This window comes from Qipengyuania aquimaris (genome assembly GCF_009827445.1).
GTDB lineage: Bacteria > Pseudomonadota > Alphaproteobacteria > Sphingomonadales > Sphingomonadaceae > Qipengyuania > Qipengyuania aquimaris.
The window spans coordinates 958381-1015703 of sequence record NZ_WTYI01000001.1; the positions used below are offsets into that span (position 1 = coordinate 958381).

General features: G+C 61.4%; 54 protein-coding genes (1 of these 54 running past the window's edge). 24 read left to right on the plus strand and 30 right to left on the minus strand.

What is annotated here, in order from left to right; translation table 11 throughout:
• From GRI34_RS04705 to GRI34_RS04715, 3 genes are all read left to right on the plus strand, one after another.
• On the plus strand, positions 1–1380 hold a 1380-nt coding region (locus GRI34_RS04705), incomplete at its 5' end, for a hypothetical protein (protein ID WP_199800112.1).
• A gap of 85 nt (positions 1381–1465) precedes the next feature.
• Positions 1466–3187 (plus strand): type I secretion system permease/ATPase, encoded by a 1722-nt coding sequence (locus GRI34_RS04710; RefSeq protein ID WP_160596392.1) that lies wholly within the window; start codon positions 1466–1468, stop codon positions 3185–3187.
• Entirely contained in the window at positions 3184–4500 is a 1317-nt protein-coding gene (locus GRI34_RS04715) for an HlyD family type I secretion periplasmic adaptor subunit (protein WP_160594954.1), read from the plus strand. The genes GRI34_RS04710 and GRI34_RS04715 overlap by 4 nt, the downstream gene beginning before the upstream one ends.
• 10 nt (positions 4501–4510) lie before the next feature.
• On the opposite strand, the gene GRI34_RS04720 is transcribed toward GRI34_RS04715, so the two are convergent.
• From GRI34_RS04720 to GRI34_RS04750, 7 genes are all read right to left on the minus strand, one after another.
• Complete coding sequence (locus GRI34_RS04720; protein WP_160594955.1) at positions 4511–4696, minus strand: hypothetical protein; 186 nt, start codon at positions 4694–4696, stop codon at positions 4511–4513.
• A gap of 64 nt (positions 4697–4760) precedes the next feature.
• Positions 4761–6617 (minus strand): cation:proton antiporter domain-containing protein, encoded by a 1857-nt coding sequence (locus GRI34_RS04725; RefSeq protein ID WP_160594956.1) that lies wholly within the window; start codon positions 6615–6617, stop codon positions 4761–4763.
• Between the two features lie 23 nt (positions 6618–6640).
• Complete coding sequence (lpdA, locus tag GRI34_RS04730; RefSeq protein WP_160594957.1) at positions 6641–8053, minus strand: dihydrolipoyl dehydrogenase; 1413 nt, start codon at positions 8051–8053, stop codon at positions 6641–6643.
• Between the two features lie 166 nt (positions 8054–8219).
• Positions 8220–8561, minus strand: a complete 342-nt coding sequence (locus tag GRI34_RS04735) for an acyl-CoA thioesterase (RefSeq protein WP_160596393.1) — start codon at positions 8559–8561, stop codon at positions 8220–8222.
• 38 nt (positions 8562–8599) lie between these two features.
• Positions 8600–9043, minus strand: coding sequence for an SH3 domain-containing protein (locus GRI34_RS04740; RefSeq protein WP_160594958.1), 444 nt, complete (start codon positions 9041–9043; stop codon positions 8600–8602).
• 192 nt (positions 9044–9235) lie between these two features.
• Positions 9236–9625 carry a hypothetical protein gene (locus GRI34_RS04745; protein ID WP_234028148.1) on the minus strand — a complete coding sequence of 130 codons (390 nt, stop codon included), beginning with the start codon at positions 9623–9625 and terminating at the stop codon, positions 9236–9238.
• A 30-nt stretch (positions 9626–9655) separates the two neighbouring features.
• Positions 9656–10948, minus strand: a complete 1293-nt coding sequence (locus tag GRI34_RS04750; protein ID WP_160594960.1) for a pyruvate dehydrogenase complex dihydrolipoamide acetyltransferase — start codon at positions 10946–10948, stop codon at positions 9656–9658.
• Between the two features lie 130 nt (positions 10949–11078).
• Between GRI34_RS04750 and GRI34_RS04755 the strand changes: the two genes are divergently transcribed.
• Positions 11079–11531: a universal stress protein gene (locus tag GRI34_RS04755; RefSeq protein ID WP_160594961.1), complete on the plus strand. Its 453-nt coding sequence runs from the start codon at positions 11079–11081 to the stop codon at positions 11529–11531.
• Positions 11532–11534: 3 nt separating this feature from the next.
• Here the strand turns inward: GRI34_RS04755 and GRI34_RS04760 are convergent, their stop codons facing one another.
• The 9 genes from GRI34_RS04760 to radA all read right to left on the minus strand — a co-directional run bounded on the left by GRI34_RS04760 (position 11535) and on the right by radA (position 21694).
• Positions 11535–12050 (minus strand): peroxiredoxin-like family protein, encoded by a 516-nt coding sequence (locus tag GRI34_RS04760; protein WP_160594962.1) that lies wholly within the window; start codon positions 12048–12050, stop codon positions 11535–11537.
• A 50-nt stretch (positions 12051–12100) separates the two neighbouring features.
• Positions 12101–14398, minus strand: a complete 2298-nt coding sequence (gene rnr, locus GRI34_RS04765; RefSeq protein WP_160594963.1) for a ribonuclease R — start codon at positions 14396–14398, stop codon at positions 12101–12103.
• A 42-nt stretch (positions 14399–14440) separates the two neighbouring features.
• Positions 14441–15982: a proline--tRNA ligase gene (gene proS / locus GRI34_RS04770; protein WP_160594964.1), complete on the minus strand. Its 1542-nt coding sequence runs from the start codon at positions 15980–15982 to the stop codon at positions 14441–14443.
• 44 nt (positions 15983–16026) lie between these two features.
• Positions 16027–16584, minus strand: coding sequence for a polyhydroxyalkanoate synthesis repressor PhaR (gene phaR, locus GRI34_RS04775; RefSeq protein ID WP_160594965.1), 558 nt, complete (start codon positions 16582–16584; stop codon positions 16027–16029).
• Between the two features lie 67 nt (positions 16585–16651).
• Positions 16652–17695 carry an alanine racemase gene (gene alr / locus GRI34_RS04780; protein ID WP_160594966.1) on the minus strand — a complete coding sequence of 348 codons (1044 nt, stop codon included), beginning with the start codon at positions 17693–17695 and terminating at the stop codon, positions 16652–16654.
• Positions 17688–19289, minus strand: a complete 1602-nt coding sequence (locus GRI34_RS04785; protein ID WP_160596394.1) for an MFS transporter — start codon at positions 19287–19289, stop codon at positions 17688–17690. Before GRI34_RS04785 ends, alr begins: the two co-directional genes overlap by 8 nt.
• Positions 19290–19347: 58 nt before the next feature.
• Positions 19348–19776 (minus strand): iron-sulfur cluster assembly scaffold protein, encoded by a 429-nt coding sequence (locus tag GRI34_RS04790; RefSeq protein ID WP_160594967.1) that lies wholly within the window; start codon positions 19774–19776, stop codon positions 19348–19350.
• Positions 19773–20312, minus strand: coding sequence for a CvpA family protein (locus GRI34_RS04795; protein WP_160594968.1), 540 nt, complete (start codon positions 20310–20312; stop codon positions 19773–19775). The genes GRI34_RS04790 and GRI34_RS04795 overlap by 4 nt, the downstream gene beginning before the upstream one ends.
• Positions 20313–20329: 17 nt before the next feature.
• The gene (radA, locus tag GRI34_RS04800; protein ID WP_160594969.1) at positions 20330–21694 is read right to left on the minus strand and encodes a DNA repair protein RadA; all 1365 of its coding nucleotides are present in this window, start codon (positions 21692–21694) and stop codon (positions 20330–20332) included.
• 72 nt (positions 21695–21766) lie between these two features.
• Here radA and GRI34_RS04805 point away from each other — a divergent pair, with 72 nt between their 5' ends.
• Complete coding sequence (locus tag GRI34_RS04805) at positions 21767–24082, plus strand: patatin-like protein (RefSeq protein ID WP_160594970.1); 2316 nt, start codon at positions 21767–21769, stop codon at positions 24080–24082.
• Here GRI34_RS04805 and dnaJ read toward each other — a convergent pair.
• Both dnaJ and dnaK read right to left on the minus strand, forming a co-directional pair.
• Entirely contained in the window at positions 24079–25206 is a 1128-nt protein-coding gene (dnaJ, locus tag GRI34_RS04810; protein ID WP_160594971.1) for a molecular chaperone DnaJ, read from the minus strand. The genes GRI34_RS04805 and dnaJ overlap by 4 nt on opposite strands.
• Positions 25207–25284: 78 nt before the next feature.
• A complete protein-coding gene (gene dnaK / locus GRI34_RS04815) occupies positions 25285–27210 on the minus strand; it encodes a molecular chaperone DnaK (RefSeq protein WP_160594972.1) in 1926 nt (641 codons plus the stop codon).
• A 179-nt stretch (positions 27211–27389) separates the two neighbouring features.
• Here dnaK and GRI34_RS04820 point away from each other — a divergent pair, with 179 nt between their 5' ends.
• The 5 genes from GRI34_RS04820 to GRI34_RS04840 all read left to right on the plus strand — a co-directional run bounded on the left by GRI34_RS04820 (position 27390) and on the right by GRI34_RS04840 (position 31072).
• Positions 27390–27872, plus strand: a complete 483-nt coding sequence (locus GRI34_RS04820) for a copper chaperone PCu(A)C (RefSeq protein ID WP_160594973.1) — start codon at positions 27390–27392, stop codon at positions 27870–27872.
• 62 nt (positions 27873–27934) lie between these two features.
• Entirely contained in the window at positions 27935–28408 is a 474-nt protein-coding gene (locus GRI34_RS04825; protein WP_160596395.1) for a vgr related protein, read from the plus strand.
• A complete protein-coding gene (locus GRI34_RS04830; protein WP_160594974.1) occupies positions 28405–28890 on the plus strand; it encodes a GNAT family N-acetyltransferase in 486 nt (161 codons plus the stop codon). Before GRI34_RS04825 ends, GRI34_RS04830 begins: the two co-directional genes overlap by 4 nt.
• A 107-nt stretch (positions 28891–28997) precedes the next feature.
• Positions 28998–30164 (plus strand): PrnB family protein, encoded by a 1167-nt coding sequence (locus tag GRI34_RS04835; protein ID WP_160594975.1) that lies wholly within the window; start codon positions 28998–29000, stop codon positions 30162–30164.
• A gap of 104 nt (positions 30165–30268) precedes the next feature.
• Positions 30269–31072 carry a hypothetical protein gene (locus GRI34_RS04840; RefSeq protein WP_160594976.1) on the plus strand — a complete coding sequence of 268 codons (804 nt, stop codon included), beginning with the start codon at positions 30269–30271 and terminating at the stop codon, positions 31070–31072.
• A gap of 6 nt (positions 31073–31078) precedes the next feature.
• Here the strand turns inward: GRI34_RS04840 and GRI34_RS04845 are convergent, their stop codons facing one another.
• The 3 genes from GRI34_RS04845 to hrcA are packed head-to-tail and all read right to left on the minus strand — an operon-like array spanning position 31079 to position 34500.
• Positions 31079–32824 (minus strand): DUF885 domain-containing protein, encoded by a 1746-nt coding sequence (locus GRI34_RS04845; RefSeq protein WP_160594977.1) that lies wholly within the window; start codon positions 32822–32824, stop codon positions 31079–31081.
• A 20-nt stretch (positions 32825–32844) separates the two neighbouring features.
• Complete coding sequence (gene grpE / locus GRI34_RS04850; RefSeq protein ID WP_090483051.1) at positions 32845–33444, minus strand: nucleotide exchange factor GrpE; 600 nt, start codon at positions 33442–33444, stop codon at positions 32845–32847.
• 12 nt (positions 33445–33456) lie between these two features.
• Positions 33457–34500, minus strand: a complete 1044-nt coding sequence (gene hrcA / locus GRI34_RS04855; RefSeq protein ID WP_160594978.1) for a heat-inducible transcriptional repressor HrcA — start codon at positions 34498–34500, stop codon at positions 33457–33459.
• Positions 34501–34584: 84 nt separating this feature from the next.
• On the opposite strand from hrcA, the gene rph reads away from it, so the two are divergent.
• Both rph and rdgB read left to right on the plus strand, forming a co-directional pair.
• Entirely contained in the window at positions 34585–35301 is a 717-nt protein-coding gene (gene rph, locus GRI34_RS04860) for a ribonuclease PH (protein ID WP_090483049.1), read from the plus strand.
• Complete coding sequence (gene rdgB, locus GRI34_RS04865; protein ID WP_160594979.1) at positions 35298–35924, plus strand: RdgB/HAM1 family non-canonical purine NTP pyrophosphatase; 627 nt, start codon at positions 35298–35300, stop codon at positions 35922–35924. The genes rph and rdgB overlap by 4 nt, the downstream gene beginning before the upstream one ends.
• Here rdgB and GRI34_RS04870 read toward each other — a convergent pair.
• A complete protein-coding gene (locus GRI34_RS04870; protein WP_160594980.1) occupies positions 35921–36502 on the minus strand; it encodes a CAP domain-containing protein in 582 nt (193 codons plus the stop codon). The two genes, rdgB and GRI34_RS04870, sit on opposite strands and share 4 nt — an antisense overlap.
• A 47-nt stretch (positions 36503–36549) precedes the next feature.
• On the opposite strand from GRI34_RS04870, the gene hemW reads away from it, so the two are divergent.
• Together hemW and GRI34_RS04880 are read left to right on the plus strand one after the other, a co-directional pair.
• Positions 36550–37704, plus strand: coding sequence for a radical SAM family heme chaperone HemW (gene hemW / locus GRI34_RS04875; RefSeq protein WP_160594981.1), 1155 nt, complete (start codon positions 36550–36552; stop codon positions 37702–37704).
• Complete coding sequence (locus tag GRI34_RS04880) at positions 37701–38597, plus strand: tyrosine recombinase XerC (protein ID WP_160594982.1); 897 nt, start codon at positions 37701–37703, stop codon at positions 38595–38597. Before hemW ends, GRI34_RS04880 begins: the two co-directional genes overlap by 4 nt.
• On the opposite strand, the gene gshB is transcribed toward GRI34_RS04880, so the two are convergent.
• Genes gshB through rsmI form a run of 3 tightly spaced genes read right to left on the minus strand, consistent with a single transcriptional unit; the run spans position 38598 to position 40780 of the window.
• On the minus strand, positions 38598–39566 hold the full coding sequence (gene gshB, locus GRI34_RS04885) for a glutathione synthase (RefSeq protein ID WP_160594983.1): 969 nt from the start codon (positions 39564–39566) through the stop codon (positions 38598–38600).
• A 9-nt stretch (positions 39567–39575) separates the two neighbouring features.
• Positions 39576–39926, minus strand: coding sequence for a YraN family protein (locus tag GRI34_RS04890; RefSeq protein ID WP_160594984.1), 351 nt, complete (start codon positions 39924–39926; stop codon positions 39576–39578).
• On the minus strand, positions 39923–40780 hold the full coding sequence (gene rsmI, locus GRI34_RS04895) for a 16S rRNA (cytidine(1402)-2'-O)-methyltransferase (RefSeq protein ID WP_325065185.1): 858 nt from the start codon (positions 40778–40780) through the stop codon (positions 39923–39925). Before rsmI ends, GRI34_RS04890 begins: the two co-directional genes overlap by 4 nt.
• A gap of 37 nt (positions 40781–40817) precedes the next feature.
• Between rsmI and GRI34_RS04900 the strand changes: the two genes are divergently transcribed.
• The 3 genes from GRI34_RS04900 (at position 40818) to GRI34_RS04910 (ending at position 44369) form a co-directional block, all read left to right on the plus strand.
• Entirely contained in the window at positions 40818–41960 is a 1143-nt protein-coding gene (locus tag GRI34_RS04900) for a penicillin-binding protein activator (protein ID WP_234028149.1), read from the plus strand.
• A 62-nt stretch (positions 41961–42022) separates the two neighbouring features.
• Positions 42023–43999, plus strand: coding sequence for a DNA topoisomerase IV subunit B (parE, locus tag GRI34_RS04905; RefSeq protein ID WP_160594987.1), 1977 nt, complete (start codon positions 42023–42025; stop codon positions 43997–43999).
• Positions 43992–44369 carry a hypothetical protein gene (locus tag GRI34_RS04910; protein ID WP_160594988.1) on the plus strand — a complete coding sequence of 126 codons (378 nt, stop codon included), beginning with the start codon at positions 43992–43994 and terminating at the stop codon, positions 44367–44369. The genes parE and GRI34_RS04910 overlap by 8 nt, the downstream gene beginning before the upstream one ends.
• On the opposite strand, the gene GRI34_RS04915 is transcribed toward GRI34_RS04910, so the two are convergent.
• Positions 44366–45595, minus strand: a complete 1230-nt coding sequence (locus GRI34_RS04915; protein WP_160594989.1) for a bifunctional alpha/beta hydrolase/OsmC family protein — start codon at positions 45593–45595, stop codon at positions 44366–44368. The two genes, GRI34_RS04910 and GRI34_RS04915, sit on opposite strands and share 4 nt — an antisense overlap.
• A gap of 99 nt (positions 45596–45694) precedes the next feature.
• Here GRI34_RS04915 and GRI34_RS04920 point away from each other — a divergent pair, with 99 nt between their 5' ends.
• Positions 45695–46561: an AAA family ATPase gene (locus tag GRI34_RS04920; protein ID WP_160594990.1), complete on the plus strand. Its 867-nt coding sequence runs from the start codon at positions 45695–45697 to the stop codon at positions 46559–46561.
• Between the two features lie 77 nt (positions 46562–46638).
• Here GRI34_RS04920 and GRI34_RS04925 read toward each other — a convergent pair whose 3' ends face one another.
• A complete protein-coding gene (locus GRI34_RS04925; protein ID WP_160594991.1) occupies positions 46639–48039 on the minus strand; it encodes a methyl-accepting chemotaxis protein in 1401 nt (466 codons plus the stop codon).
• A gap of 122 nt (positions 48040–48161) precedes the next feature.
• Between GRI34_RS04925 and GRI34_RS04930 the strand changes: the two genes are divergently transcribed.
• Complete coding sequence (locus GRI34_RS04930) at positions 48162–49343, plus strand: vWA domain-containing protein (protein WP_160594992.1); 1182 nt, start codon at positions 48162–48164, stop codon at positions 49341–49343.
• A gap of 9 nt (positions 49344–49352) precedes the next feature.
• Here GRI34_RS04930 and GRI34_RS04935 read toward each other — a convergent pair whose 3' ends face one another.
• Both GRI34_RS04935 and GRI34_RS04940 read right to left on the minus strand, forming a co-directional pair.
• Positions 49353–50555 (minus strand): exo-beta-N-acetylmuramidase NamZ family protein, encoded by a 1203-nt coding sequence (locus tag GRI34_RS04935; RefSeq protein ID WP_160594993.1) that lies wholly within the window; start codon positions 50553–50555, stop codon positions 49353–49355.
• Positions 50552–51094, minus strand: coding sequence for a DOMON-like domain-containing protein (locus GRI34_RS04940; protein WP_160594994.1), 543 nt, complete (start codon positions 51092–51094; stop codon positions 50552–50554). Before GRI34_RS04940 ends, GRI34_RS04935 begins: the two co-directional genes overlap by 4 nt.
• Positions 51095–51125: 31 nt before the next feature.
• On the opposite strand from GRI34_RS04940, the gene tyrS reads away from it, so the two are divergent.
• The 5 genes from tyrS to GRI34_RS04965 all read left to right on the plus strand — a co-directional run bounded on the left by tyrS (position 51126) and on the right by GRI34_RS04965 (position 55655).
• On the plus strand, positions 51126–52355 hold the full coding sequence (gene tyrS, locus GRI34_RS04945; RefSeq protein WP_160594995.1) for a tyrosine--tRNA ligase: 1230 nt from the start codon (positions 51126–51128) through the stop codon (positions 52353–52355).
• Between the two features lie 95 nt (positions 52356–52450).
• A complete protein-coding gene (locus tag GRI34_RS04950; RefSeq protein ID WP_090483034.1) occupies positions 52451–52789 on the plus strand; it encodes a PilZ domain-containing protein in 339 nt (112 codons plus the stop codon).
• A gap of 158 nt (positions 52790–52947) precedes the next feature.
• Entirely contained in the window at positions 52948–54174 is a 1227-nt protein-coding gene (locus GRI34_RS04955) for an MFS transporter (protein WP_407692140.1), read from the plus strand.
• Complete coding sequence (gene cysK / locus GRI34_RS04960) at positions 54171–55088, plus strand: cysteine synthase A (RefSeq protein WP_160594996.1); 918 nt, start codon at positions 54171–54173, stop codon at positions 55086–55088. The genes GRI34_RS04955 and cysK overlap by 4 nt, the downstream gene beginning before the upstream one ends.
• A 129-nt stretch (positions 55089–55217) precedes the next feature.
• A complete protein-coding gene (locus GRI34_RS04965) occupies positions 55218–55655 on the plus strand; it encodes a PAS domain-containing protein (RefSeq protein WP_160594997.1) in 438 nt (145 codons plus the stop codon).
• Positions 55656–55718: 63 nt separating this feature from the next.
• On the opposite strand, the gene GRI34_RS04970 is transcribed toward GRI34_RS04965, so the two are convergent.
• Positions 55719–57323, minus strand: partial view of an acyl-CoA dehydrogenase C-terminal domain-containing protein gene (locus tag GRI34_RS04970; protein WP_160594998.1) — the 3' portion only. The gene runs 201 nt beyond the window's last position; 1605 of the gene's 1806 nt are visible here — the last part of the coding sequence; its start codon lies beyond the right edge, outside the window; it ends in the stop codon at positions 55719–55721.

Here is a 57323-nt window from a genome sequence, read left to right on the forward strand (position 1 = left end):
AGCGTCACCGCCATGTTCGGCGCAGAACAGGTCTCTGCAGGACCCTCCACCGTCCACACAGGCATCGTGTGCGATCCTTCGATCAACGTCGAGAAGTATGTGTCGATCGACGACAACGTGTTCGATCCTTTGCTTGACGATCACGACAATCCGATGGGACCGCAGGCTACTTCCGCTAACAACCCGATCTATTTCCTTGTGACGGTTGCGAACGATGGAAACGTCACCCTCACGGGCTTCGACTTCAGCGATATCCTGAGTTCGCCGGCCGGTTCGGTCTTCGCAGGAGAGCTGGATTATACCGATCCCGCAATTGATGCATGGGTCGATCTCGACGGCGACGGCCTCCGTGATGCCGGAGAGGATTGGGCGACGGTCGACGGCGCCGATGGATCCGTCGACGGAGTCCTCGATTCAGAAGCATTGGCACCAGGCGAGAGCCTCAGCGTCTACTACACCATGCCGTTCGAAGCTGGACAGCACATCAACACTGTCACCGTATCGACCGACCAGGGTGTATCGGACAGCGATGCAGCCCACTACTTCGGGCTAAACGATCCAGCTCCAGGTGTTCGTACGCCAGGCTTCTGGCAGAACCCGAACAATGGCGGCACCTTCTGGGACGGCATTGCGGATAACCAGGCACATGACGGGCCGGAATTCCCGGATGGGGATCCGAGCACTGATGGCAACCAGGACCTTCTGTATACTGTCGACAGCAACAATGACGGCGTGATCGATAGCGATGACGAAGTTGGTCTGCTGATCGGCGATTATGATGGAGATGGCCTCACAGGAGCAGGTGAAGACACTCTCTTCATCTCGCTTGAGGATGCCCAGGAACTCGTCGACGCATCGAGCAAGAAAGGCAACGACGTTGTTTCCAAACTCGGCCGCGATACCGTTGCAACCTGGCTCAATTTCCTATCCGGAAACGACATCGGCGATGGTTCGGAGAACACCGCCAAGCACTATCTCGACGATGCGATCGACTGGCTGCAAAGCTACGCCGGCGCGGATAAAGGCGGTCTCGACGAAACCTTCGACTCTTTCGCTGGGACTGGCCGTATCAAGACCAGCAGCAGCGAGTGGAAGAACCCCGAAGGTCTCGATCATTCGGGCGGCGAGATCCACAATGCACTGTCCGAATACAACGAGGGTGGAACGGTCAACGGTGTGTTCGTGGCCGGCGATGGAGACAGCCTGGCATTCCAGAATGCCCTGGCCGATGCCATCTCGGAAGGAATGTTCGAAGACACGAGCAGCACGACCTTCCGCAGCGACAGTGACAACACCGTTTACGAAACTTCGCTCAATGCGGGCATCGTAGGTGAGAGCGCTCTGGAGATCGCGGAGGCCCAATATATCGCGGTTGCGTAGCGCTAACTGACCAGCTCGGCACCGCTGTCAATTCCGACGGCGGTGCCAAGCCTATTCCGGGGGGAGGTAAAGGCAATTGGCTGATTTGGAACATGAAGAATACGGTCCCAAGCCGCGGATAGCACCATGGCTTTCTGAGCCGTTGAAAAAGAGCAGACCTCTTTACATGAGGGTCTTGGTCGCCGCGTTTCTGATCAATTGCTTTGCACTCGTCACAGCGCTTTTCACGATGACGGTTTACGACCGCATCGTACCCAACAATGCCACGGAATCGCTGATCGGCCTCGCTGTTGGCCTTGGCATCGTGCTCATCTTCGATTTCGTACTCAAACTCTTGCGGGCCTATTTCGTCGATATCGCAGGGGCCCGTGTCGATCGCGATATCGGCAAGGCGATATTCGAACGCATCCTCGCCCTGAGGCTGGACCTGAGCCGGCACACCACTGGTGGTTTGGCTGGCCTTGTCCGTGAGATCGAAACCCTGCGGGACTTCTTTGCATCCGCCACGATCACCGCGCTTGTAGACGTGCCCTTTACTATCATTACCCTCGCCGTGATTGCGATGGTCGGGGGTTGGCTGGTCCTGGTCCCGATCGTGATGATCCCGCTGGTGATCCTTTCCGCCATCGCCACACAGCCGGCAATGCGCCGACTGTCTTCGCAATCGCTGGACGAGGCGCTTGGCAAGCAGGCGGTCCTCGTCGAGACGATCGGAAGCCTCGAGACGGTCAAATCTTCAAACGCCGGCGATATGCTCAGCCATCGCTGGGAAGAAGCGATGAAGGGACATGCAAATGTCTCGCTTCGACAGCGCTTGACCGCCAACCTCGCAACCACCATCGCAGGCAGCGCTCAGACCATGGCCTACACCGGCATGGTCATTTTCGGCGTCTTTGCAATTGCCGAGCAGAACCTCACCATGGGCGGATTAATCGCCTGTTCGATCTTGGCCGGCCGTGCCGTTGCACCGCTTGGAGCTATAGCCACCCTTCTCACCCGCATTCACGCCGCGCGCACCGCCTACCGGCGGATCAATACCATGATGGAAATGCCTGCCGAAGGCCCCGAAGGCCTCGGACTAGCGCCGAACATAGTGGAAGGTGCAATCGAGTTCCGCGATGTGGATTTCCGCTATCCCGGTGCCGCAGAGCTCGCTTTGAGCGGAGTCAATTTCCGGATCGAACCTGGCGAAAACGTGGCGCTTATCGGACCGATCGGTTCCGGGAAGTCCACTATCGCACGCCTCATGATCGGGCTGTACCCGCCGACCAGCGGTCTCGTCATGATCGACGGAACTGACATCCGACAGCTGACACCCAGATCGCTTCGCGCAAAGGCCGGGGCGTTGCTGCAGGATAACGCCCTTCTGACCGGCAGTATTCGCGAGAACATCATGCTTGGTCGTCCCGATGCGGACGATGAAGAGATGATCCGCGCTGCAAAAATCAGCATGGCCCACGACTTCATTTCGCGCATGCCGAACGGGTACGATCTGAAGCTCGCCGACCGAGGATCCGGCCTGTCGGGCGGGCAACGGCAATCTATCGCTATGGCGCGTGCCCTGGTTGGCCAGCCTCCTATCCTTGTTTTCGATGAGCCGACATCGGCGGTCGATACGGAAACGGAAGCTAAGCTCATCAACAATCTGCGCAAGGAATTTGCAGGAAGGACCCTTGTCCTGATCACCCACCGCCCTTCCCTTCTCGCGCTCGTGGACAGGGTCATCCTGATGTCCCGCGGACGGGTGGCGATGGATGGCACCCCTGAAGACATAACGCGCAAGGTAACGAGGATAGCAGCACGATGAACGCTTTCTCAAAAATCACGAGCCAACTCCTTGGCGAAGATGGCGAATTCGAAGCCCAGGAGATCAAGGCCAGAAAATCCTCGAACATCATCCTGTGGTCGATTGCCGCGTTTACCGTGCTTGCGGTCATCTGGGCGGCATTCACGACTGTGGAGCGAACAGTCCGCGCTGCTGGGCGGGTTGTTCCGAGTTCGAAATTGCAGGTTGTCTCCAACCTGGAAGGTGGTGTCGTCCAAGAAATCATGGTGACGGCAGGCAAGGAAGTCCGGCGCGGCGAAATCCTGGTGCGGCTCAACCCAGCGATCACGGGCTCGGCCCTCGACAGTTCGGAAGCAGGTGTCAGCGCACTCGAAGCCCGCATCGCCCGCCTTCGCGCCGAAGTCAGTGGCGGCGCGCCTGACTATGGGTCCCTACCCTCTGACCAAATTGCCATCGAAAGGTCGCTTCACAGCGCTCGATCAGCCGAATTGAGCAGCCTGCGGTCAGCTGGTGAGGCACGCATTGTCCAGGCCCGCAGGTCCGTCGCAGAAGCCCAATCGATCCTGACCGCACGACGCTCGAATCTCGTCACTGCGGAACGCGAGCTCACGATGCTGAGGCCGTTGGCAGAGCAAAAGATCGTCCCGCAAATCGAGCTGATCCAGGCCGAAAACGCAGCGCAGGTGGCCGCGAGTGAAGTCTCCGCAGCTGAAGCGTCCCTCGCTCGCGCTCAGTCGAGCATTGCCGAAGCGCAGGCTGCCCTCGCCCAGCAAGTGAGCGATTGGCGCAGTCGGGCAGGGATGGAGCTCTCCCAGGCGCAGGCTGACCTTTCCGTCCAGCAGATGACGCTGCCCGGTCTCGAGGACCGGGTCGACCGCACGGTCATCCGCGCACCGATGAGCGGCTTGGTCAATCGCGTGTTCGTCACCACGGTCGGCGGCACGGTTGCGTCGGGCGAACCGATCGTGGAGATCGTCCCGACCGACGATGCGCTTTATGTCGAAGCGATGGTGCGGCCGCAGGATATTGCGAACGTGGGTTTGTCGCAGAACGCCTTCGTGGAGATTACAGCCTACAACCCTGCAATCTTCGGCAAGATGGCGGGAACCGTCACCTCGATTTCGCCAGACGCGGTCGTGAACGAAGACACCGGAGAGAGCTTCTATACGGTCGAGGTCCAGACAACCGACGTCCTGAAAGACCAGGATGGAAACCCGTTGGAAATCGGCCCAGGAATGGTAGCGAATGTTAGCCTGCTAGGCGAAGAACGCTCGATCCTGTCTTACCTCTTCACTCCGATCACATGGCTCAAGGAACGGGCGTTCCGCGAATAGCTATTCTCGGTCAGTCGCGCTTCTTTGGCTTCACCAGAGACTGGGCCTGACGCTCATCCTGCGGATAATCCTCGGGAGAAACGCTCGACTGGTTTTTCAGGGCGATATGGTCTTCGACTATACCACCGTCGCGCGAGGCGCCTTCGTCGTTATCGGTCGAGGCATCCTGCGGATCATCGTCGATTTCGTATTCCATTTCGGAAGCTCCTTTCCTCAAAGAACGAAGCTTGCCAACGCACGGTTCCTTCCGAGCAATAAGCTTATTTTTCCCGATTGAGGATTTCGTCCATTTGCTCTCGCAGGATCGGATCCCACTCCTCGCGCAACTCGCGGACGCGGGTCATGAGTTCCTCGTTCTCGTGGAAAGGAACACCGACGCGGTAGAGGCTGGCAACTTCGGGCATGGCGGCGCGATCGTTCTTTTCAAACGCATCCGTAGCGGCCTGGGCCTGTTCCCGGTTCATCCCAAGCGCCTCGTAGGCCGAGCGGCCGATCCTTAGGCTTGAATCATAAGTCTCGCGAATGATGTCCCGGCAACCGAACGCCCACAGATCGTATACGTGATTGCGGTCGATCGCCCGGGCGGTGATGTGGACGTGCGGGTAATTTTTGAGGACGTGCTTCACGAGCTTGTCAATCTGCTCCCTCTCATCCAGCGCGACGACGAGAAGCTTGGCGTTTTCGATACCCGCCGACACAAGCAGATCCGGGCGGGTGGCATCCCCGAAGTATGTGCGAAAGCCAAATTTGCGTACGATCTCCAATTGGGCGCTGTCATAATCTATCACCGTGGTCGAATAGCCTGCAAGCTGCAGCATGCGATCGACGATGCCTCCTACGCGGCCGCGCCCTGCAATGATGACGGGATTCTCCTCGTCGATCGCGTCGGGCTCACGTTCCTGACCCTTGCAATAGAACCTCGCAATACCCTTGTCGTAGAAGATGAACAGGAGCGGCGTGGCTAGCATTGTGAGCGCCACGACCAGCAGCAGCAGGTCTGCCTGGGCCTGGCCGAATACCGCATTGGCGACGGCGAAAGAGATCAGGACGAAGGCAAACTCGCCAGCCTGCGGCAGGCTGAGGGCGAACAGCCACAGGGCTTGCCTTCTCAACCCGTAGAACCAGCCTACTGCGAACAACACAGCGAACTTCGCTGCGATCGTCACGGCTGCCCAGAACAGCACCGATTGCCACATCTGGCTGGCCAGGACGAAGTCGATCCCGGCACCCACGGTAATGAAGAACAGCCCCAGAAGTAGTCCCTTGAAGGGGTTTAAGTCGCTCTCGAGTTCGTGCCGGTACTCACTTGTTGCGAGGACGACACCCGCGACGAATGCGCCAAGGGCGGGAGACAGGCCCACAAGCGACATAAGCAGGGCGATGCCGATCACCACACCCAATGCGGCAGCAGTGAAGAGCTCGCGCAAATTGGCTGCCGCGATGTAGCGGAACAGCGGACGGACCGCGAAAATCCCGATACCGATGACTACGGCCACTGCCGCAAGTCTGCAAAGCGCCGCAAGCCATACTGGCATCGACGCCGTAAGATCGATGCCTCCGTGACCGCCCTCCCCGCCGTGGGCTGCTCCTGCACCATAGAGTTCGGGCATCGCGAGGAGCGGAAGCAAGGCGAGGATCGGGATGACCGCGACGTCCTGCACGAGGAGGACCGAGAAACTCGCCTCCCCGCCCTCGCTCTTCATGAGGTTCTTCTCGGTCAGCGTCTGAACGATGATGGCGGTGGACGAAAGCGCCAGGACCATACCGATCGCGAGCGCCGTCTGCCATGGATTGCCGTCAAGCAGGGCGATCCCCATGAGTGCAAGCGTCGTCAGGAGAACTTGCCCGCCGCCTAGGCCGAGGAGCTTTCCCCGCATTGCCCAAAGTCGTTGCGGCTCCATCTCCAGGCCGATGATGAAGAGCATCATCACGACCCCGAATTCGGCAAAGACCTGCAGCGCTTCGACGTCGACATTGCCTGCTGCAAGCAGTGGGCTGATTGCCATTCCGGCAAGGAGGTAGCCAAGCACCGAACCCAGTCCGAACCGGGTCGCGAGCGGAACCGCTACTACCCCTGCGGCGAGGATCAGGAAGGCGAGAACCAGAAACGAAGTCATGCCGTCCTTCCTGCCCTACGGGATCAGATGTGCAAAGCCCGTCCGTAGCTCGCTAAGACGCTTTCATGCATGCTTTCGCTGATGGTCGGGTGCGGGAAGACGGTGTTCATCAGTTCCGCCTCGGTCGTCTCCAACGTCTTGCCGACGACGAAGCCCTGAATCATCTCGGTCACTTCGGCACCGACCATGTGCGCGCCGAGCAGTTCGCCGGTCTTCGCATCGAACACGGTCTTCACGAAGCCTTCCGCCTCGCCCAGCGCGATGGCTTTGCCGTTGCCGATGAACGGAAAAGTGCCCGCCTTCACCGAATAGCCGGCTTCCTTGGCCTTCGCCTCGGTCAGGCCGACGCTGGCGATCTGCGGATGGCAATAGGTGCAGCCCGGGATGTTGCTCCGGTCGAGCGGGTGCGGGTGGACGTCCTTGTTGCCCAGTTCCTTGGCGATAGCCTCGGCACAGGTGACGCCTTCGTGGCTCGCCTTGTGCGCCAGCCAGGGGCCGGGTGTGCAGTCGCCGATGGCCCAGAGGCCCTTCGACTTGGTGCGGCCATAATCGTCGATCTGGATGAAGCCGCGGTCCATCTCGGTCAGCTTTTCCAACCCGATGTTCTCCGTGTTCGGCACGATGCCGATGGCGGTGATGCAGTGGGTGAACTCGGTTTCCGAGACCTTGCCCTTGCTGTCCTTGATCTTGGCCTTCACGCCCTTGTCGGAGACTTTGATGTCCTCGACACCAGCGCCGGTCATGATGGTCATGCCCTGCTTGGTCAGGCTCTTTTCGAGGAAGGCGGAGACATCCTTGTCTTCCACCGGCACGATGCGGTCGAGCATTTCGACCACGGTCACATCGCAGCCCATATCATTATAGAAGCTGGCGAATTCGATGCCGATCGCGCCCGAGCCGATCACGAGCAGCTTCTTGGGCATTTCCGGCGGTGTCATCGCATGGCGATAGGTCCACACGCGCTTGCCGTCGGCAGGGGCGAAAGGCAGGTCGCGGGCGCGCGCGCCGGTGGCGACGATCACGTGCTTGGCGGTGAGCTTCTCTTCGCCCTTCTCGCCTTTCACGGTCAGGCTGGTCGGGCCGGTCAGCGTGCCCTCGCCCATGTGCACCGTAATCTTGTTCTTCTTCATCAGGTGCGTGACGCCCTGGTTGAGCTGCTTCGCAACGCCGCGGCTGCGCTTCACCACAGCTTCCAAATCCGCTTCGATCTTGCCTGCGATCTTCAGGCCATAGTCGCTGGCGTGCTGGGCGTAATGCAGGATCTCGGCCGAACGCAGCAGCGCCTTGGTCGGAATGCAACCCCAGTTGAGACAGATGCCTCCCAACAGCTCGCGTTCTACGATGGCGGTCTTCAGGCCCAGCTGTGCGCAGCGGATTGCAGCGACATAGCCTCCGGGTCCGGAGCCGAGAACGATGACGTCGTATTGGGTAGACATTTGGATTTAGCCTTCGGTCTGTCCGACAGAGTGGAACACATGGAACACGGTCCTGCAGGTAAAAACCGTGAAGGACGCGTCAGTGGAAGTAAAATAGGTATTCGTGGGAGTCATCGGCGCGCTCATGCAGGCATCTTAACGCCGAACGGAAGCGGTAGGACAGGTGTCATGCCCACCGCTCCGCCACGGCACGCGGGCGGTCATCTTCGTCGAGCAGGACGAATTTAAACGTGCCCTGCGCCACCCTGGTTTCTGCAACCCCATTGCGTTCGCGGGCGATGGCCTCGGCTGTGATCGTGAGCGAGGTGTTACCGGTGTTCGCAATCTCGCAATAGACCGACAATTCGTCACCCACCTGCATCGCGCCGGGAAAGGCGAAGTCGGTGGCCGAAACGACCACCGCTTTGCCCTGCCCTTCGCGGCTCGCCAGCGAACCGGCACCAAGCGCCATCTGGCTCATCAGCCACCCGCCAAACACGCCCCCGTAAGGGTTCGTGTCGGCAGGCATGGCCGTGACGCGAATGAGGGGTTCACGTGCCAAGCGAATCAACCCGCCTGATTGGTGAGGTAGGAGCCATTAATCCAGCCCGACTGGCACTGGCCGTCATAGGCGCGGCGATCCGCAACCGGCGTACCGGTGCCGCAGTCGGCCGCATTCTTGGAGTAAACCACACCGACCCAATCGCCTTCGTTCTCGCAGATCGAAACCATCTGTCCCGGCTGGAGCAGGTCGGTTTGATCAGCAGTCGCATCGGGAGCCGAATGCACGGTGAGTACTTGGCCTTCCAGCGTGTCGAGCGCGCCCACGGTTCCGGCAGAGCCGCACGCATCCATGTTCGCTTCACCGCCATACATGACGGGGCGAGCAGCCATGGTCGCATCGGCAGGTGCGGTTGCCACTACGTCGTTGGCGGGCGCTTCTTCGGCTTCCTGCGAACAGGCTGCGAGCGCCAGCGCGAGCGCCGGAATGGCGATTGCAGTGCGGATCATGATGTTTCTCCTCTATTCAGGCGGACGGTGTGCCTGCCCTCTTTTTAACGAACCGTGCGGACGGGGATTTGTGTCCGCTATGGTCTGGGTCGAGCGCCTAATACTCTTGGGTTAATCAGCCACCCGCCGAACACCCCATCAAAGGTGTCGAAGTCGGTCGGCATGGCGGTGACACGGACGAGGGGTGAACGATCAGACATCGGTTGATCCCACTGTATTCTGCTCAACGCGACTTCCCGCCGAGAGATAGATTAAAACGAACAGCCCTGCAGTGAAGATGAAGGTGAGTGCCGCCAGCCGAGCGAGGAAGTCCGTTTCAGCGAGGCCGAATGGAAGGCAGACCATTGCCATCAAGCCGATGCCGGAGCCGACCATCGCATCTCCACCGATCTTGTCGAGTACGATCGTGACCGGCAAGCCGAACGCAAAAAAGCCTATTAGCGTAACCAGGTAGCTCGGCACCAAAATGAAGAGAAGAGCACTATTATCTGCACCGTCAGCGATAATGGGCTTCCCGTTTAGCAACAGCGACGAGATGAGTGCGACCGAAGGCGCAAGAAGTACGGCTGTAAAAGAAGCCAATCCAAATGAAGTCCGAAGCCCCATTGGTGATCAAACCACCAGCCCCATCGGGTTCTCCACGAGCTGCTGGAAGGCCTGCATGAACTGTGCGCCGTCCGCGCCGTCGATGGCGCGGTGGTCGAAGCTGCCGGTGGCGCTCATCACGGTGGCGATGCCGAGGGCGCCGTCGATAACATGCGGACGCTGCTCGCCTGCGCCGACCGCAAGGATCATCGCCTGCGGCGGGTTAATCACCGCGTCGAACTGCTTGGTGCCGAACATGCCGAGGTTGGAGAGCGAAGCGGTGCCGCCCTGGAATTCATGCGGTTGCAGCTTGCCGTCGCGCGCCTTGCCAGCAAGCTCCTTCATCTCGGTGCTGATCTGCGCGAGGCCCTTGCGGCCCGCATCGCGGATGATCGGCGTGATGAGGCCCGAAGGCGCGGCCACGGCGACAGAGATATCCTCGCGCGTGTATTGGTGGAGCTCGTCGCCCTGGAAGCTGACATTGCACAGCGGCACGCGCTGCAGTGCGCGGGCCTGCGCCTTGATAAGCAGGTCGTTGACCGACAGCTTGATGCCGTCCGCTTCCAGACTCTTGTTGAGTTCGCTGCGCAGCTTGAGCAGCGCGTCGAGGCGCACATCCACAGTGAGATAGATGTGCGGGATGGTCTGCTTCGCCTCGGTAAGGCGGCGCGCGATGACCTTGCGGACATTGTTGAGCTTCTGCGCTTCGTAAGGTGCGTCGAGATCGCCGCCCTGTGCCGCCGGCTTGGCCGGAGCAGGCGCGGGAGCAGCTGCTTCCTTGGCAGGCGCCGCACCGGGTTTCGCATCCTCGACGTCGGCCTTCACGATGCGGCCATTGGGGCCCGAGCCCCTTATGGTCGACAGGTCCAGCCCCTTCTCCTCTGCAATCCGGCGTGCGAGTGGCGATACCTTGATGCGGCCGCCTTCATCGGACTTCTTCGCGGCAGGCGCGGCTGCGGGAGACGGAGCGGGCGCTTCGGTGCGCTTCTCTTCCTGCTCGACCTTTTCCTCGCGGGCTTCCTCGGCCTTATCCTCGCCATCGGCGGGAGCAGCGGCTGCGGCCTCGTCCAGATCCTCGCCCTCTTCGGCAAGCATGGCGATCACGGTGCCGACCTTCACGCCTTCCGTGCCCTCTTCAACCGCGATCGAGGCGATGGTGCCCTCGTCGACGGCTTCGAATTCCATCGTCGCCTTGTCGGTTTCGATTTCCGCCATGATGTCGCCGGCTTCGACCTTGTCTCCAGGCTTCACGAGCCATTTGGCGAGCGTGCCTTCTTCCATAGTCGGGGAAAGGGCGGGCATCTTGATCGGCGTGGGCATGTGCTGACGTTACGTCCTCGCTGGAAATACTGTTGCTGGGACCTCTGGCCAAAATGCGCCGCCGCCGCAAGGTCCTTGCGCAGAATACGAATTACCGGATAGGCCTGCGTCCAGAAGAGGGGAACGGGTCATGCGTACTTACCTGGTCGTCATGGACGAAACGGAAGAATCGAAGCAGGCGCTGCGGTTTGCCTCGCTGCGCGCGATGAAGACCAATGGTTCGGTGCACATACTGGCGCTGGTGCCGCAACAGACCTTCAACGCTTTCGGCGGCGTGCAGGCGACGATCGAGCAGGAGGCGCGAGAACGTGCCGAAGTGCTCGCCAACAGCGCGGCCGGCAACATCTTCGGCGAAATGGGCAAGATGCCTGTTATCGCCGTGCGCCCAGGCGCGCCCGCCGATGTGATCAAGACCTATCTGGAAGATCACGGCGAGATCGCGGCCCTGGTCCTGGGGACGACGAGCGATGGCGGGAAGGACCCGCTGGTCCAGCATTTCTCCGCCCGCGCCAGCGAGCTGCCCTGCCCTCTATACATCGTGCCGGGCAAACTCACGCGCGAGCAGCTGGACGCACTCGCCTGAGCATCAGGTCAAGGTGCCGCGCGTCGGGTAGTCGTTCTCCAGCGTGAAGGTCAGACCGCTAAGCAGGTCGTCGAGGTCCGGACGCGTGAACGGCGCGTTCTGGACCACGGCGAAGTGCAAAGTGCCGTCGGGTTTGACCAGGAACAGTCCGGGCTCGCTGAAGCGTTCGGGTTCTTCGCTGCCTTCGCGCTTTTCCGAAATGTAGAGGCCGTACTCTCGCGCCTGTTCCTCGCTCAGCGAATGGGCGAGCGGTAGGTCTGCCGTTTCCCATTCCTCGTGACTGACCTGTGCGCGTTCGGGGCTATCCATAGACACGGCAAAGACATTGATGCCCTTGTCGGTGAACTTGCCCAGCTTGGAACCCAGTTCAGTGAGGTATTTCCTGCAGATCGGGCAGTGTTTGCCGCGATAAAACACCAGCATGGTGAAGCTGTCAGGCGACTGTTTCGACAGTTCGAAACGCGCATCGATGGTCAGGGGCAGGTCGAGGTCTGGAACGGGCTGGCCGGGTACTAGCATTCTGGCAATCTCCTTTGCCAGATCAATGGACGTACCCGGCCCCCGTTCCGTTACTTCTTCTTCCTACCCTGGTGCCGGATATTCTTCGGGCGTCCGCGCTGGCCGGTCTGGTGCTTCTGGCGGGGAGCACCCTTGCTTTTCGCCAGCGGCTTCTTCTTGCGGGGCGGAGGCCTGTCCCCGCGCTTTTCGATGGGTGAGCCGTCGCTTTCGGGCACCTCGAATTTCATCGCGCCTGTGAGCGGGTTCGATTCCGCCAGCTTGAGCTTCAATCGGTCACCCACGGCATAGGTCTTGCCGCTGTTTTCACCGACAAGCTGGCGGGCCGCCTCGTCATAGCGGAAATATTCGCGGCCCAATGTCGAAACTGGCACGAGCCCGTCACCGCCGAGGTTCTCGATGGTGGCGAAAAAGCCGAAACCCTGCACACCGGTGATCCGCGTGTCGAAAGTCTCCCCGACCCGGCCGGAAAGCCATGCGGCGACGTAGCGGTCGATCGTATCGCGCTCGGCCTCCATCGCGCGGCGTTCTGTCTGGCTGATGGCATCGGTGATCTGGCTAAGCGCGGTCCTGTCGCGATCGGAAAGACCCGATGCGGGCGGGATATCGCCCTTGGGCTTGGGTTGTTCGAGGTGGTAGGCATCGACCAGCGCGCGGTGGACCAGAAGGTCGGCATAGCGGCGAATGGGCGAGGTGAAATGCGCATAGCTGCCGAGCGCGAGGCCGAAATGCCCGGCATTGGCCGGCCCGTAATAGGCCTGCGTCTGGCTGCGCAGCACTGCTTCCATGATCAGCGCCTTTTCCGCAGGATCTCCGATGTCCTTCAGCATCCGGTTGAAGAGGCCGGGCGTGATGACCTGGCCAAGGGCGAAATTGCGGCCCTGCGCGGCGAGATATTCCTTGAATGCAGTCAGCTTCTCGCGGCTCGGCGTTTCATGGACGCGATAGACGACCGGGGCCTTCTTTGCTTCCAGCGCCTTGGCAGCCGCGACATTGGCCGCGATCATGAAATCTTCCACCACGCGGTGCGCATCGAGACGCTCGCGCACGGCGATTTCCTCGATCACGCCCTCGTCATTGAGGCGGACCTGGCGCTCTGGCAGTTCGAGGTCCAGCGGATCGCGAGCCTCGCGTGCCTTGTGCAGCAATTCCCAGGCGCCCCAGAGGTGCTTGAGCGTATCGTCGGCGCTGCCATCGTCGATGGCCTTCTGCGCGTCCTCATAGGCCGTGTTCGAGGCTAGCCTCACGATGGCGCGGGTAAAGCGCCAGTCGGTCACCTTGCCTTCGGGCGAAATAGAGATGTGGCAGGCCATTGCCGCCCGGTCTTCTCCTTCGACCAGCGAGCAGACGTTGGCGCTGAGGATTTCCGGCAGCATCGGCACGACGCGATCCGGGAAATAAACCGAATTGCCGCGCTTGCGCGCTTCGCGATCGAGCGCACCACCCGGCCTCACATAGAAACTGACGTCGGCAATGGCGACGATGGCGCGATAGCCGCCCTTCCCGTCCGGTTCGGCCCAGATGGCATCGTCATGGTCTCGCGCATCGGCAGGGTCGATGGCGATGATAGGGACGTGACGCAGGTCCTCGCGCTTGTCCTCGCTCAAGGAGAGCTGCGCCACCTGCTGCGCTTCCTCCAGCGCCTGTTCAGGGAAGATGTGCGGGATGCCGTGCTTTGCGATGGCAATCAGGCTGAAACTCTTGGGTGCGAGCGGGTCGCCGATCACTTCGACGACCTTGACCGCGGAACGGGCCGACTTGCCGGCCTTTTCCGCGAGCACGAGGTCGCCCTCTTCCGCCCCGCCAAGGTCCGAGATCGGCGAGGAATTGCGCACGCGCTTGTCCACCGGCGCGAGCCATGCCTTTCCGCCGCCGTCGATCTCGACGACGCCCATCAGGCCTTCGGTGCGCGCGGGCAACTTTTTCATCGGATGGGCTATCCACCCGCGCGGCTTTTCTTCGGTTCGCGCAAGGAAGCGATCGCCGCGCTTGAGGGCGGCAACCTTCTTGCTTTCCTTGACCGTAAGGCGCGGAGCCTTTTCCTTGCTGTCCGGATCCCAGTTTTCGGGCACGGCAATCGGTTCGCCGTCCTCGATTTCGAGGACCTTCAGCACCGTGACCTTCGGCACGCCGCCCATGCGGTGATAGGCGGTGCGCTTGCCGTCGATCAGGCCTTCTTCGGCCATGTCCTTGAGGCGCTTCTTAAGCGCGATCTTTTCCTGGCCCTTCAGGCCGAACGCCTTCGCGATTTCGCGTTTGCCGGCGGGGGTCGGCGACCCCTGGATGAATTCGAGTATCTGTTCTTTGCTCGGGAGGCCTTGCGGCCGCCCGGTACGATTATGTTTTTTCATGGAACGCCATATGGGGACGCACGGCCCCCATGTCACGGGGCGCTAGTAAGCCTTGGCGAGCAATACGCGTTCGGTCGCCGGCTTGCCGGTGAAGATGCAGTCTCCATCCACAGCCGCTGCGCCGATCGGCACGTTGCGCATGGTGAGTTTGAGCGCCTTGAGACGCTCGACCACTTCATCCAGCTCTGCCCCGGTCGGCTTGGACCACTGGACTTCGACCCAGCCCGCATAACGCGAGCCGGAGAAGAACTTCTCGACCTCGGCAAAATCGGTGACACCGCGGGTGATATTGGCATCGCGTCGTTCCTGCGCTTCGATGAGCAGGCTGGACTGCATGTCTGCAAGAATATCCGGCACCGTCTGACCGGCAATTTCACGCGTCGGGGTCTGGAATGCGGGTTTGCCGTTCTCTTCGTTCCAGAGCTTGTCGCGGCGAAGCAGGCTGACGACGCCGTTTTCGATGTCGCGGCCGCCGACTTCGATGATGATCGGCGCGCCCTTGCGTACATAGTCCCAGCGCTTGGCAGCAGCCTTGCCCGGTCGGGTATCGAGGAGAACGCGAAGGGGTTCGCCCAATACGTGCTGTGCAGCAAGCGTGGCACGCAGCGCTTCGCAATAGTCGATCAGCGCCTCGTCTTCGGGTTTGTCGCGCAGCATGGGCAGGATAACGACCTGCTGCGGGGCGATCTTGGGCGGCAGGCGCAGGCCGTCATCGTCGCCATGCGTCATGATCACGCCGCCTACCATGCGCGTCGAAACGCCCCAGCTGGTGGTGTGGCACAGGCTCTCGCCGCCATCCTTGTTCTGGTACTTGATGCCGCTGGCTTGGGCGAAATTGGTACCAAGATAGTGGCTTGTGCCAGCCTGCAGCGCCTTGCCGTCCTGCATCATGGCTTCGATCGACCAGGTCTCTACCGCACCGGGAAAGCGCTCGTTCTCGGGCTTTTCGCCCGGGATCACCGCCAGTGCCAGGTCCTCGTCCGCGAACGCCCGGTAAACCTCGAGCATGGTCAGCGTGTGGTCTTTCGCCTCTGCCTCGTCGGCATGGGCGGTATGCCCTTCCTGCCAGAGGAATTCGCTGGTGCGCAGGAACATGCGAGTGCGCATCTCCCAGCGCACGACATTGGCCCACTGGTTGAGCTTGAGCGGGAGGTCGCGCCAGCTCTGTACCCAGCGCGCCATCGCATCGCCGATAATCGTTTCCGAAGTCGGACGGACTACCAGCGGCTCTTCCAGCTTGGCTTCTGGATCGGGTACGAGGCCGCCATCCTTGCCGGCGATCAGGCGGTGGTGCGTGACAACCGCCATTTCCTTGGCGAATCCTTCGACGTGTTCGGCCTCGCGCTCGAAATTGGAGAGCGGGATGAAGATCGGGAAATAGGCGTTGGAATGACCCGTTGCCTTGATGCGGTCGTCCAGCAAGCGCTGCATCCGTTCCCAGATGCCATAGCCCCACGGGCGAATTACCATGCACCCGCGGACACCGGATTCCTCGGCCATTTCAGCGGAAGAGATGACGTCCTGATACCATGCCGCGAAATCGTCGGCGCGCGTGGTGCTCAAGGCATGGCGTATCTGGGCCACGGGTAATTCCTGTATCTGGTGGGTTTCGGCGCGGGCCGATGCAATTATTTGCTCAGTTCGTCCAGCTTCTTCTGCATTTCCGCCATCTGGGTACGCATCTGCGCGAGTTCCGAGGACTGGTCCGGCTTCGCACTCTTCGAACCGGCTTTTAGCGTTCCCGGAATGAACGCCTCGGCAGCATTCTGCATCATCTTGAAGTTCGCTTCGGCCATCTTGGCCAGCGGGTTAGCCTCGATACCCTTGGCAAAAGCCGCCTGGATCTGCTCGCGGTTCTTGCGAAAGTTGGCCATGCTGGCTTCCAGGTAGCTGGGCATCATGGCCTGCATGGAGTTGCCGTACATCGAAATGAGATCACGCAGGAAGCTGACGGGCAGCATCTGCTGGCCGCCCTGGCTTTCCTCTTCGACGATGATCTGTGTCAGGATCGTGTGCGTGATGTCGTCACCGCTCTTCGCATCGACCACCTGGAAGTCGACATTCTCTCGGACCATCTTCGCGAGGTCATCCAGCGTGATGTAGCTGCTGGTGTCCGTATTGTAGAGACGCCGGTTGGCGTATTTCTTGATGATGATGGGTTCGCCCTCTGCGGTGCGTTTTGCCATGAATTGCCTCTTCCCTATTGTGCGTTGCAGCCACGCTTAGCAGGCGCACAATGTGCAGCGCAACACGTTAGGGCGAACGATCGAACCGCTGTCCCAGAACGGTAAGCAGTTCGTATTGCGAAACAGAGGTTTGCTGCGCAGCATCGGGTAGGTGATAGGGCAGTTCGACCCAGTCACCCTCGCCCAGATCTGGCGCATTGCCGAGGTCGATGACGATCATGTCCATCGACACCTTGCCAAGGATCGGCAGCGCCGCATCGCCATGCCGGAAGCTCGCCCCTCCCCACGCCCTGAGGATGCCGTCGGCATAGCCCAGCGACATTACCCCGATGCGCATATCGGCCGGTGCCGTGAAGGTCGCATTGTATCCTACACCCTCGCCAGCCTTCAGGTTCCGCGTCTGGATGATCGCCGCCTTGGGGTATGCGACTTGGCGAATGAGACCCGACAGCTCTTCCCGCGGGACGCCGCCATAAAGCGACAGGCCCGGTCGTGTCAGATCGAAGTGATAGTCCGATCCGAGAGCAATTCCGGCGCTGTTCGCGAGGCTGAGGGCCTTGTGCTGGATCGTTGGTCGCATCGCCTGGAAATCGGCGAGCTGGCGCGCATTCATCGAACTGTCTTCGTCCGCACAGGCCAGATGGCTCATGAGGACTTCAACCTTCAGAGCCTGCACTGCCGGTTCCGACACTTCCGATACACCGATGCCGAGCCGGTTGATCCCGGTATCCACCATGAGGTGGCACGCACCGCCGCCACCCTCGGTCCAGAGCTTTGCCTGACGCACGCTGTCGATAACGGGGCGCACACCGGTCTGCCGTGCATAGGTCGCCTCGTCATTCGAGAGAGGGCCATGCAGGACCGCGATCCGTTCCGCCGGCACAAACGGCAACAAGGCAGCAACTTCGCTCCAGTGCGCGACGAAGAAGTCGCGGCACCCGGCCTCGACCAGCGTCGGGACACAGTTTTCGACACCAAGCCCGTAGCAATCGGCCTTCACCGCGGCGCCAGCTCGCGCCGAGCCACTCAGCCTGTCGAGCTCGCGCCAATTGTGCGCCAGTGCCTCGCGGTCGATACGGAGCCGAAGCGTTGGCGGAGGTACGTCAACCATGCGCGTCTTCGAAATCCTTCGGCGGCCCGTCGGGAATGCCCCACCATGCCACCACGAGACCGAATGCGACGATCGCAATCGTATACCAGAGGCCCGAATAGACATTGCCCGTCATTGCGACAATGTAACCTGCGATCAGCGGGAGGAAGCCTCCGAGGTAGCCTGCACCGATGTGGTATGGGATCGACATCGAAGAATAGCGAATACGCGCCGGGAACATCTCGCACAGGAGCGCCGCCACGGAGCCATACGTCAGCGCCGACAGAACCCCGCAGACCAATAGCAGACCGATGATACCCAGAATGCTCGACAGTGGCGGTGTCTGGCGCTCGAAGCTGTAGCCAGCGTTCTCGAGCCATCCCTGTATCGACGAGCGGCGATCGGCATCAGCAAGTGCAGCGTAATCATTGGCAGCACCGCCAACCGATACCGTCGTGGCCGATGAAGTGTCCTCGATGGCATAGGGCACGCCCAGCGCGGTCAGATCCTGCAGCACCCGGCCACAGGCGCTCGCCTGAACCTCTGCGAAGGGATCGTATTCGCACGCGGCACCGCTCACCGTGACGGGAGCAGCTTCGGCGCTCTGGTTGAGACCGGGATTGGCGAGCGCGCCCATTCCCCAGAAAATCGGAAACAGCAGGACGAGCGAGGCGATGGCGCCGATGATGATCGGCTTCTTGCGCCCCACCCTGTCGGACCACTTGCCGACCACGATGTAGAAACTCATTGAGATGGTGCCTGCGATCAGCAGCATCCACTCCACGATCCCTTCTTCCACGCGCATCGGGCCGCGCAGGAACGAAAGGCCTGAGAAGAAGGCGGTGTACCAGATGGTTGTCAGGATGCCCGTAATCCCGAACAACGCGACGAAAATGCGCTTGGGATTGCCGGGATAGGTCATGCTTTCCTTGAAGGGATTGGCCGAAGTTTCACCGGCCGCCTTCATCGCCTGGAAAACCGGGCTTTCCGAGAGCTTGAGCCGCATCCACAGCGAAATGCCGAGCAAGACGATCGACAGCAGGAACGGGATGCGCCAGCCCCAGGCGGCAAAATCGTCCGCCGGAATGAGTGCGCGACAAGCGATCACGACGACGATGGAAAGAACAAAGCCTCCGACCACGCTCGCCTGGATGAAGCTAGTGTAGAACCCGCGTTTTTCAGGGGGCGCATGCTCTGCCACATAGATCGCGGCGCCGCCGTATTCCCCGCCAAGGGCAAGGCCTTGCAGGATGCGCAGGCAGATCACGATGATCGGTGCAGCAAGGCCGATACTCGCGGCGCTGGGGATCAGGCCGACGCCCGCCGTCGCTATCCCCATCAGGGTCACGGTCACCAGGAAGGTATACTTGCGCCCCAGCCTGTCGCCGAGGAAGCCGAACAGGATTGCCCCCAGAGGACGGAAACCGAAGCCGACGGCAAAGCCAGCCCACACAAGGAGGACCTGCAGGGTCTCGTTATCACTCGGGAAAAACGCCGCTCCGATCAGGCCCGCCAGCGTTCCGTAGATGAAGAAATCGTACCATTCGAAGATCGTGCCCGCACTGCTGGCCGCGATGACGAGCCGGATTTCCTTCTCGGTCGGCTCCCGCTGCATGATCTCTTCGCCTGAAGACAATGCCCTACTCCCCAAATGTCCTGTTATGCGCGGAGGTTTAGCGAGTGCCGCCTGCCTTGCCTAGCGCATCGACCGCCGCTCTCCACGGCAGGAGAATGGCCCCATGACGCCCCGGATAGGCGATTGCTGGTTCGAGCAGTTGAAGGTCCGGCCATTGGGGCATGTCGGAGGTGCCGTCCAACCAGCGTCCTATCGCTTCCGGCATCGACATCATGTCGCCGATGTCCTTCCCCTTGCAATGACGGGCGAAAATGGCGGCCGCGGCCTGCCCGACCGCACAGGCCGCCACTTGGAGGCCGACTGACCCGAAGCCCTCTTCGAAAGAAATGCGGATCGAACTGCCGCAGGTGCGCGAAACGGCCTGACCCTGATGCGGCGCATCCCCATCGAAGGGATATCGGGATAGCTCGACTGCCAGCGACAGGAATGCAGGCGAGTAGAGCGCGCCTCCCGGCGGGCGGCTCACTCTTCTTCAGCCGCTTCTTCTGCGGCTCGTTCCTCGCCGAGCAAGCGAGCGCGGCGTTCCGCCAGCACTTCGACCATGGTCCGCGATCCGCCGTCCACGAATTCATAGGTCGATGCCGTGGTGATCCATGCGGGCCGCCCACGATAATCCCATACGCTGTCATAGCCGAGGACGAGCAGCGAGAAGGCGATCACTACGATCACGAAGCCCTTGATTGCCCCGAAGCCGAAGCCAAGGGCACGGTCGATCGGGCCGAGAATGGAATTGCGCGATGCTTCTCCGACATTGTTCGCGATGACTTTCATGGCGGCATAGGGGATGAGGAGGAGCAAGGCGAAGGCGAGGACTGCGACCGCAATGCCCGTACCGAGGACTTCCTGCATCGCCAGCGTGAGCGGCGTATGGAGGAAGCGTATTGCGAAAGCGGCAAGTACCCAGGCCGCCAGCGACAGGACTTCCTGCATAAAACCACGCGAAAAACCGCCGATGGCCGCAAGCCCGACGATCAGCAAAACGATGTAGTCAAATCCCGTCATAGACGGCGGGAGGTTTATTATGTCGCCATGATACGGTCAACGAGGTTGGCGAGTTGTCCCAAACCCTTGTAATCCAAGTCTGACGAAGCGGTCTTTTCATCGGCTGGACCGAAACCGGCCTTGAAACCGAGCTTGGCCGCTTCCCGCATCCGGATACCGCCATGAGCGACGGGACGGACTTCGCCCGAAAGGCTCACTTCGCCGAGCCATACGCTGCGGTCAGGCAAGGGCTTGTCCGCAAGTGCGCTGACCAAGGCTGCCGCGACGGCAAGGTCGGCGGCGGGATCCGACAAGCGATATCCCCCTGCGACGTTGAGATAGACTTCTGCGGAACTGAAATTCAGGCCGCAGCGAGATTCCAGCACGGCCAGCAGCATGGCGAGGCGGCCACTGTCCCAGCCTACTACCGCGCGGCGGGGCGTTGCACCCGACTGCAATCGCACGATCAGCGCCTGGATTTCCACGAGCACTGGCCGCGTACCTTCCATCGCCGGGAAAACCGCGCTTCCGGCCATTTGCTGGTCGCGCCCGGAAAGGAACAGCATCGAAGGGTTCTCGACCTCTTCCAGCCCTTCCCCCGCCATGGCAAACACGCCGATCTCGTCGACTGCTCCGAACCGGTTCTTGAGCGCACGCAGGATACGGTACTGGTGGCTGCGCTCGCCTTCGAAGCTCATCACCACATCGACCATGTGTTCCAGCACACGGGGGCCAGCGATGTTACCGTCCTTGGTCACATGGCCGACCAGCACCAGCGCAACGCCGTTCTCCTTGGCATAACGGATCAATTCGAAGGCACAGCCGCGAACCTGGCTGACTGTTCCCGGCGCGCCCTCGATCGTGTCGGAGTGCATGGTCTGGATGGAATCGATCACGAGGAACTTGGGCGGCTCCATCGTGCCGAGCGTGGTCAGGATGTCGCGCACACCGGTCGCCGCCGCGAGTTTGACCGGTGCATCGGAGAGACCAAGACGCGCCGCGCGCATACGCACCTGCCCTGCCGCTTCCTCGCCGCTGACGTAGACGACGCCGTGCCCTTCCCGCGCCACCTTGGCTGCGGCCTGCAAAAGCAGTGTCGACTTCCCGATCCCGGGATCGCCGCCCATCAGGATCGCGCTGCCCGGCACGAGGCCGCCGCCGAGTGCCCGGTCGAATTCGGCCAGACCGGTCTTTTGCCGCACCGGCATCTCGCCCGGCTTGTCGAGGTCCACGAATTCGACCGCCCTGCCCCCGCTGGAGAGGTCATGCTTCAGGGAGAACACGGTAGCTGGCGCATCTTCCACCAGAGTGTTCCATTCCGCACAGTCGGCGCACTGTCCCTGCCAGCGATGCGAAACACCGCCACAAGCCTGACAGACATAACGTTTCTTCGGTTTGGCCATGGGTGTTGGCTAGACGGAACATTTGCGGAACGCAATTGCCAATGCGACGTCGAGTGTGCACAAGCATGGGCGATGCGGCAAAAAGAACTTCGGATCGCGCTTGTCTGCTACGGCGGGGTCAGCTTGGCGGTCTATATGCACGGGGTCACACGCGAATTGTGGCACCTTGCGCGCGCCAGTCGCGATTATCATTCGGGTGCACCCTCTTCATCCGGTGTCGATGCGGTCTATCGCGAAATGCTCGGCGCGATCGAGGAGGATCACGAACTCCGCCTGCGGATCATCCCTGACATCATGAGCGGTGCGAGCGCGGGCGGGATCAACGCCGTTTTCCTCGCGCAGGCCATTCATTCCGGGCAAAGCCTCGAACCACTGACGGACCTCTGGCTCGAAGTGGCCGATGTGGATGAGCTGACCGATCCCGACGCCCGACTGCGGTGGCGCGGAGGCAAGTTCTGGGCGCAGCCGCTCGCGACCTTCCTACTCAGCCGTCCGGGCACCGAGATTGCCGAAGAAGTCGCTCCGGAAACCCGCGCCGAAGTGAGGCGCAAGGTATCGCATCTCATCCGCGGGAGGTGGTTCGAGCCGCCGTTTTCCGGCCTCGGCTTCTCGAAACTGCTCGAGCGCGCCTTCAGCGCCATGGCCGATGCGCCGGTCGAGGCTCCCTTGCTGCCTCCCGGCCATCCGCTTGACCTGTTCGTCACGACGACCGATTTTCACGGCTATCTGGAGCTCCTTCGCCTAAACAGTCCGCCGGTGGTTGAGGATACCGAACACCGCCTGCCTATCTCGATGCGCAGCAGGGTGCCCGGCACTGGCGGGAAAGATCTCGCCAATCCGCTGGAGCTGGTCTTTGCCGCGCGGGCTACGGCGAGCTTTCCGGGCGCCTTCCCGCCGCTCAAGATCGAGGAAATCGACCGGCTGGCGAAGGACAGTGGCCGCGACTGGCATAGCCGGGAGGAATTTCTCGACACCATCATGCCCATCCACGTCATGCGCGGCGATACCGATACCGTGTCGCTGATCGATGGCTCGGTACTGGTGAACAAGCCTTTTGGCGGAGCCATGGCCGCGCTGCGCGGAAGGCCGGCCCAGCGCGAGGTCGACCGCCGTTTCGTCTATGTCGACCCGCGCCCCGACAGGTTCGGTTCGCGCGACGAGCGTGCATCGCGCGACGTGGGGTTCTTTTCGGCCATATTCGGTTCGCTTTCGACTATCCCGCGCGAACAGCCCATCCGGGACAACCTCGAACAATTGGACGAACAGAGCCGCGAGGCGGAGCGATTGCAGCGGATCGTCGCCGCGCTGCGACCCGAAGTCGACGCCACCGTTGAACGGCTGTTCGGCCGCACGCTGTTCCTCGACCGGCCGACGCCCAAGCGGCTGAAAGCCTGGCGCCAGAAAGCACAGCAGGCTGCGGCGGAGCAGGCGGGTTACGCCTTTCACTCCTACGCGCAGGCAAAACTCAGCGGCATCGTCTCGCGCCTCGCGAAGCTGGCATACGATGCAGCACCATCGCTCCACCTGCCCGATCATCTTGCGGTCGAGGAAGTCCTCCGCGAGGAATTGCTGCGCCGCGGGCTCACGACGCTGTCGAGCGGAAACGGCGGAGCGACCAGCGAAGCGATCGGGTTCTTCCGCGAACACGATATCGGCTTTCGCATCAGGCGTTTGCGTCTGCTCGCCCGCAGGCTGGCGCGCGATTGGGAAGCCGATCCCGAGATCTCCGATGACGCTCTCGAACACGGCCGGGATGCGATCTATTCCATCCTTTCGCTATATTTCGAGAAGGAAGGCCTCGCCTCGCTTGGCGATGATTTCCACGACGTGGCGCAGAGTGTGCTGGGCGATCCGGGCACGGTGCTCGACACGATCGAAAGCAAGCGCCTGCTGATCGATACCGACGACAAGGCGGAGGAGATGCTGGCGGAGGCGCTACAGGCGATGCCGGCCAATCTGAAACGGCGGATGCTTTTCGCCTACCTCGGTTTCCCGTTTTACGACGTCGCCACATTGCCGCTGCTGCGAAATGAAGGCTTCACAGAATTCGATCCGGTGAAGGTAGACCGCATTAGCCCGGACGACGCGCGCAGCATTCGCGAGGGCGGAACACGGGCCACATTGCGCGGGATCGAGTTCTACAATTTCGGTGCGTTCTTCAGCAGGTCCTATCGCGAGAACGATTACCTGTGGGGTCGCCTGCACGGGGCGGAGCGGATGATCGATCTGGTCTGTTCCACTGTAGACCATGCTCCGGGCGAATTGGTCGTCAGGAGTTTCAAGAAGAAGGCGTTTCTTGCCATCCTGGACGAAGAAGAGGCCGCAGGGCGGTGCGCCCGCGGCCTCCTCGATCAGATACGTTCCGAAGTCCTCGAACGCCTGGTCTAGCCGCCGAACACGTCCTTGATCTTGTTGAAGAAACCCCTGCTTTCGGGGCATTCGTCGCCGGTCTCTGTATCGCGGAATTGCTCGAGGATTTCGCGCTGCTGCTTGCTCAGCTTGGTCGGGGTTTCGACGGCAATTTCCACCACCATATCCCCGCGACCGCGGCCCTGGAGGATGGGCATCCCCGCGCCGCGCTGACGCAGTTGCTTGCCTGACTGGATACCGGCCGGAATTTCGAGCGTGATTTCCTCGCCATCCAGGCCGGGAATATCGATCGAACCGCCAAGAGCAGCCTTGGTAAAGCTGATCGGCACACGTGTTGCCAGCGTCGTTCCTTCGCGCACGAAGATCGGATGCTGCTTTACGTGGACGAAAATGTAGAGATCGCCCGGCGCCGCGCCGCGCGGTCCGGCTTCGCCCTTGCCCGACAGGCGAATACGCGTGCCGGTATCGACGCCAGGCGGGATGTCGATTTCGATCTTTTGCGGAACGTCGACCTGACCCTCGCCGCGGCAGTCCCTGCAGGGGCTGGTGATGATCTCGCCATCGCCATGGCAATTGGGACAGGGGCGTTCGACGACGAAGAAGCCCTGCTTTGCACGCACCTTACCCTGGCCCGAGCACAGGTTGCAGGTCCGCTTCTGGGTGCCCGGCGTCGCGCCGCTGCCGTGACAGGTTTCGCACGAGCGGCTGACTTCGATTTCGATCTCGGTCGATTTGCCGTCGAAAGCCTCTTCGAGAGTGACCTCCATGTCGTAGCGCAGGTCCGCCCCGCGACGCGGCTGCGCCCGGACTCCGCCACCGAAGGCGCTGCCGAAAATGGTTTCGAAAATATCGCCGATATCGCCGAAATCGGCGCCCGGGTGGCCGTGGCCGCCCCCGCCCTGCATTCCCTGCGTGAAGGCCTCGTGACCGAAACGGTCGTAGGCTGCGCGTTTCTGCGGGTCCTTGAGGCATTCATAGGCGGCGCTGACCGCCTTGAAGGTGTTCTCGCTTTCGGTGCATCCCGGATTGCGGTCCGGATGATGCTTCATCGCGAGCTTGCGGTAAGCGGACTTGATCGTCGCGCCATCCGCGTCCCGGCTTACGCCGAGCAATTCGTAAAAGTCGATTTCAGTAGCTGACATGATGATCCCGCCTGCTGAAAATCCAACCGCCACCGGCGCGTTTCGCACCGATGGCGGTCGAGGTTTTCATCAGGAGCCTTAGTTCTTCGCGTCTTCGTCGACTTCGGAGAATTCGGCATCGACGACTTCTTCGTCACTGCCTGCATCGCCGCCGTCTTCGCTCGGAGCATCGGCCGAAGCCTTGGCCTGCTCCTGCTCGTAGATCGACTGACCCATCTTCATCGCGCTCTGCGACAGGTCCTGGGCCTTGGCGTTGATGTCTGCTGCATCGTCACCTTCAAGAGCGGTCTTGAGCGCCGCGACCTTCTCTTCGACTTCGCTCTTCAGCGAAGCGTCGATCTTGTCGCCATGCTCTTCGAGCTGCTTCTCGGTGGCGTGGACGAGGCTGTCGGCCTGGTTGCGGGCCTCGGCACCTTCCTTGCGCTTCTTGTCTTCGTCCGCGAACTTTTCCGCGTCCTGGACCATCTGCTCGATGTCGGCATCGGTCAGACCGCCGGATGCCTGGATCCGGATCTGCTGCTCCTTGCCGGTGCCCTTGTCCTTGGCACTGACGTTCACGATGCCGTTGGCGTCGATGTCGAAGGTCACCTCGATCTGCGGCACGCCTCGCGGTGCTGCGGGAATGCCCACGAGGTCGAACTGGCCGAGCAGCTTATTGTCGGCGGCCATCTCGCGTTCGCCCTGGAACACGCGGATCGTCACGGCCTGCTGGTTGTCTTCAGCGGTCGAATAGGTCTGCGTCTTCTTGGTCGGGATCGTGGTATTGCGATCGATCATGCGCGTGAACACGCCGCCGAGCGTTTCGATACCCAGCGAAAGCGGGGTCACGTCGAGCAGCAGCACGTCCTTCACGTCGCCCTGGAGGACGCCGGCCTGGATGGCAGCACCCATGGCCACGACTTCATCGGGGTTCACGCCGGTGTGCGGCTTGGAACCGAAGAAGCCTTCGACCACTTCGCGCACCTTGGGCATGCGGGTCATGCCGCCGACCATGATGACTTCGTCGATCTCGTCCTTGGAGACACCGGCATCGGCCAGAGCCTTCTTGCACGGCTCGAGCGTGCGCTGGATGAGGTCGCCGACCATCTTTTCGAGGTCCGAGCGACTGATCGTTTCGACAAGGTGCAGCGGGGTGGACGAACCACCTTCCATGCGTGCCGTGATGAACGGCAGGTTCACCTCGGTGGTCTGGGCCGAGCTCAGCTCGATCTTGGCCTTTTCCGCCGCTTCCTTGAGGCGCTGCAGAGCGAGCTTGTCGGTCCGCAGGTCCATGTTTTCCTTCTTCTTGAACTGGTCGGCCAGCCATTCGACGATTGCGCTGTCGAAGTCTTCACCGCCCAGGAAGGTGTCGCCGTTGGTCGACTTCACTTCGAAGACGCCGTCGCCGATTTCCAGGATGGAAACGTCAAAAGTACCGCCGCCAAGGTCGTAGACTGCGATGGTCTTGCCATCTTCCTTGTCGAGACCGTAGGCGAGCGCGGCCGCAGTCGGCTCGTTGATGATGCGCAGCACTTCGAGACCCGCGATCTGGCCGGCATCCTTGGTTGCCTGGCGCTGCGCGTCGTTGAAGTATGCGGGAACGGTGATGACGGCCTGTTCGACTGTCTCGCCAAGATAGCTCTCGGCGGTTTCCTTCATCTTCTGGAGTATGAAAGCGGAAATCTGGCTGGGCGAATATTCTTCGCCGCCTGCCTTGACCCATGCATCGCCGTTCTTGCCCTTGACGATGTCATAGGGGACCAGTTCGGTGTCCTTCTTGGTCACCGGGTCATCGAAACGGCGGCCGATGAGGCGCTTCACCGCGAAAACCGTGTTGTCCGGATTGGTCACGGCCTGGCGCTTGGCCGGCTGACCGATGAGGCGTTCGCCGTCCTTGGTGAAGGCGACGATCGAAGGCGTGGTACGCGCGCCTTCGGAATTTTCGATGACCTTCGGCTTGCCGCCGTCCATCACGGCGACGCAGCTGTTGGTGGTGCCGAGGTCGATACCGATTACTTTAGCCATGGTTTCCCCATAAGTTTCACATTGTTGGACACCGCGCGTCTGGTCCCCCACGAGAGGCAGAACCGGTCGGCGGCTCATTCGAGTGGTGTGTTACCCGAGCGATATAGGTGCGGTTTCTCTTGGCACAAGGGAGGTCCCCCGCTAGTTTTTTGCGCCATCAACAGGAGGGAATTTCCACGATGATCAAACCCGTTTTCGCCGCCGCACTTCTCGCGGGCTCCAGCCTTGCCCTCGTCGCTTGCGGAGGCGCGGAAGAAGAAGCGCAGTCCTCGGCTACAAGCGACGCGGCCGGTCTGGAGATTGCAAACGCACGCTTGGTCCTGCCTGCGGTCGCCGGGAATCCCGCCGCAATCTATTTCGATCTCACCAACAATGGCGATCGCGGCGTTGCCGTGCGCAAGGCCGAAGTCGACGGTGCGGGCAAGACCGAAGTCCACGGCACGATGGAATGGGACGGCAAGATGGAAATGAGCGAGACCGGCCCGCAGGCGGTGCAGGCCGGTGCCACCCTGAAATTCGAACCGGGCGGCCTTCACGTCATGGTGTTCGACCTCTCGGATGATCTCGTCGCCGGTAGCGAGACCGCGATGACCCTCACCGTTGCAGGTGGCAAGTCCGCCACCTTCACAGTGCCTATCCAGGCAGCCGGGGATGAGCGCTGAGCGACCCGCGCGACACGCTTAACATAGAAAGCCACGATGGCGCCGTTCCCGCAACCTGCGAGATCGGCGGCCAGCGGCCTCTTACCGACGGGGAAATAGCGCTTGCGAAAAGCGTTTTCGGGACGGCAATCGACTATGCGCGCGTCACGATCCGGCGGCGCAAGTGGTTTCCTTTCCAGCCCCGCCGGGTGACGATGGCGCCCAGGGGCCATGTTCATTTCCACCCCGCATCGGAGCACTACTGCGACGATTTTTCGACCGCCAGCCTCAGGCGGCAGGGGCTCTTCATTCACGAGATGGTCCACGTCTGGCAGACCCAGAGCCGAGGGGAATGGTATCTGGTGACCAAACGTATGCCGTGGGCACGATACGACTATTCGCTGAAGCCGGGATGGCCCCTTGAACGATACGGGATCGAACAGCAGGCAGAGATCGTCAAACACGCCTTCTGGCTGCGTAACGGGATGAAAATCGCGGGTGTCCGCGACAAATCAGCCTATGACCTGCTGGTCAATTTTCCGGGTGCTGCGGCATGACTTTTCTGATCCGCGACTTTAGGGCAGGCGACGAAGCCGCCTTCGCGGCGCTCAACCTGCGCTGGATCGAAGAATATTTCGGCGTCGAGGAGAGCGACCGGCGCCAGCTTGAAAATCCGGTCACCTCGCTACTCGACCCCGGCGGAGCCATCGTTCTTGCCGAAGTGGACGGCCGTGTGGTCGGTTGCGGGGCGCTTGCCGTGCCGCATGAACCCGCATCCGACGGGCGAAAGTGGCTTGAGGTCGTTAAAATGGCGACTGACCCCTCGGCGCAGGGATCCGGCCTCGGATCCGCCATCCTCGATCGCCTCATCGAAATTGCGCGAGAGCGCGGCGCGGATGCTCTCTGGCTGGAGACCAACTCCCGACTTGAGGCGGCCACCCGCCTCTATCGCCGCAAAGATTTCCGTTCCCTCGAGCCACATGAAGTGCGCCATACGCCTTATGCGCGGTGCAACTTGCAAATGGTGCGCGTTCTCTGAGCAGGGTGCGGCTATCCACACCCTATCTTGAGCAAACCGGTTTCAATGGATACTAATGCACGCATTGACCGAGCGGCCCAACCCGCGCTCGGCGATGAGTCATCACAATGGAGCTTAAAGACTACGGTATGAGCCGCGAGCGCGGCTACCTTTCGCATTACGAGATCGACGAGATCACGCTTCCCCGACAATTCGACGCAACCGTGAAAGCGGCCGGCATATTGTCGGCATTGCTCACCTCGGGCCGCGTCCGTCATTTCCTCGACGCCCTGCCCGATCCCGATATTTCGGAATGGGTGAAGAGCGCTCCGGAGGAAGAGGTCCGCACCGCCATGGTGCACTATTCCTTCCTGGTTCAGGCCTATGTCTGGGGCGAAGCGGAACCACCCAAGCATCTTCCCGCCAATCTGGCCCGCCCGATGTGCGCATTGTCCGAGCGCCTCGGCCAGGCGCCGCTCCTCCCCTATTCCGGCTATGTGCTCGACAATTGGTACCGGCTCGAGAAGTCGGGGCCGATCACGCTCGATAACATCGCCATGCACCAGAACTTCCTGTGCGGCGCCGACGAGAACTGGTTCGTCCTCGTCCATGTGGCGATCGAAGCGGAAGCAGGCGTCCTGCTCGACAATGCGGCGAAGCTGGTGACAGTCGCCAAGGAAGGCGACGAGGAAGAAGCCACCCGCCTTCTCAGGGAGATGGACGAGGCGTGGGAGCGGATTTACGGCCATTTCGCCCGCATGCCAGAGCAGTGCGATCCCTATATCTACTTCCACCGCGTGCGGCCCTATATCCACGGCTGGGCGAACAACCCTGCCTTGAAGGACGGCGGCCTGGTCTACGAAGGGATCGAGCGTTTCGAGGGTAAGCCGCAGGCTCTGCGCGGCCAGACCGGATCGCAGTCCTCTATCGTCCCGGCGATGGATGCGCTCTTCCAGGTCGGCCACAGCGACGATCCGCTCAAGAGTTTCCTCGACGAGCTGCATCATTACCGCCCGGTCGAGCACCGCCGCTTCATCGAGGATCTGGCAGCGCAGTCGACACTGCGGGACTTCGTGTCCGCAAGCGACAATGCCGAACTCAAGGCGGCCTTCAACGCCTGCCTCGAACAATCCGCCCGCTTCCGCACCCGCCATCTTGAGTATGCGGCGAGCTACATCAACAAGCAGGCGGGCAGCATTGCCGGCAACGATCCCGATGTTGGTACGGGCGGTACGCCCTTCATGAAGTACCTCAAGAAACACCGCGACGAGAACCGGGCCCAACTGGTCGGCTGACGCTACTTTCCGGCCCGGCGGGGATGGCAATTCCTCGCCGGGCCGTTCAGCATGATGCAAGGTCGCACCCTCATGGTGTACCGGACGCAAGGTGGGAGATAGAAATGAAACGGTCCAGCTCGGTTCTGGTGGCGGCTGGAGCCCTGCTTTCCCTTACCGGCGAGCCGGCCCTTGCCGACGAAGCTCCAGCTGGTGCCGAACTGGTTGTACAGGCGCTGGGCAAAGCGAGGGAAGCCTCCCCAGAGATAGAGATCGCCTCATTCGGGTGCACTTCCGACCAGCGCATGATTGCCTGGATCGAAGGCGACCGCCTCTACTATCCATGCATGATGAACGAGCTGGTCCATGACCGTTTCGATGCCGCGATGCTCGTCAACCTACTGCTCGTGGAGCCCGTCACCGAAGCGCTGGATCGCCCGAAAGGCGACCCCTCCCTTGCCGAGAATGCAGCCGCCATCGGGGCAGCGGCAATCGGGGCTGGTCTCGACGGCGATACCGATGCCAAGCGGGTTGATCGCTATTACCGCGAAACGCCGAGCGAGCCCAACCCTCCGCTCGCGCGCTTTTATCCGCGCAACTCGGACACTTTCCGTGCGGAAGTGTCGCGGGTCGACGATCTTCGTGACCGGGCACGTCGCAGCGAGGCGACTGACGAGCGGATGCAGGAAAGACTGCAAGAACGCCGCCGTGAGGAACGCGAAGTCAAAGCCCAGTACCAATCCGTCACGGATTTCCTGAACCTTTCGAGAGCGCAGGACTTCTGCCCTGCCGATGGCCGAGCTTTCCTTGCAAGGGCGGTGGAATTTTCCACCAGCCCGCGCCCGGACGACCGGATGGTTGGCCTGTGGGCGGACGACCGGCGACAAGCGCTGCAGTCCTATCTCAACGACGTCTCGCTGTGCCGCTGATGCGCCTCAATCGTAGGTGACGCCTTCGAGCCCCTGTCCCCCGTCGGCAATGAATGCATCGATCCGGGCTTCGAGGGCCGGAAGCGGGACGGAACCCAGCGACAGCACGACATCGTGAAACTTGCGAATATCGAAGCGGTCTCCAAGCGCGTTTTCGGCTTTTGCCCGGACCCTGCGTATCGTCATCTCACCAAGCTTGTACGCCAGCGCCTGACCCGGCCAGCTGATGTAGCGATCGATCTCGGTTTCGACCTCACGATCGGATAGCGCGGTATGACTGGCGAGATAGTCAATCGCCTGATCGCGGGTCCAACCATTCTGATGAATGCCGGTATCAATCACTAGCCGCGCAGCGCGCCACATCTCGTAGCTGAGCTTGCCGAACCGCTCGTAAGGGGTGCGGTAAATGCCCATCTCTTCGCCGAGATACTCGGTGTAGAGGCCCCACCCCTCGCCGAAGCCCGAGAAATATGTCTGGCGCCGGAAGCGCGGCGCATCGTCGCGCTCCAGCGCAATTGCCGCCTGGAAGCTGTGGCCCGGCGCGCATTCGTGCATCGTGAGTGCGGGGATATTGTAGACGGGCCGCGAAGGCAGGTCGTGCGTGTTGATCTGGCAGTATTCCAGCCCGCCCCGTCCGGCAGTGTAGAAGGGGGCGATGGCCGGATCGACCGGCCGAATGCCATGGCGATACCGCGGCAGGAAGCCGAAGTAATCGCTCAGCCGGTCATCGACGCGCTTTGCGGTGTAGGCCGCCACCCCCATCAGCTCGTCGGGGGTATCAGCTACGAATTGCGGATCGGTCCTCAGGAAGGTGATGAACTGCTCAAGGGTGCCATCGAAGCCGGCCTCATCCTTGACCTGCTCCATTTCCGCCTTGATCCGGGCCACCTCTTCAAGACCAATGGCGTGGATTTGCTCAGCGGTCAGATCGAGCGTCGTGTACTGGCGGATTTGCTGCGCGTAATAGGCACGTCCCTCGGGGAATTCGCTGGCTCCGATCGTCGATCTGGCGCGCGTCAGATAGTCATCACGGAAGAACTGCAAGAGCGCCGCATAAGCCGGAGTGACATGGTCGCCGATGGCCTCTCGCGCCTCCGCGCGTAGCCGATGCTGCTCGGCTTCAGGGATCGAGGCAGGCATCGCCTCGAAAGGTCTCCAGAACAGGCTTGTTTCCGGTTCCTCGACCACGAATGCCTCGATAGACGCGTCGCGGCCTTCCAGGGTTACAGCTGGAACGCTGAAACCGCGATCCAGCCCGGCGCGCGCATTGGCGGTGTGTTCCGCGAAATATCGTGGCAGATCCCTCATCCGGCCGATGTAGTTTTCGTAGTCTTCAACCGAGGTGAAAGGAGTGGTTCCGGCGAGGTATGACCAGAAGTTAGAATCGCTGTTGAGGGGCATTTCCCATTCGGCGAACCGGGCATCTCCGATCTCCGCTTCGAGCAGGGTCCTCAAAACCAGCGCGTTGGTCCGCGCTTCCTTGCCTAGAGGTTGGCTTTCAAGCGCCTGCAGCTGCTGCAGCAATTCGGCATATCGAGTAGCGCGGTCACGTTGTGCGACAGGTGTAACCGCTGGCAGGCGGTTCCCCTGCCGGGTCTGGCCGCTCTCGGTTTCGACGAGTTCGTACGTGTCGAGCTGGTAATCGTAAAATGCGTCAGTCAAAGCCGCCAGACGCTCGTCCGCGCTATCCTGGGCCGAGGCCGGCGAAATGGCAGCGATGAGAACCGCCGCTCCAAGCATTGCAGTTCTCATCACAGATCCACTTCTAAATATCAGTCGGGTTTCTTCGCGACGCCAACCATTGCCGGACGCAGCAGGCGATCCTTGATCATGTAGCCAGCCTGCATTTCCTGCACGATGGTTCCGGCATCGACCTCGTCGGTCGGGATTTCCATCATGGCCTGGTGCTGGTTGGGATCGAGCGGCATGCCCTTGGCTGCGATGCGCGTGATGCCGTTCTGGTTGAACACCTTTTCAAGCTCGCGCTGGGTGGCTTCGATACCGGCGATGAAGCCCTTGAGCTTCTCGTCCTCGCGCTGTTCTGCGGGAATGGCATCGAGTGCCCGGGCCAGATTGTCCGCCACGCTCAGGATATCGCGGGCGAACCCGGTCGCCGCGTAATTGCGGGCGTCCTGGACATCCTTTTCCATCCGGCGGCGCACGTTCTGCGTTTCCGCACGGGCATAAAGAGCGTCCTGCTTGGCCGCTTCCAGATCACCGCGCAGGCTCGCCAGCGCTTCGTCGAGGGCTTCTTCGGCAGCGTCTTCTTCGCCACCCTTGTCACGCAGGTGTTCCGGCACGCCTTCCATCTCGCGCGCTACTTCTTCATCGACCGCCTTGTCCTGCGGTTCGTTCGTGTTCTCGTTGCTCACTTGTAAACCCTGTCAGCCTAATCTTTTGCCCAAGGAACGGGCCGTGAAATCAACCATGGGGACGACACGGGCGTAATTCAACCGAGTTGGCCCGATGACCCCCAGCACCCCGACCACCTTTCCCTCGCGATCGCGGTAGGGCGATGCGATGACCGATGATCCGGACAGCGAGAACAGCCGGTTCTCGCTACCGATGAAAATTCGCATTGCGTCGGCATCGCGGGCGTTTTCGAGAAGCGTCGCCACCGACTGCTTGTTTTCGAGATCGTCCAGCAAGGAGCGCACGCGTTCGATATCGCTCAGCGCGCTCTCGTCCAGCAGATTGGCCTGCCCGCGCACGATAAGGACCGGGCGCTCGGCCGTGTCGGTGGTCCATGTCGCGATGCCGCGCGACACCAGATCGCGACTGGCCTCGTCCAATGCGCTGCGTCCGCCGGAAATCTCCTGTTCGACTACAGCGGCCGCCTCGGCGAGTGTCCGCCCGGACGAGCGCGCCGTGAGGTAATTGCTCGCCTGTTCCAGCGACACGCCAAGCACGGCAGTAGGAACGGAGAGTATGCGGTTTTCGACATGGCCGTCCTCTCCCACCAGCACGGCCAGAACGCGGTTCGCGTCGAGCGCGGTGAGCGACACCTGTGAGAGGCGCGGCTCCCTTCTTGGCACCATGACCATGCCCGCGGCACCCGAAAGGTCCGAAAGGAGCGCGCTTGTTTCTTCCAGCGCGCGCTCGATCGGGCCGGGCTCGGCAAGGCGCTTCTCGATGGCCGCCCGCTCCTGTGCGGTCGGTTCGGCGACCTGCATCATCGCATCGACGAAGAGGCGTAGCCCGCTTTCCGTCGGCATCCGCCCCGCACTGGTGTGAGGGGCCGCGAGCAGGCCGCGTTGTTCCAGTTCCGCAAGGACAGAACGGATGGACGCGGGCGACAGGCCGACACCGCCCTCGCCCGCCAGCGCCTTCGAGCCGACAGGAGTGCCGGTATCGAGATAGCCTTCCACCACGAGGCGGAATATCTCCCGCGCGCGGTCGGACAGATCGGAAAGCGGAGGGCCGTTCATGCCTTCTATCTAACCACTCCACTTGCGGCCTCAAGGCCCATCGGCCAAAGCCTCCACTGAGATTCGACTGAATTGGAGAATGGAATGCGACCTTCAGGACGCGCGCCCGATGAAATGCGCGCCATCACTATCGAGACCGGTTACACCAAGCACGCAGAAGGCAGCTGCCTCATCAGCTTCGGCGAAACGCGGGTTCTGTGCACGGCATCGGTCGAAGAACGCATCCCGCCATGGCTTCGCGGCAAGGGAGAAGGCTGGGTCACCGGTGAATACTCCATGCTGCCGCGCGCGACCCACACGCGCGGTCAGCGCGAAGCGGCCAAGGGCAAACAGAGCGGACGAACGCAGGAAATCCAGCGGCTTATCGGGCGCAGCTTGCGTGCAGTCGTAGATATGAAGAAGCTTGGCGAGCGCCAGATCACGCTCGATTGCGATGTCATCCAGGCGGATGGCGGGACGCGCACCGCTTCGATTTCGGGCGCGTGGGTCGCGCTGCGGCTGGCCGTCGACGGCCTGATGAAATCGGGCGACATCGTGGAAGATCCGATCACCGCCAAGGTCGCTGCCATTTCCTGCGGGGTCTACAAGGGCACTCCGGTGCTCGACCTCGATTATCCTGAGGACAGCAACGCCGACGCCGATGCCAATTTCGTCCTGATCGAAGGCGGCAAGATCGCCGAGGCACAGGCCACGGCGGAAGGCGCCCCCTATGACGAGGAAGCCTTCCTTCGCTTGCTCCGACTTGCACAGATGGGCTGTGCACAAGTGTTCAAGGCACAGGACGAGGCAACCCGCAAATGACCCGTCGGCTCGGTTCGGGCAGCCTCGTGATCGCGACGCATAATGCCGGCAAACTCAAGGAAATCTCGGCTTTGCTCGCGCCTTACGGTGTGAAGTGCATTTCCGCTGGATCGCTTGGCCTGCCCGAACCGCCCGAGACAGGCACCACCTTCGTGCAGAACGCCTTGCTCAAGGCCCGCGCGGCGGCAGAGGCATCGGGCCTGCCCGCCCTCGCCGATGACAGCGGGCTTTCGGTCGATGCGCTCGACGGACGCCCCGGCGTTTACACGGCAGACTGGGCCGAACGGCAGCATTTCGAAGGCGAACCCGGCCGCGACTGGTACATGGCGATGGGCAAGGTCGAGGGCATGCTGCAGGAAAAAGGGGCGGATGTGGATCGCTCATCCGCATTCCATTGCGTCCTCGCCCTCGCCTGGCCCGATGGAGAGCACGCGGTCTACGAGGGGACGGTCCCCGGCACACTGACGTGGCCGCCGCGCGGAGGAATGGGTTTCGGATACGATCCGGTGTTCGTGCCCAAGGGACGCGACCTGACCTTTGCGGAGATACCGCCGGAGGAGAAGCACGCCATCAGCCACCGTGCCGACGCATTCGCAAAACTGGTGGCGGAGCAGTTCGGCTAATACGCCATGCGGCCCCAGACATTGCCCGCCGGGTAATAACGGCAGACGAGGACATCCCAACCCCGGTCGGTAACGACTGCGCAGCCGACCTCCTGCGTATCGCGCCAGATCACCTGCGTGTAATGCGCGACATCGGCCCACTGACCGGTGTGCGAAATCTCTGGAAATCGTCCGTGCCGATAATGGCGTTTTTCATCGATGAACATGCCGACCATCGTGTCGACAGGCCAAGCGTCTGCGGTCCCCATCCAGAGGTTCTCGCCCGTACCGCTGCGCACCGATGCATCGGCGTGCTCGAGGCGTCCCTTGCGGGCGAGCTTGTGCCCCCAGTCTTTCGCTTCAAGCGCAAGCTGCGGACTCCAGCGAAGCATCGGAAGTCCCAATTGCTCGCGTTCGCGGTTATGAAGATGAAGAATGCGGCCGGCATGGCGATCGGTCGCGCCGTCGCGTTCACCGGAATCGTGCATTCGCGCGGTAGACGCAGCAGCGCCGCCAGCGCTTGCAGCGACACCGACACCCGTGGCACATAGCAGTCCCAATGCGGCGATAGCTGTCGCGTAGAGTTTCATGCCTTCCATGCCTCCGCTTAAAACGGAGCTGGCTTAATTTTCAATGAAAGCGCCCCTTGGCCAAAGCCCTCTACATTCACTGGCCCTTCTGCCTCGCAAAATGTCCCTATTGCGACTTCAACAGCCACGTCCGTGAGCGGACGGATATGGACGTCTGGGAACGCGCCTTGCTAAGCGACTTGCGTGCCGAAGCAGGCCAGAACAGATCTCAGGAAAAGCTCGCAAGTATCTTTTTTGGCGGGGGAACTCCGTCATTGATGCCACCTACCCTCGTTGAAAAATTCCTGCAGGGGGCAGAGGAAATCTGGGGCTTCGAGGATGGCATTGAAATCACGCTGGAGGGCAATCCATCCTCGGTCGAAGCCGCCAATTTCGCAGCGCTGGCGAGTGCCGGGGTGAACCGTGTCTCGCTTGGCGTTCAGTCCTTACGGGACGAAACGCTCCGGTTTTTGGGCAGGTTGCATGGCGCCGCGGAAGCTATCCACGCTCTTGGTACCGCGCAGAACCATTTCGGCCGCGTTTCGATCGACCTGATCTACGCCCGCCCCGACCAGACAGAGGCCGATTGGCGGCAGGAATTGGACGAGGCGTTGGCACTCGGCACTGATCACCTGTCGCTTTACCAGCTGACGATCGAGCCGACGACGCGTTTCGCAACCGATGTCCGGCGCGGCGTATTCACGCCGCTCGACAATGACCCAGCAGCCGATCTTTTCGCAATGACGCGGGAAAGGACCGCTGCTGCCGGACTGCCGGCCTATGAGATCAGCAATCATGCGCGGCCCGGACAGGAGAGCCGGCATAACCTGACCTACTGGCGATATGAGGACTATCTCGGGATCGGCCCGGGCGCACACGGTCGCCGTGACGGCATAGCAACCTTGCGACACAAGAAACCCGAAAACTACCTTGCCGCGGTAGACCGACAAGGCTCGGGCATCTCGGAGAGCCGCACGCTCACAAAGCACGAACAGGCTTCGGAAGCGCTGCTGATGGGACTGCGCCTTGCGGAAGGGATCGACATGACTTCCCTCTCCAGCCGTTTCGACGTCACGTCCACCACCATGCTCGATGACGCCAAGCTGCGCCTCTATCGCGACCTCGGCCTGGTCTGGAAGAAGGCGGACAGGATTGGCGTCACCGAGGCAGGCATGCCGCTGCTGGACGCGCTGCTCGGTGAATTAGTTTCAGAGGACCTGGTCACAGGATGACCAAGGCGGATTGCCTTCAAGCCTGGCACGACCACCTCTCGCTGGCGCAGCGGCGCTCCGATCACACCGTGCGCGCCTATTCGAAGGCTGCGGAGCGGCTCATGGCGCGCGGCGAATTCGAGACATTCGAGCAGGTCGCAGCTTTGAGCGCAGCCGAATTGCGTAGCCATCTGGCGTCACGCCGCAGCGATGGCCTGTCCAACGCTTCGACTGCAAGGGAGCTTTCCGCGCTCAAGAGCTTCGTGTCCTTTGCCAAGGCGCAGGCGGGTCACGACGTCACGCAGGCTCCGCGCCTGAGGGGACCGCGTATCAAGAAGGGCCTCCCACGCCCGGTGTCACCCGACGATGCAATAGGTTTGGCTGAAACGGTCGACGCGATGGCACTGGAGGATTGGGTCGGCGCGCGCGATCGGGCGGTCCTGCTTTTGCTTTACGGGGCGGGTCTGCGAATTGCCGAAGCCTTGTCGCTGACGGGTTCGGACGTCCCCTTGGGCGAAACACTCACCGTTACGGGCAAAGGCGGCAAGCAAAGGACCGTGCCCATCCTGCCACTGGTCCGCGATGCAATCGCCGAATATTGCACGCTCAATCCCTGGCCACTTGGACCGCGCGATCCCCTGTTCCGTGGGGTGAAAGGGGGCGCGCTTTCGCAAGGCGTTGTCCAGAAAGCCACAGCACGCGCCCGCAAGGCGCTAGGCCTGCCGGACACTGCGACACCGCATGCGCTGAGGCACAGCTTTGCGACCCACCTGCTCGGAGCGGGTGCCGATCTGCGCAGCCTGCAGGAACTGCTCGGGCATGCCAGCCTCGGTTCGACGCAAATCTATACTAAAGTCGATGCCGCCAGTCTGCTCAACACCTATCGCAACGCACATCCACGCGATCGCGATTGATTACATAGCGGCGTGACGTCGCTCGATCGCGTCCCAGATCAGCGCGGGTGTATCGGTCCCGTTGAACTTGTCGATCGCGACGATGCCGGTGGGCGAAGTCACGTTGATCTCGGTCAGGTACTTGCCGCCGATCACATCGATGCCGACGAATACCAGCCCCCTCTTTTTGAGCTCGGGGCCCATCGCCGCGCAGATTTCCTCTTCTCTTTCGGAGAGGCCGGTGGCTTCGGCGTGGCCGCCCTGCGCAAGGTTCGAACGAAACTCACCTTCGCCGGGGAAGCGATTGATTGCACCTGCAAATTCCCCGTCGACCAAGACGATCCGCTTGTCGCCTTCGCTCACTTCGGGGAGGAAGGGCTGGATCATGTGCGGCTCGGGCCAGGTGAGGTCGAACACTTCGCTCAGCGCGGACAGGTTCGTACCCGTCTCGTCGAGCCGGAAAATCGCTTTGCCACCGTTACCATGGAGCGGCTTGATAACGACCGATCCATGCTTTTGCTGGAAGGCCCGCAAATCGTCGAGGTGCCTCGCAATCATCGTCGGCGGCATGAACCGCGCGTAATCGAGGACGAACATCTTCTCCGGCGCGTTAACGACTTCGCGGGGATCGTTGATCACGAGCGTCGTGCCTTTAAGGCGATCCAGCAGGAGCGCAGAGCTGATGTAGCCGAGGTGGAACGGCGGATCCTGCCGCATCAGGACGACATCGATATCCTTAGCGAGGTCGATCCTGCGCCTTTCGCCAGCCGAGAAATGATCGCCTTCCACGCGCTGGACGGTGACCGGCGCGGCATGGGCCGTGATCCGCCCTGCGGGCGTGCCGTCGCTTTCATAGGCGAGCGAGGTGACGTCGTAATGCCAGACCTCGTGCCCCCTCGCCTGTGCGGCTAGCATCAGCGCGAAGCTGCTGTCGCCGGCGATATTGATGCTTTCGAGCGGGTCCATCTGGACGGCGACACGCAGGCCCATTGCGATCTCCTAAGGTTGCCAGGCGTTGGCGATGTGGCGAGGGAATGCCCCGGGTGCAAGCAGGATCACGTCCACACGGATGTCTTCTCCATCGGCCGCATAGCGATGAGCGACGGATTCCGTTGCCGCCGCGACACGCGCAAGCCGCCGCTCGTCGATTGCATTATCGAGTTCCGCGCGCTTGCTGCGCCACTTCACCTCGATGAAGGCGACGATATTTCCGCGTTTAGCAACAAGATCGATTTCGCCTGCCTTGGTCTTCACCCGCTGGTCGAGGATGTGCCAGCCCTTCGCGCGCAGCCAGAAGGCTGCCCTCGCCTCGCCGTCTCTGCCGTTTCGTTCGGCAACTTGCCGTTTCATCCGGCCTTGAGATCCATGGCACGGGTATAAAGCGCCTTGCGGTCGAGACCTGTCGCTTTCGCCACGTGGCCGGCAGCCTGCGAAGGCTTCATCGTCATCAGGGCCTCGCGCAGCATATCGTCGGCATCCGCCTCGTTCGCCTGAACCGCCTCGGGCGGGCCGATAAGCAGCACGATCTCGCCGCGCGGAGGATTGGCGTCGTAATAGGCCATGAGACCGGAGGCGAAGCCGCGACGGCATTCCTCGTGCAGCTTGGTCAATTCGCGCGCGACGGCGATTTCCCTTTTCGGCAGGACGTCCTCGATCGTGGCCAGCGTTTTCAGCAGGCGCGGTGCGGTCTCATAAAACACCAGCGTAGCGTCGATCGCGGCAAGGTCTTCCAGAGTTTCCCTGCGTCCCTTTTCCTTCGAAGGCAGAAACCCTGCGAACAGGAAGCGGTCGTTCGGCAGCCCGGAAAGGGTCAGCCCCACCACGGCTGCGCAGGGCCCCGGAAGGCTGGTGACAGCTATGCCTTGCTCCCTGCAATCGTTGACGAGCCGATAGCCGGGATCGCTCACCATGGGTGTCCCTGCGTCGCTCACCAGTGCGACTGCCCTCGTCTGCATTGAATCGACCAGTCTCGAACGGTCCCGATGCTCGCTATGGTCGTCATAGCGCCACATCGGCTTCGAAATCCCGAGATGCTTGAGCAGCTTGCCTGTCACGCGCGTATCCTCGCAGGCGACCCCGTCGCAGCGGCGCAGGATATCGACAGCGCGCATCGTTATGTCGCCCAGATTGCCGATAGGGGTGGCAACGAGATAGAGACCGGGTGTAAGACTTTGGTCAGGCGCAGGGGATGCGGGTTCGCTCACATGCCTTCCATGACCAGCAAAAAGGGACGCGGCAAGGATGAAGCAGGCATTTATGAACCGGCGCGGTGCGATCGCAGCTTTCGGGGCTATGGCACTTTCGGGGTGCACGATCATTCCCAAGACAGCCGAACCCGCTCCGCCAACGCCGACGCCCGAGCCGAGTGCGACTAGCCTGCCGCAAGACGGGAAACGGCACCGTGTCGCGCTGCTGGTACCCATGTCCGGAGACAATGGTGCGGTCGGTCAGTCCATCGCGAATGCGACCACGATGGCCCTGCTCGACACGAATGCCGACAACATCCGCATCACGACCTACGACACTGCGCGCGACGCCCAGTCGGCCACGAATGAAGCGCTTGCCGACGGTAACCGCCTTATCCTCGGCCCCCTGCTGGGCAGCAATGTGACAGCCGTGCGCTCTACCGCAGCAGCAGCAAATGTGCCCATCATCAGCTTCTCAAACGACACCACGGTTGCCGGGCCCGGTGTCTTCATCATGGGGCACATCCCCGAGCAGTCCATCGCCCGCAGCGTCGAATATGCGCGCAACCAGGGCGCAAACACATTCGCCGTCCTTTCCCCCGAATCCGAGTATGGCAGGCGCGCGGAAGCGGCCCTGCAATCCGCCCTCTCTTCATACGGCGGTCGATTGATTGGTACCGAACGCTACACCCGCACGAATACATCGGTCGTAAGCGCCGCCGGAAGGCTCAAGACAATGGGCGGGTTCGACACAGTTCTTATCGCCGATGGGGGAACTCCCTCGATCCGCGGGGCACAAGCCATTGCGTCCCCCTCCCTGCGTATCCTCGGGACGGAGCGGTGGGCCGGCGAAAGCGCGCTTCTGCGGGTAGAGGCGCTGGAAGGTGCGCTGTTCTCTGCTGTGACGGACGGTCGTTATGGCGGTTTCGTCACCAGCTATGAGGCGCGCTTCGGCAGTCAGCCCTACCGGGTGGCCACCCTCGGCTATGACGCAGTCCTCCTGACGCTGCGTGCTGCCCGCGATTGGCAAGTCGGGCGTGATTTCCCGACCAATGTGCTGTTCCAGTCGGGCGGGTTCGACGGGATGGACGGTCCATTTCGCTTCCAGCGCAACGGTATTGTCGAGCGAGCACTTGAGGTGCGCTCGGTCAGCGATGGCGGGATAATCACCGTCTCCAGGGCACCGTCCGGCTTCTGACAGGCGGATAACATTCAGGTGGCGCTTGTGTGCGCGGATTCGCGCGCGATATAGCACTGACCATGTCCGACGATCTTTTCGAGAATACGCCCACATCGAGCGGCGATTACGACGCATCTTCCATCGAGGTCCTCGAAGGCCTTGAGCCGGTCCGCCGCCGCCCGGGCATGTATATCGGCGGGACTGACGATCGCGCCTTGCACCACCTCGTCGCCGAAGTGCTCGACAACGCGATGGACGAAGCGGTTGCGGGCCATGCCAGCAGGATCGAAATCCGGCTCGACGAGGGCAACAAGGTCACCATCAGTGACAACGGTCGCGGCATCCCGGTTGCAGAGCATCCGAAATATCCCGGCAAATCGACGCTGGAAGTCATCCTCACAACCTTGCACTCGGGCGGCAAGTTCTCGGGCAAGGCCTATGCGACCAGTGGCGGCCTGCACGGTGTCGGTGTCTCGGTCGTCAATGCGCTATCGGATTACACCCGCGTCGAGGTAGCCCGCGACAAGCAGCTTTTCGCACAGGAATTCTCCAAGGGGCATCCCACCGGCAAGCTGCAGGAGCTTGGCGCGACCCCAAACAGGCGCGGCACCACCGTTACCTTCACCCCGGATGCAGAAATCTTCGGCGACCGCGCCTTCAAGCCGAAACGGCTGTTCAAGCTCGCACGTTCGAAGGCGTATCTCTTCGCAGGGGTTGAGATCCGCTGGAAATGTGCCGAGGCTCTGGCAAGCGACGACGTTCCGGCAGAAGCCGTATTCAAGTTTCCGGGAGGACTTGCAGATCACCTTGCAGAACAGCTGGGCGGCCGCGAATGCGTCACCGCGCAGCCCTTTGCAGGCAACCAGGATTTTCCCGACGAGCAGGGCCGCGTGGAATGGGCCATCGCGTGGCCGCTATTCTCCGATGGGTCGACCAGCTGGTACTGCAACACCGTCCCCACTCCTGACGGCGGCACGCACGAACAGGGCCTGCGCGCAGCCCTGACTAAGGGACTTAGGGCCTTCGGTGAACTGACCGGGACGAAGAAGGCCAAGGACATCACCGCCGACGACGTGATGAACGGTGCCGAAATCATGCTGTCGGTCTTCATCCGCGATCCGCAATTCCAGAGCCAGACGAAGGATCGCCTGACTTCACCTGAGGCTGTGCGCCTGGTCGAGAACGCGGTCCGCGACCATTTCGACCACTTCCTTTCCGACAATATGGACCGCGGCAAGGCGCTGCTCGGCCAGGTCATGGAGCGGATGGACGAGCGCCTGCGCCGCAAGCAGGAACGCGAGATCAAGCGCAAGACCGCGACCAATGCCAAGAAGCTTCGCCTGCCCGGCAAGCTGACCGATTGCAGCGGCGAAGGCGACGGCGAGACGGAGCTGTTTATCGTCGAAGGGGATTCGGCAGGCGGCAGCGCCAAGCAGGCCCGCAACCGCAAGACGCAAGCTATCCTTCCCATTCGCGGCAAGATCCTGAATGTCGCCAGTGCTACTGCTGACAAGATCCGCGCCAATAGCGAAATCGCCGACCTGAGCCTGGCGATGGGTTGTGGGACCCGCAAGGATTGCGACGCGGAAAACCTGCGCTACGACCGCATCATCATCATGACCGACGCCGATGTCGACGGCGCGCACATCGCCACACTGCTCATGACGTTCTTCTTTCAGGAGATGACCGATATCGTGCGCAACGGTCATCTCTACCTTGCCCAGCCACCGCTGTACCGCCTGACTGCTGGCAAGGAGAGCCGCTATGCCCGTGACGACGAGCATCGCAAGGAGCTGGAAGAGACGGTTTTCAAGGGCAAGAAGGTCGATGTCGGCCGCTTCAAGGGCCTGGGCGAGATGAACCCTCAACAGCTGCGCGAAACGACCATGAACCCGGAGACGCGATCTCTTATCCGCATCACCCTGCCCCCGGAATTTGAGGACCGTGCAAAGGTCAAGGAACTGGTCGACCAACTCATGGGCCGAAATCCAGAGCACCGGTTCAATTTCATCCAAAACAATGCCGGTGAATTCGACCGCGAAATGATCGATGCCTGACGACAGGAACGAGCCTGGAGAACCGAACGAAGGCGATGTGATGGCGGGCGACCGCCGGATCGCCAGGGCGGATACGGCCCTTCCCGACTGGTACGCATCGGACGCTGCCTACCGGCCCATTCCCATTGCTTGGTTTGCAGGAGCACTTGTCCTGCAAGTCGTGGCCCAGCCAGCCTCCGTAATGCTGTTCTGGGGTCTGTTCGGTCTTCCACGACTCGCAGTCGTCGCAATCGCGCTCCTGATCAGCGGAATGATCTGGCAGTTTACCCGGGAACGGGGAATGTCTGGCGCGGGAAGACCCTGGCAGTGGGCCACGGGTCTCATGCTCGCATTCTTTTTCGGCATTACCGCACTGTCGATGCTCGGCTAGATCTCCGCATCGCCCATCCGGGTGTGCACATGCAATTCGCCTTCGAGAGTCCGATGAACCGGGCACTTGTCCGCAATCTCCAGCAGCCGAGCCCTTCGTTCGTCGTCGAGCGCGTCGCCGCGGATTGAAATTACCCTGTTGAGGGCCTGCATCTGCTTGCCTTCCTGCATCGCTTCCACGTGGTCGCACTCTTCTTCGTGCTTGCGTTCGTGCGTCACGTGGACACTGACGCCTTCCAGCGGCCAATTCTTGCGATCGGCATACATCTTCATCGTCATCGCCGTGCAAGCACCCAAAGCGGCATTGAGAAGGTCGTACGGCGTAGGTCCGCTATCATCGCCGCCATAGCTCTTCGGCTCGTCGGCAATGAACTGGTGCGAGACGGTGTGCACTTCCGTGCCGAATTTCCCGTGACCGGTACAGGCGACGATGCCTTCCTCCGGCATGGGCCAGTCCTCGCGCAGCGGAAGGTAGCGATGCGCCCATCCCGCGATGACCCGCGCCGCGAAGTCGGCGTCTTCTTCTCGCAGCAGCAAATGATCTGCACCCTCCAGGCTGACGAAGCTCTTCGGATGCTTGGCCGCCTGGAATAGCGCGCTGGCGTGTTCCACACCGACAATGGCATCGGTTGGGGAATGCAGGAACAGGAGCGGCTTTCTGAGCCGCTGAACCTCGTCGAGAAGGTCGATGTTCTCGACCCGCTCAAGGAATTCTCTCCCGAGGCAGAATTCCTGCCCACCGATCCGCACCTCGCCTTCACCCTTACTCCGGATCGCCTCGATATCTCCGTCGATATTGCGCAAAACGTGCGGGACATCGGAAGGTGCGCCGATGGTGGCAATGGCTGCAACTTGGTTAGTGCCGATTTCGTCTGCAGCAGCGAGGACGGCTGCTCCGCCAAGGCTATGCCCCACGAGCAGGATCGGTTGCTGGAAGCGCTCGACCATATAGGTCCCGGCCGCGACGAGATCGGAAACGTCCGCTGCAAATCCGGCCCTGCCGAATTCACCGCCGCTTCCGCCGAGGCCGGTAAAGTCGAAACGCAGTGTCGCGATACCCTCGCGGGCCAATGCGCGCGCCACCGCCACCGCAGCCCGGCTCTGTTTTGTGCAGGTGAAGCAATGGGCGAACAACGCCGCCCCGCGCACCAGCCCGGTCGGCATTTCCAGCGAGCCGGTCAGGTCATGGCCGGCGTCGGTCGCAATCGTCAGGTTTTCGGTCGGCATGTACCCTCCTTCGTCCTTGGGGATGCAAGTGTTACAACGCCCCCTTGCCCTAAGCGTGCCCTAGCCCTAACGCATCGCACAAGTTGCAAGGGAAAACCCATGTCCGAACAATCGACCGAACAGAACCGTTTCGAAGGTACCAGTTCCTATATTGCCACCGAAGACCTGAAGGTCGCGGTGAATGCTGCGGTGACGCTGCGCCGCCCGCTCCTCGTCAAGGGTGAGCCTGGCACCGGCAAGACCGTACTTGCGCATGAAATTTCGAAGGCGCTTGGCGCTCCGATGATCGAATGGAACGTCAAGTCGACGACCAAGGCGCAGCAGGGCCTCTACGAGTATGACGCAGTCGCTCGCTTGCGCGACGGCCAGCTTGGCGACGAGCGTGTCCATGACATTTCAAACTACATCAAGAAGGGCAAATTGTGGGAAGCGTTCACCTCGCCCGAGCTTCCCGTCCTGCTGATCGACGAGATCGACAAGGCCGACATCGAGTTTCCGAACGATCTCTTGCAGGAACTCGATCGTATGAGCTTTGACGTCTACGAAACGCATGAGCGGATCGAGGCCAAGGAACGCCCGATCGTCGTCATCACCTCGAACAACGAGAAGGAACTGCCCGACGCGTTCCTGCGCCGCTGCTTCTTCCATTACATCAAGTTCCCTGATCGCGACACTATGCGCGAGATCATCGAGGTGCACTATCCGGGCATCCAGAAGAACCTCGTCTCCAAGGCGATGGAGATCTTCTACGAATTGCGCGAAGTTCCGGGCCTGAAGAAGAAGCCCAGCACCAGCGAACTGCTGGACTGGCTGAAGCTCCTTCTAAACGAGGACATGCCGCTCGACGTGCTGCAGGACAGCAATCCGAACAGCGCGATCCCGCCGCTTCACGGAGCGCTGCTGAAGAATGAGCAGGACGTAATGATGTTCGAACGGCTTGCATTCATGGCGCGCCGCCAGCCCTAAAAATTCAGTCTACTCCAAACAGCGAAAAGGGCGCGTTCCGTTATCGGAGCGCGCCCTTTTCTCTTGGGGTATGTCGTTTAGTCGAGCGAGTAAGCCAGTTCGCTGTCGCCCCAGCGGCGACCGTTGATGATCAGCGGCACGTAGACGTTGCGAACGACCACGTAGTTCTTCCCGTCGCCTTCCTGGCGATAGACCGCCATCATATAGGGATCGGTGCTCTTCTTCGCGGCGACATCCACGCCTTCGAGCATGATGCGACCGTTGCGGCAGTATTTGGTGTCGTGCGTCACGTCGCCGGTAGGCTTGCGCGACCGGTCCGAAACGTGGGTGGGCAGGAAGCCGTTCATGTCTGCGGGCGAGCACATCATGATCGGGCCGCCTTCGGCAACCACCGAGTCGATGATCGGGCGCCAATTGCGGTCGGCCCAGTCGCTGAGCTTGTTGCGGAAGAGCTGCGGGTTGGTGCCCGGCACTTCCCTGTAATCCGTATCGAAGAACTGCTCCATAGTGAGCTCGCCCTTCTCGATCGCCTCTTCGGCGATACGAGCGAGGTTCTTCGCGTGATCGATTGCGCGCTCGACCAACTGGCTGTCCTGCGGAGAGAGGCCCGCCTTCACCAGCTTGTCGAACATGTCGCTCGCGGTCAGTTCGAGTTCTTCCATGCGATCGTGAGCGGTCGCCAGCTTGTTCTCGTTCTCGCTCGCGGCGCGGTCGAAGCTTTCGATGACGGCCGAAACACGGTCCACGTGTTCGGTCATCATGCCGGTTGCACGCGCGATCTGGTCATTCTGCTGGTCGACCTCCTCGACCAGCTGGGAAACGCCCGAAATCGTGGCGTCGATGCTTGCGACCGAACTCTTCGCTTCGTTCGATGCCTTGGCGCCCGCTTCGATACGTTCGATAACGGTTGCAGCCTCGGTGCCGAGGGTCTCGATCACGTCGGAGATTTCGTCCGTCGCCTTGCGCGTTTCGCCGGCGAGGGATTTCACCTCATTGGCAACCACCGCAAAGGTGCGGCCGGCTTCGCCAGCGCGCATCGCTTCGATGGTCGCGTTGAGGGCAAGGATATTGGTGGTCTCGGCGATCTGCTCGATGTCCTGCGAACAGCGCTTCACCTGGTCCATTGCCGCTGCGAAACCGGTGACATGGGTGGCCAGCGTTTCGACCAGGTCGAGAAGGTTGGTGATCTGGCTAAGGGACGACTGGATCTGCGTGGTGCCCTGCCCCAACCGCTCGATCGCGCGAGCGGACAGGAGACGCGCTTCGTCGGATGCCTCGGCAACCTTGCGCTGATCCTTTTCGAGTTCGCTGACCGTTCCCTGGAGTTCGGCATGTTCGGCACGCAGGATTCCTGAGCTGTCGATTACCGCCTGTACGATACCGGCCACATCGGAACACCCGACCGTGACCTTGCCGCACGCCTCCGGAATCGACTCGATGCTCGCCGCTTTCGAAGCATCAACAACGCTAAGTTCCATTTGATACGATCCCTTTGTCCCCGTTCTGCGTGAGGGGTCTAAACGGAAGTGGTTATCAGCGGGTTAAGGCAAATCCGCACTTTCCCGTTTGCGCAGCGCGGCAGGATGGGTAGGACAATCCCATGTTCTTCAATTTCGTCGACGAACTTCGCGCTGCGGGCATTCCCGCGAGCTTCAAGGAACACCTCACCTTGCTGGAGGCCTTGGACAAGGACGTTATCGAGCAATCGCCCGAGGCGTTCTACTACCTCAGCCGCGCGACCTTCGTGAAAGACGAAGGGTTGATCGACCGGTTCGACCAGGTTTTCTCAAAGGTCTTCAAGGGCATCCTCACCGATTACGGTCAGAACCCGGTCGATGTGCCGGAAGACTGGCTGAAAGCGGTGGCCGAGAAATTCCTGTCTGAAGAAGAGATGGAGAAGATCAAGTCGCTGGGCGACTGGGACGAGATAATGGAGACGCTGAAGAAGCGCCTCGAAGAGCAGGAAAAGCGTCACCAAGGCGGCAACAAGTGGATCGGCACGGGCGGTACCTCGCCCTTCGGTAACTCCGGCTACAACCCGGAAGGCGTCCGCATCGGCGGCGAAAGCAAGCACAAGCGCGCGATCAAGGTCTGGGACAAGCGCGAGTTCAAGAACCTCGACAACACCAAGGAACTCGGCACGCGCAACATCAAGATGGCGCTACGCCGACTGCGCCGCTTTGCCCGCGAAGGCGCGGCTGACGAACTGGATCTCGACGCGACCATCGACGGCACGGCCAAGCAGGGCTGGCTCGACATCCGGATGCGTCCGGAGAGGCACAATGCGGTGAAGCTTCTGCTTTTCCTCGACGTTGGCGGATCGATGGATCCCTTCATCAAGGTGACCGAAGAGCTGTTCAGCGCGGCCACCAGCGAGTTCAAGAATCTGGAATTTTTCTACTTCCACAACTGCCTTTACGAAGGCGTCTGGAAGGACAACCGCCGTCGCTGGCAGGAGCGCACCAAGACCTGGGATGTGCTCCACAAATACGGGCACGATTACAAGATCGTCTTTGTGGGCGATGCGGCGATGAGCCCCTATGAAATCACCCATCCGGGCGGCAGCGTCGAACATATGAACGAGGAAGCCGGCGACACGTGGATGCAGCGAGTGGTGAACACCTATCCGGCCACCGTCTGGCTCAATCCCGTCCCTGAAAAGCAGTGGGGCTATTCGCAGTCGACGAAGATCATGAAGCAGCTGGTCAACGACCGCATGTATCCCCTCACCCTCGACGGGCTGGACGATGCCATGCGCGAGTTGAGCCGCAAGCAGGGCTAATCGAGAAACCTAACTGTAGATCAGGTACGGCGCGATGGTCTCGCGCCACGCCGCCTCGTCGGCGTTCGCCAAATCATCGAGATCGCCCGGGTCCGCCTCGCTATCGTCGACCCATTCGCGCAGTGACGGACCGCCGTTGATCACGTCGATCGCAAGCCGGTCGAACTCGTATTCATAAGGGAAATCACGCCACATTTCGTAGTCCGGATAGAGGTTGCGGATGGCCTTGAAGGCCAGCGCCTGCAATCGCCAAGGCTTGAACTCATGGTGGTCGTAAAACGGGCCTTCTGCGTGAATCATCAGCGCGTTACAGAGCGAACCTGAGTGCTTGTGAAAGGTTGGTTCGAACCAGCATTCGCGCAGGTGGCAGCCCCTCAGCCAGCTCGGCGCCATTTCCTGCATGGTCGATAGCACCGCGGCGGCATCTACATCGGGTGCCCCGAATAATACCTCGAGCGGACGGGTCGTGCCCCTGCCCTCGCTCAAGGTAGTCCCTTCGAGCATGACCGTGCCCGCATAGGCCCGCGCCATGTTGACATTGGCCGCATTCGGACTGGGATTGATCCAGATCCGGTCTTCCGGCCAACCGAAGCCGGGCCCCCTGCCCGGCTTCCACCCTTCCATTTCGATGACGCGATATTCGACGTCGAGCTTGAAGTGATCGACGAACCAGCGCCCCATTTCACCCATCGTGAGGCCGTGCCGCATCGGCATCGGGGCCGCACCGACGAAGCTTTCCTGGCCAGGGACCAGCAATGTTCCTTCAACGGGACCGCCTGCCGGGTTGGGACGATCGAGGACCCAGACTTCCTTACCAGCCTTGGCGGCCTCTTCCAGCAGGTAGAGCAGCGTCGTCACGAAGGTGTAGATGCGGCAACCAAGATCCTGGAGGTCGAACAGGAACACATCCGCCGTGCTCATCATCTGGCCGGTCGGGCGGCGCACTTCGCCATAAAGGCTGAAGATCGGGATGCCGTGGCGCGGATCGGTCTCGTCCGCGGTTTCGACCATATTGTCCTGCTTATCGCCCTTCAAACCATGCTGGGGTCCGAATGCCGAGGTGACATTGACCCCCTTGGCGATCAGCGCATCGAGCGAATGCTCGAGCTGCGCAGTGACCGAGGCGGGATGCGCCACGAGAGAAACGCGCTTGCCGTCGAGCTGGGCGCGAAGGTCGGACTCCGTAAGGAGACGATCGATGCCGAATTTCATGCCGCGCTGGGTGCCGCAAGCCTTGCCGCGAAGCAAGCCGGATCATGGAAATCTGGCTGATCTTTCGCATGTTTCATCGCCCAGAAGCTTTTGATGCCGCCCTCTTCTTCCAGAACACAGGTGACCCCCATCTCCTGTTCGTCGTAGGAAATCGTACTCGCCGGGATCGCGCCATCGAACACGGCGAAGGCCTTTCCAGGCCGCATGGTGCAGTCGGGCGCACGAGGTACATGCCTCTCCCTCATGCCTTCGCGATAATCCTCGAAATCGTAGGCGTTCCACCCTTCCGAGGGAGACAGGTTCCACTCGGTGTAGGACTGCGCACCGGGTCCTTTCAGGAAAATCTCGAAACAGGTCGTTTTCCAGAGCTGGTCGCGGCGCTTGCGCCCGACGAATGGTGGCAGGAAAAGTCGACCGGCATTTTCGATCCTCCACCTCACCCGCAGCCACTGCGAATCGCGCTGGAGGACCCGCGCCTCGACCGATGACACCGCCAAAGGTGGAAATGCTGGATGCGCAATCAGTTCATGCGTTTGCATGCGAGCATCTTCCTGCTAGCGGCGACGTGTCATGAGTAGCTATCAATCCGATCTCCTGCGCGTGCTCGACGAGCGCGGCTATATCCACCAGGTCACCGATGCCGAGGGGCTGGACAGCCTCGCGACCAAGGGCGTCGTGCCGGGCTATATCGGCTTCGATGCTACCGCGCCAAGCCTGCATGTCGGCAGCCTCGTGCAGATCATGATGCTGCGCCGCCTCCAGCAATCCGGCCACAAGCCGATCGTGGTTATGGGCGGCGGCACAACCAAGGTGGGCGATCCGTCCGGCAAGGACGAAAGCCGCAAGATGCTGACCGATGCGGATATCGATGCGAACATCGCAGGCATTCGCAAGGTCTTCGAACGCCTGCTGACCTTTGGCGATGGCCCCACCGATGCAGTGATGGTGAACAATGACGAATGGCTAAGCCAGCTCGGTTATATCGAGTTGCTGCGCGACGTCGGCCCGCACTTCACAATCAACCGGATGCTGACATTCGATTCGGTGAAGCTGCGCCTCGATCGCGAACAGCCGCTGACCTTCCTCGAATTCAACTACATGATCCTGCAGGCCTACGATTACCGCGAGCTGGCACAGCGGTACTGTTGCCGCCTCCAGATGGGCGGCAGCGACCAGTGGGGCAATATCGTCAACGGCATGGAACTCGCCCGCCGTATGGACGGCACCGACCTTTTCGGGCTGACCACACCGCTGCTGACCACCGCCGACGGCGCGAAGATGGGCAAGACCGCTTCGGGTGCGATCTGGCTCAACGAGGAGCAGCTGCCGAATTACGACTTCTGGCAATACTGGCGCAATGCGGACGACCGTGACGTGGGCCGTTTCCTGCGCTTGTTCACGGACTTGCCGCTCGACGAGATTGCGCGTCTCGAACAGCTTGAAGGCGCCGAAATCAACCACGCAAAAACGGTCCTCGCCAACGAGGTTACCAGGCTAGTCCGCGGCGAAGGCGCGGCCAAACTTGCCGAGAAGACCGCTGCGGAGACGTTTGCCGGCGGTGGTGCCGGTGCGGACCTGCCGACTCTCGAAGTTGGCGCGGAAGGTATGCGCATCGGCGCGGCGCTGACCGCACTGGGTTTCACTGCGTCCAATGGCGAAGCGAAGCGCAAGCTGGCAGAGGGCGCGGTGAAGATCGACGGAGATACCATCAGCGACCCCGGATACCTTGTCGAGGTGGCCGAAGGAGCGGAATCGAAGCTGTCGCTGGGGAAGAAAAAGCACGCAATCCTGCGGCGCTGAAGCCTCCTGAATTGAATAAGAGCAGCGGTTAACCGGATATTTGCCTTTCCGGTGCATCTTTATCGCCAGCTTAATTCAACAAGGGATCGTATCGCATGAGTGCCGGAGCACAACTCAGCGTCACCGACCAGCGCCGCATGGCGCGTCACCCGGTCGACCACCCGGTCATTGCCGAACACCACGGCAAAGGCGACATGCGCATGCATATTGCCAATATCTCGGCCAATGGCTTCATGATCGACGACGCCGAAGACGTATCGCGCGGAGATCGTGTCGTGGTTCGCCTTCCGGTCATCGGTCGTATCGAGGCCTATTGCATCTGGTGCCGCGACAACCGCGCCGGTTTCCAGTTCGAGCGTATCATCCGCGTTGACGACTTCCTCTCGCTGATCGACACGGTCCAACCGAACCCGCGCCTGCGCAAACTGCGCTGAGCCGCAACAATCATTTCTAAACGCGCAAGCAGGCGTCTCTTCACAAGCGAAGGGGCGCCTGTCATGCGTCAGGGGTGACGCTGGAAGAAACCCCCTCCCCCGACCGGTCCCCGCTGCGGATCGCGAACTTCCGGTCCTATTGGATATCGCGCCTGTCGATGACGCTGGCGCAATACGCGATGATGCTGATCATCGGGTGGCAGACCTACAATATCGCACGCGACGGCGGGATGGGCGTTGCCGAAGCGTCGGGCCAGCTGGCACTGATCGGCCTGCTTCAATTCGTTCCGCTGTTCCTGCTGACGCCCTTTTCCGGCTGGGCTGCCGACCATTTCGATCGCCGCAATCTGGGCAGGTTGACGGTCCTCCTTCAGCTCGTTTGCGCAGCCCTGCTCGCCTGGCTGACGTGGAGCGGAGCGCTCTCGCTGGCCTGGATCTTCGGCGTGGCCGTCCTTCTCGGCATTGCCCGCGCATTTGCAGGCCCTGCCTTGTCCGCACTCGCACCCAACCTGGTGCCCAAGGCCATCCTGCCCAACGCCATCGCCCTGTCCAGCATATCTTGGCAGGTCGGTATGATCGTGGGTCCGGCGGTTGGCGGCTATTTCTACGCCGTTCAGCCCTTTCTGCCCTATGCCGTTGCAGTCGGCCTGTTCCTCGTCTCGATCACCGCGCTTTCGATGATAGGCAAGGTTCCCCAGCCACCGCGCGCCGTAAACCAGCGCCCGATCCATTCGATGGTGGAGGGTTTGCGCTATGTCGTTCGTAACAAGATGGTGCTTGGCGCGATCACGCTCGACCTATTCGCGGTATTCCTTGCTGGTGCGACAGCGCTGTTTCCCGTGTACGCGCGCGACATTCTGGAGGTCGGCGAGACTGGCCTCGCCCAGCTCGCCATGGCCCCAGCGGTAGGCGCGGCCCTGACCGCTCTGTGGTTTTCGTTCCGCCCCCTCAGGAGCAATGTCGGACCCAAGATGTTATGGGCTGTCGCGATATTCGGCGCCGCGACCATCGTTTTCGGCCTGTCCAAGTCGATGCCGCTCAGCCTTGCCATGCTGTTAATCGTCGGGGCGGCTGATATGTTCAGCGTGTACATCCGCCAGTCGCTGATCCAGCTGCACACACCCGACGACAAACGCGGCCGCGTTTCTTCGGTGAGCCTTCTGACCATCAGCGCCTCGAACGAGTTCGGCGATTTCTTCTCCGGCAGCCTCGCCTATGCCATCGGCCCTGTGGCAGCGGTTGTCGGCGGCGGCGGAGGCGCTATCCTGACAGTCGCCCTATGGTCGAAAATCTTTCCGGTTCTGCGCACGACGCGGACCTTCGACCCGCCTGATGAATTGAACCAAGAGACACCCGATAAAAAGCTGCAGGAGCAGACCCAATGAAAGCCCAGTCCGTCCTCGAAACCATCGGTGGAACTCCGCATATCCGCCTCGCCCGACTGTTTCCCGACCACGAAGTCTGGGTGAAGAGCGAGCGCACCAATCCCGGCGGATCGATCAAGGACCGCATCGGTCTTGCCATGGTCGAGGATGCGGAAAAAGCCGGACTGCTCAAGCCCGGCGGCACGATCATTGAACCTACCAGCGGCAACACCGGTATCGGCCTCGCGATGGCCGCAGCGGTTAAAGGCTATACGCTGATCCTGGTCATGCCCGAAAGCATGAGCATCGAGCGGCGGCGCCTGATGCTCGCCTATGGTGCGAAGTTCGACCTCACCCCCAAGGAAGGCGGCATGAAGGGCGCAATCGCCCGCGCGCACGAGCTGGTTGAACAGACCGAAGGCGCATGGATGCCGAGCCAGTTCGACAACCCGTCGAACTACGAAGTGCACAAGCGCACGACCGCACAGGAAATCCTCGCCGACTTCGCCGACGAACCGATCGACGTGATGATTACCGGCGTCGGGACCGGCGGCCACCTGACCGGCTGTGCCGAGGTGCTGAAGGAAAAATGGCCTGCGATGAAGGCATTCGCGGTCGAGCCTGCGGCATCGCCGGTGATCAGCGGCGGACAGCCGGGCCCGCACCCGATCCAGGGTATCGGCGCAGGCTTCGTGCCGGAGAACCTCCACACGCAGGCTATCGACGGCGCGATCCAGGTCGACCCGGAAGATGCCAAGGAATGGGCCCGCAAATGCGCGACCACGGAAGGCATCCTCGTCGGTATTTCCAGCGGCGCAACGCTGGCCGCAATCGCCAAGAAGCTGCCCGAACTGGACAGCGGCGCGCGGATCATGGGATTCAACTACGATACCGGCGAACGGTATCTCTCCGTGCCCGACTTCCTGCCGGAATAGGCCCTTGGACTGTGCCCTAAGGGTTTTTGCCTAGGGCACGGTCCAGACAATTTTTCGCAGCCGGACGGACACTTGCCCGCATTGAGCCACGATCAATGACGGGAAGAACGAGTGCTACAGGAAACCAAAATGTCGGCAGAACCGCTGCTTTCGCCGGAAGTCGATGCCATGCGCATGGCGTGTGCCGCCGGGCTCACCGGCGGTAATCTCGCCCTGGCCCTGCTCGAACAGAGCGAGGATTGCATCAAGCTCCTCACGCTGCAGGGCGAGCTGGACTACATGAATTGCGGCGGGTTGAGGGCGATGGAAATCTCCGACTTCGGAGAGGTCAAAGGCCAGCCATGGTGGTCCTTGTGGCCTCAGGAACACCGCGACCTTGTGCGCGAAAGCTTCAATCGAGCTGTCTCCGGCCATGAACGCCATTTCACCGCCGATTGCCCCACGGCGGCAGGGACACCGCGCCGGTGGAGCGTTCATCTCAAGCCCCTCGTAGCGCCTGCAGGACCCGTCGTGGCTGTCCTGTGCACATCGCGGGATATTACCGGGATGGCGCAGCTCGCTGCCTAGAGGCCGCAAACGAAAAGGGGCGGCTCGATGGCCGCCCCTCACCGAATTTATTGTCGTGCCGGATCAGGCCGCGGTCTGGAAAGCCTCTTCGCCCAGAGCCATCATGCTGTCTGCACCTGCTTCCAGCTTGCGGCGCAGGGCACCGGCATCGGGAAGATAGCGGTCCATGTAGTAGCGCGCGGTAGCGAGCTTCTGTTCGTAGAACGCCTTGTCGTCGCCTGCGCCGTCGACCTTGGCCGCAGCGATCTTGGCCATTTTGAGCCACATGAGGCCCAGCGTCACGATTCCCATGATGTGCATGTAATGATGCGCGCCGGCGCCCAGATGATTGGGGTTCTGCATCGCATTGTTCATGAACCACATCGTGGCAGCCTGCTGCTGGCCCAGAGCCTTTTCGAGCTGCTCTGCCATGTCCTTGGTCGCTTCGACTTTCTTCGCCGCAGCGATTTCCTCGCCGACGACCTTGAAGAATGCCTGCACAGCAGCGCCGCCTTTCTGGGCAAGCTTGCGTCCGCAAAGGTCCATCGCCTGAACGCCGTTCGTGCCTTCGTAGATCTGCGCGATACGCGCGTCGCGGACGAACTGGCTCATGCCCCATTCCTCGATGTAGCCGTGGCCGCCGAAGACCTGCTGCATGTTGGTGGCGACTTCATAACCCTTGTCGGTGCCATAGCCCTTGATGACCGGCGTCATGAGCCCGATCAGCAGGTCGGCCTGCTCGCGCTCTTCCTCGGTCTGGGCCTTATGCGTGAGGTCCACGAGGAGCGCGCCCCACAGGCACAGGGCTCGCATGCCTTCGGTGAAGGCCTTTGCGTCCATCAGCATACGGCGAACGTCGGGGTGGACGAAGATCGGGTCGGCCTGCGCTTCGGGCTCTGCCGGTCCACTGAGTGCGCGGCCCTGACGACGATCGAGCGCATAGGCGACCGCGTTCTGATATGCAGCTTCTGCCTGGCTGAGACCCTGGATGCCCACGCCGAGGCGCGCTGCGTTCATCATGATGAACATGGCGGCGAGGCCCTTGTTCTCTTCGCCGACCATCCAGCCCGTCGCGCCGTCGTAGTTGAGCACGCAGGTCGAGTTGCCATGGATGCCCATCTTTTCCTCGATCGAACCGCACGAAACGCCGTTGCGCTCGCCCGGAGTACCGTCATCGTTCACGATGAACTTGGGAACGACGAACAGTGAAATGCCCTTGGTCGAATCCGGTGCACCCGGCGTCTTCGCCAGCACGAGGTGGATGATATTGTCCGCCATGTCGTGTTCGCCGGCGGAGATGAAGATCTTGGTGCCCGTGAGCGCATAGGAACCGTCACCGTTCGGCACGGCCTTGGTGCGGATCATGCCCAGATCTGTTCCGCAATGCGGCTCGGTCAGGTTCATGGTGCCGGTCCACTCGTTGGAGATCATCTTCGGGAGATACTTCTCCTTCTGCTCCTGCGACCCCTTGGCGATCAGCGCCGAAATCGCGCCATTGGTGAGGCCCGGATACATGCCGAATGCCTGGTTGGCGCTGGCGATGTATTCTTCCATCACGAAGCCAAGAACGTGCGGCATGCCCTGCCCGCCGAATTCTTCCGGCGCGGCAATCGTGCCCCAACCCGCCTCGCGGAACTGGTCAAAAGCTTCCTTGAAGCCCGGAGGCGTTGTGACCGATCCGTCTTCGTT

Bases quoted from the DNA above. Each gene is read 5' to 3' on its own strand.
- cysK (WP_160594996.1), top strand. From the start codon at position 54,171: ATGAAAGCCCAGTCCGTCCTCGAAACCATCGGTGGAACTCCGCATATC.
- GRI34_RS04740 (WP_160594958.1), bottom strand. From the start codon at position 9,043: ATGATCCGCACTGCAATCGCCATTCCGGCGCTCGCGCTGGCGCTCGCA.
- radA (WP_160594969.1), bottom strand. From the start codon at position 21,694: ATGGCCAAACCGAAGAAACGTTATGTCTGTCAGGCTTGTGGCGGTGTT.
- dnaK (WP_160594972.1), bottom strand. From the start codon at position 27,210: ATGGCTAAAGTAATCGGTATCGACCTCGGCACCACCAACAGCTGCGTC.
- alr (WP_160594966.1), bottom strand. From the start codon at position 17,695: ATGGTTGACGTACCTCCGCCAACGCTTCGGCTCCGTATCGACCGCGAG.
- GRI34_RS04725 (WP_160594956.1), bottom strand. From the start codon at position 6,617: ATGACTTCGTTTCTGGTTCTCGCCTTCCTGATCCTCGCCGCAGGGGTA.
- GRI34_RS04715 (WP_160594954.1), top strand. From the start codon at position 3,184: ATGAACGCTTTCTCAAAAATCACGAGCCAACTCCTTGGCGAAGATGGC.
- GRI34_RS04900 (WP_234028149.1), top strand. From the start codon at position 40,818: ATGAAGCAGGCATTTATGAACCGGCGCGGTGCGATCGCAGCTTTCGGG.
- GRI34_RS04720 (WP_160594955.1), bottom strand. From the start codon at position 4,696: ATGGAATACGAAATCGACGATGATCCGCAGGATGCCTCGACCGATAAC.
- GRI34_RS04755 (WP_160594961.1), top strand. From the start codon at position 11,079: ATGCGTACTTACCTGGTCGTCATGGACGAAACGGAAGAATCGAAGCAG.
- GRI34_RS04915 (WP_160594989.1), bottom strand. From the start codon at position 45,595: ATGCCGACCGAAAACCTGACGATTGCGACCGACGCCGGCCATGACCTG.
- tyrS (WP_160594995.1), top strand. From the start codon at position 51,126: ATGAGTAGCTATCAATCCGATCTCCTGCGCGTGCTCGACGAGCGCGGC.
- phaR (WP_160594965.1), bottom strand. From the start codon at position 16,584: ATGGCAAAACGCACCGCAGAGGGCGAACCCATCATCATCAAGAAATAC.
- rdgB (WP_160594979.1), top strand. From the start codon at position 35,298: ATGACCCGTCGGCTCGGTTCGGGCAGCCTCGTGATCGCGACGCATAAT.
- GRI34_RS04750 (WP_160594960.1), bottom strand. From the start codon at position 10,948: ATGCCCACGCCGATCAAGATGCCCGCCCTTTCCCCGACTATGGAAGAA.
- lpdA (WP_160594957.1), bottom strand. From the start codon at position 8,053: ATGTCTACCCAATACGACGTCATCGTTCTCGGCTCCGGACCCGGAGGC.
- GRI34_RS04835 (WP_160594975.1), top strand. From the start codon at position 28,998: ATGGAGCTTAAAGACTACGGTATGAGCCGCGAGCGCGGCTACCTTTCG.
- rph (WP_090483049.1), top strand. From the start codon at position 34,585: ATGCGACCTTCAGGACGCGCGCCCGATGAAATGCGCGCCATCACTATC.
- GRI34_RS04950 (WP_090483034.1), top strand. From the start codon at position 52,451: ATGAGTGCCGGAGCACAACTCAGCGTCACCGACCAGCGCCGCATGGCG.
- hrcA (WP_160594978.1), bottom strand. From the start codon at position 34,500: ATGAACGGCCCTCCGCTTTCCGATCTGTCCGACCGCGCGCGGGAGATA.
- GRI34_RS04820 (WP_160594973.1), top strand. From the start codon at position 27,390: ATGATCAAACCCGTTTTCGCCGCCGCACTTCTCGCGGGCTCCAGCCTT.
- GRI34_RS04735 (WP_160596393.1), bottom strand. From the start codon at position 8,561: ATGCCTGCCGACACGAACCCTTACGGGGGCGTGTTTGGCGGGTGGCTG.
- GRI34_RS04925 (WP_160594991.1), bottom strand. From the start codon at position 48,039: ATGGAACTTAGCGTTGTTGATGCTTCGAAAGCGGCGAGCATCGAGTCG.
- GRI34_RS04890 (WP_160594984.1), bottom strand. From the start codon at position 39,926: ATGAAACGGCAAGTTGCCGAACGAAACGGCAGAGACGGCGAGGCGAGG.
- GRI34_RS04930 (WP_160594992.1), top strand. From the start codon at position 48,162: ATGTTCTTCAATTTCGTCGACGAACTTCGCGCTGCGGGCATTCCCGCG.
- parE (WP_160594987.1), top strand. From the start codon at position 42,023: ATGTCCGACGATCTTTTCGAGAATACGCCCACATCGAGCGGCGATTAC.
- GRI34_RS04870 (WP_160594980.1), bottom strand. From the start codon at position 36,502: ATGGAAGGCATGAAACTCTACGCGACAGCTATCGCCGCATTGGGACTG.
- GRI34_RS04795 (WP_160594968.1), bottom strand. From the start codon at position 20,312: ATGACGGGATTTGACTACATCGTTTTGCTGATCGTCGGGCTTGCGGCC.
- GRI34_RS04935 (WP_160594993.1), bottom strand. From the start codon at position 50,555: ATGAAATTCGGCATCGATCGTCTCCTTACGGAGTCCGACCTTCGCGCC.
- GRI34_RS04880 (WP_160594982.1), top strand. From the start codon at position 37,701: ATGACCAAGGCGGATTGCCTTCAAGCCTGGCACGACCACCTCTCGCTG.
- GRI34_RS04910 (WP_160594988.1), top strand. From the start codon at position 43,992: ATGCCTGACGACAGGAACGAGCCTGGAGAACCGAACGAAGGCGATGTG.
- GRI34_RS04965 (WP_160594997.1), top strand. From the start codon at position 55,218: ATGTCGGCAGAACCGCTGCTTTCGCCGGAAGTCGATGCCATGCGCATG.
- dnaJ (WP_160594971.1), bottom strand. From the start codon at position 25,206: ATGTCAGCTACTGAAATCGACTTTTACGAATTGCTCGGCGTAAGCCGG.
- GRI34_RS04955 (WP_407692140.1), top strand. From the start codon at position 52,948: ATGACGCTGGCGCAATACGCGATGATGCTGATCATCGGGTGGCAGACC.
- rnr (WP_160594963.1), bottom strand. From the start codon at position 14,398: ATGAAAAAACATAATCGTACCGGGCGGCCGCAAGGCCTCCCGAGCAAA.
- gshB (WP_160594983.1), bottom strand. From the start codon at position 39,566: ATGGGCCTGCGTGTCGCCGTCCAGATGGACCCGCTCGAAAGCATCAAT.
- GRI34_RS04920 (WP_160594990.1), top strand. From the start codon at position 45,695: ATGTCCGAACAATCGACCGAACAGAACCGTTTCGAAGGTACCAGTTCC.
- GRI34_RS04845 (WP_160594977.1), bottom strand. From the start codon at position 32,824: ATGAGAACTGCAATGCTTGGAGCGGCGGTTCTCATCGCTGCCATTTCG.
- GRI34_RS04830 (WP_160594974.1), top strand. From the start codon at position 28,405: ATGACTTTTCTGATCCGCGACTTTAGGGCAGGCGACGAAGCCGCCTTC.
- GRI34_RS04940 (WP_160594994.1), bottom strand. From the start codon at position 51,094: ATGCAAACGCATGAACTGATTGCGCATCCAGCATTTCCACCTTTGGCG.
- GRI34_RS04805 (WP_160594970.1), top strand. From the start codon at position 21,767: ATGCGGCAAAAAGAACTTCGGATCGCGCTTGTCTGCTACGGCGGGGTC.
- GRI34_RS04785 (WP_160596394.1), bottom strand. From the start codon at position 19,289: ATGCAGCGGGAGCCGACCGAGAAGGAAATCCGGCTCGTCATCGCGGCC.
- GRI34_RS04760 (WP_160594962.1), bottom strand. From the start codon at position 12,050: ATGCTAGTACCCGGCCAGCCCGTTCCAGACCTCGACCTGCCCCTGACC.
- GRI34_RS04840 (WP_160594976.1), top strand. From the start codon at position 30,269: ATGAAACGGTCCAGCTCGGTTCTGGTGGCGGCTGGAGCCCTGCTTTCC.